Below are 57,671 nucleotides of genomic sequence, written 5' to 3' on the forward strand. Positions count from 1 at the left end.
TCGTGAACTGCGCCGGGTCCTGCGCCCCCAATATGTTCGCGTCGTTGTCAGTTAAATTGAAAACGCCCGCCGTGGTGCCATCGTCGCACTGGTAGAGATCTACAGGTGGGTTGGCCGTGGGTTGGGGTGTTAATATTAAATTGAATTGCGTTGTGGCAAAACATCCAGAACTAGTATTATTTGTAACTCGCGCAAAAATAAAAACCGAACCAGTAACAGTATAAGGCTGTGGTAAAGCATTAATACCCGCAATAGCATCGGCAGGATTATCGTGATAGGTAACGGTAAATTCTGTTGGATCCTGAGTTCCTAAAATTACGGCATCAAAAACATTATTCAGGTTTAAATCTTCGGCGCCATCAAGGCCGATATCGCAAACCCTATGTGGGCTAGCAGGTTGCGTTGCTGTAGCCGATGAATAGAATATTTCAAAAAAATCAATTGCGAAACAAGTTCCACTTTGGTCTTCAATTCTCACCCATATAATTTCAGAAGTACCAACTAATAAATAAGCATTGGCAGGAACAATTTCATTAGCATCATTAATTGCATCTAATTGGCTGTGGTGATATGTTATATTAAATAAAGGATTCTGCCCACCGCGAACTACATTATCATTTTGCGTTAAATCGAATATAGGCGGCGTTGTACCATCATCGCATATGGCAAGATCTTGTGGTTGGTTTGCAATTACTGGCTGCTCGTAAAAGTTTATATCTACACTGTCGGCTACCGTACAACCATTATCTGTAGCTTCAACTGTATATGTTCCAGAGTTTGGAGCATTTACAGTGTAAGTTGGATTGGTTGCACCGGGAATAAGCACTCCATTTAGAAACCATTCGTAGGTTACAGTCGGAATTCCGGTATCTGCATCTAATACAACAGAACCTCCGTTACAAGTTTCTACATCGGGACCTAAATCTACTGTGAAGTTGGCTTGGAGCGAAACTTCAACTTCATCTTCTAAAACAACTACATCGCCATTACAACTATTAGTATAGGTAACTCGTGCTGTATAGATTTCAGTTCCTGAAGGACACACATTTATGGTTGGGTTTGTACTTATTACATTTCCTGCTGGATCAAGCCATTCAAAAACATATGTAGGAGTACCACTGGGTGAGAATTGCCATGCTTCATCGGTCGTAGTCCAAGGAGAGTCTGAAGTGTTTCTTCCCGGAGGAACATATCCAATTGTTCCAGCATTGTTTTGAATCCCCATGGCTGCATTACCATCATTCCATGAAGGACAAGACGGTTTGTTTAAAACATACATTTCTATTACATTGGAGAATTCATAGAAAACTGCCATTTGTGTTGCAAGTAAATTGTTACAACTAAAAGAATACATTGGCACTTCGTAGTAAGACACTACAAGTACCCTATTTGGATAAGCACCAATCACTTCGTATCCAATTTCTTCAGAATTAGATTCGGTTGGATCCATATCATGAACAGGCAATAATATGTTAGCTTCCCCCAGCGCCTCTTCAAAATTATTAGGAATATTTGCATCAAAAGACCATGCATTGGACCCCCCGCCAGTGTCTCCGGGATCTACATCAAAACGAACCACGCCGTTAGACCCAATCTGAAATTGGGTTTCGGTATTTCCAAAAAAACAAAAATCGAAAGGCAAGTTATCTACAGGAGACCAAGCATCATCAATATCTGGATTTAGCGGGTTGGCAAGTCCATTAAAAGGAAATGGCGGCACAAATGGTATGGACGACACTGTGTAAGTGCTTCCCGAAGTATCAAAGGTCTCTAAAAACGTAGCAGTTAAATCTGTACAACCCGTAGTACAATCTACTACCACATCGGCACCAGCATTAACAAATAAAGAGCCCGGACCTTGAGCAAAACCCGACAACGGAAGCATGAATACTAAAAATATAAAATATAAAATGCTTGGGGAATAATTCTTTTTCATAGTTTTTGGGAAATAATTGCGGCGAAAATTAAGAAAATTTTATGAAACATCCCGATTCTATTTGCCAAAATAAGAACATTCCTTTTTTAGTACCACCAACCTATTGCGTATCTTTGCAGCCTTATTACATATTTTATTAAATGGATTTAGAAAAACAACTTAAGGAAATAGAAGCTATGGGCATTGATCACATAGCCGGCTCAACAGAAACTCCCATGCGTCCTGACGCTTTTGAGCTTAGCGATATAGAAAAAATTGCAAGCATAAAAAAGGACGTTCAGAACATTATGCACACCTTGGGTCTCGATCTTAATGACGATAGTTTAAAAGGCACTCCCACACGTGTGGCAAAAATGTTTGTACAGGAAATTTTCGGCGGACTTCATCCAGACAGAAAACCTAAGGCCTCTACTTTTGAAAATAAATATAAATATCAGGAAATGCTCGTGGAAAAGAATATTACGCTCTATTCTACTTGCGAACACCATTTGCTTCCCATTGTCGGAAAGGCACACATTGCGTACATTTCTAACGGCACCGTAGTTGGACTTTCAAAAATGAACCGCATTGTAGATTATTACGCAAAACGCCCACAAGTTCAGGAGCGTTTAACAATGCAAATTGTAAAAGAATTACAAAACGTTTTAAACACCGAAGATGTAGCTTGCGTAATTGATGCCAAACACCTTTGTGTAAATTCCCGGGGTATTCGCGATATTGACAGCAGCACTGTTACCAGCGAATTTGGTGGGGCTTTTAAAAATTCTGAAACACGTAGGGAGTTTTTAGATTATATAAAGCTAGACACTGAATTTTGATAAGGAACTTCAATTCTGATATTTCTGTGCTAAGAACAATTTTCAAAATGAGTAATTATTCCATCTAAATTAAAAAATTTGAAATCGTCAGATTTATACATTTACAATTCTCTTTCAAAAAGTAAAGAAAAATTCACCCCCATTCACGAAGGTGCAGTAGGCATGTATGTTTGCGGCCCAACCGTTTACAGCAATGTACATTTGGGAAACTGCCGAACTTTTCTTTCTTTCGATTTAATTTTTCGCTATTTAAAACATTTAGGCTACAAAGTGCGCTATGTTCGGAATATTACTGACGCTGGCCATTTGGAAAACGACGGCGAGAGCGGAGATGATCCAATTTTGAAAAAAGCACGATTGGAGCAATTGGAACCCATGGAAGTGGTTCAAAAATACACGGTAGATTTTCATACCATTATGGCAAAATTCAACGCCTTGCCGCCAAGCATTGAACCAACAGCTACTGGGCATATCTACGAACAAATTGCTATAGTTGAAAAAATTATTGACGAAGGCTTTGCTTACGAAAAAAATGGCTCGGTATATTTTGATGTTTTAAAGTTTAACGAAACAAACAATTACGGAAAATTAAGCGGTAGGCAAATTGAAGATATGATCGCCAATACGCGCGAACTTGCAGCTCAAAGCGATAAAAAAAACCCACAGGATTTTGCACTTTGGAAAAAAGCCGAACCGCAGCACATTATGCGCTGGCCTTCGCCGTGGAGCGACGGTTTTCCGGGCTGGCATTTGGAGTGCACCGCAATGAGCACTAAATATTTAGGCAACCAGTTTGATATTCACGGCGGGGGAATGGATTTAAAATTTCCGCACCACGAATGCGAAATTGCACAAGCCGAAGCCTGTAATAATTTAACGCCAGTAAATTACTGGATGCACGCCAATATGCTTACACTCAACGGCAAAAAAATGTCGAAATCTACCGGAAACTATATTCTTCCAGATGAAATGTTTTCGGGTAAAAACGATATTTTAAGCAAGCCCTTTTCGCCTACGGTTACCAAATTTTTTATGTATCAGGCGCACTATCGAAGTATTTTAGATTTTAGCAGCGATGCGTTGGAAGCTTCAGAAAAAGGGTTTAACAGATTGATGGACGCGTACCGAATGCTGGCGGATTTAAACATTTCCGAAAAAAGCAGCATAAATGTCGAAAACTGGCGAAAAGCGTGTTACGACGCTATGAACGACGATTTTAATAGCCCCATTTTAATTGCGCATCTTTTTGAAACCGTAAAATTTGCAAATACAATAAAAGAGGGAAAAGAAACCATTTCCGCAGAAGATTTGGAATTGCTAAAACAAACGATGGAAGATTTTCTTTTCGATGTTCTAGGATTGGAAGATAGCATTTCAGAAAATTCACAGGATGGCGAAAAACTTTCGGCTGCGGTGGAACTTCTTATTCAATTAAGAAATAAAGCGCGCGCAGACAAAGATTTTGCCATGAGCGACAAAATTAGAGACGAGCTTGCCTCCAAAGGAATTCAGTTAAAGGACGGAAAAGAAGGAACAACTTTTTCACTTAATTAATATCTAAGTTTGAAAAAAATACTTACATATCCTTTTGTTTTATTGATAAAGGGATATCAAAATTTTATTTCGCCTTTTACGCCCAATACTTGCCGCTACTCCCCCACTTGTTCGCATTACGCCGTAGAAGCTTTGCAAAAACACGGCTTGTTAAAAGGAGGTTGGCTTGCCGTAAAACGAATTGCAAGCTGTAATCCGTGGGGCGGCTCTGGTTATGACCCAGTTCCTCCAAAAAAGAATTAATACTATATTACTTTATACTTTTTCGCTTTTAGTATCTTTACGCTGCTTAATAAAACTCCCACTATGCACTACTTAAGTTTTACCTGGAATCCTTCTGAAGGGATTGATCTTGGCTTTTTTATGATCCGTTACTACAGTTTAATGTTTGTTGTGGCATTTACGCTGGGTTGGATACTCACTAAAAAGATTTACGAACGCGAAAAACTGTCGCAGGAAAAACTGGACAGTCTTTTTATTTATATGGTTGTGGCCGTACTAGTGGGTGCGCGTTTGGGTCATGTGATTTTTTACCAACCCGAGCTTTTTGCAGAGGACCCACTTTCGGTATTTCTACCTATAAGCACGGTTCCCGAGTTTGAATTCACGGGATTTCAGGGCTTGGCTAGTCACGGTGCCGCAATCGCTATTTTAATTGCTATGTATTATTACACAAAAAATGTTATCAAAAAACCGTTTTTGTGGATTATGGACCGCATAGTAATTGCCGTTGCCGCGGGCGGTATTTTTGTACGAATCGGCAATTTTATGAATTCTGAAATCATCGGGAAACCATCTGGCGATTTTCCATTGGGGGTTCGGTTTCTGCACGATGGAATTGACAAACAAGACGCAGTGAACGTAACAGGAATTCAAAATCCGAAAGCTGCCTATGACGCAATTATACACAACCCACAGTTCGTAGATTTCCTCAACAGCGTTCCCTTTCGTCATCCGGCACAGCTTTATGAAGCCGCAGGTTATGTAATTGTATTTTTGGTGTGCTGGTATTTGTATTGGAAAACCGAGCGCAGAAAGCAAATAGGCTACATTTTTGGCGTGTTTTTAATACTACTTTTCACAGTTCGTTTTTTAGTAGAGTTTGTAAAAGTAAGTCAAGGCGGATTTGAATCTGCTTTAGGATTACTTTCTACTGGGCAGTGGCTAAGCGTACCTTTTATAATTGCCGGAATCTATATTATGTGGAAAGCTTCAAAAAAACCTATTGTTGTATAAAAAAATTGCCGCGATTACTCGAATTAATATTTAAAAAATATTCGTGTTGCCGTGGCTTTAATATTTCTTATAATGAAAAAAATACTTATTTCCGCAGCTTTAGTTGCTTCAATGTTCACGTTTTATAATTGCAAAGACACTACTACTTCTGAAGGTGAAAGTCTTACCAAAGAAATTACATTCACCAAAGAAGGTGAGCTTCAACTTCTAAAGGCAGAAAACGACTCAATAATTGCAACGCTCGACATTGAAATTGCCGACGACGAATACCAAACCGAAACAGGTTTAATGTACCGCCAATCAATGGCCGAAAACCAAGGCATGTTGTTTGTATTCAAAAATATGCAGCCGCGTTCTTTTTATATGAAGAATACTTACATCCCGTTGGATATTATCTATTTGAATCAAGAGAAGGAAATTGTAAGCATCCAGAAAAACGCCAAACCTTTAGATCAAACTTCGCTTCCTTCCGAAGGTGCTTCACAATATGTGCTAGAAGTAAAGGCGGGCCTTTCGGATAAGTGGAAGCTTGAAAAGGGCGATAAGATTGAATTCACCACTACCAAATAAGTAAATGGGGTTAAGGATTTATTTCAAAATTACAAAAGCCTTCTGCATAAAAACTGAAGTCTTTTTGCTTCCTATAAACTAGCTTCTATAACTTGTAATATTGGCTAAAAACAAAAAGACCTTTCCGAATGTGGAAAGGTCTTTTTTATTACTTCTGAAGAACTTCAGCATTTATGCCTCTAAGGCAGCTTCCTCTTCTTCTTTTTTACCAATTAAATCTTCTATTTTTTTACGCTTCACAGTATCGTACATAACCGGAGTTGCAATAAACAATGAAGAATAAGTACCTACTACAATACCTACAATAATTGCAAACAGCAAGCCACGGATAGATTCTGCACCAAAGAAGAACATACTCAACAACACGATAAGTGTGGTGAAAGAAGTGTTTAACGTTCTACTTAGGGTACTACTTAAAGCTAAGTCTATAATTCTATTCATTTTCCAGCTCGGGTGTTCGCCAAAGTATTCACGAATACGGTCAAATACAATTACCGTATCGTTCAGCGAGTACCCAATAACCGTAAGTATTGCCGCAATAAACGCTTGGTCTATTTCCATACTAAACGGCATAAATTTATAGGTTAGCGAGAATACTCCCAGCACAATAAGTACATCGTGGAATACCGCCACAACAGCACCTAAACTAAATTGCCATCTTCTAAATCGAAGCAAGATGTACAGGAACACTACTGCGAGTGATCCGAATACTGCCCAGAACGAATCTTTTTTAATATCGTCTGCTATGGTAGGGCTCACTTTATAGTATTCCATTCTACCAATGGTTTTTCCTTCGCCATCGCCCACAAAGTCCTCATAGGTCATACCTGCTGGAAAATTTTTCTTAACAGTTTCAAAAAGCATATGCTCTATTTCTTCATCAACATCAGTTCCAGTTTCTTCCACTTTGTACTTAGTGGTAATCTTTAGCTGGTTTTCGCCGCCGTAGGTTTTAGCTTCAGCACTTCCGAAGGTTTCAATTAAATCGTCCTGAATTTCAACTGAATTAACATCTTTTGCAAATCGCACGGTATATGTTCGTCCTCCCACAAAATCTACACCTTGGTTAAGACCATTTACAAATAATGACCCTAAACTTATAGTAATCATAATTGCAGAGAACACATAAGCTGCTTTGCGCTTTTTCAGGAACTGAACGTGTACATTGGTAAATAAGTTTTTAGTAATAGATGTAGAACATGGTAATGATTTTCCGTTACGCGTATATTTATCTATAAACAATCTTGTAATAAAAATTGCCGTAAATAACGAAGTTGCAATACCTATTAACAATGTAGTTGCAAAACCTTGAATTGGGCCAGTTCCAAAAACTAATAGTATTAAACCGGTAAGACCCGTTGTAATGTTGGCATCAAGTATAGAAGACAACGCATTATTAAAACCATCTTTAACAGCATCTTTTTGTGCCTTGCCCTTAGCGAGTTCTTCTTTAATCCGTTCAAAAATTAGTACGTTAGCATCTACTGACATACCTACCGTTAACACAATACCTGCAATACCGGGCAATGTAAGCACGGCTCCCAGACCGGCCAATATACCGAAGATAAAAAGAATGTTAACCAGCAAAGCAATATCTGCATAGGCTCCAGCTCTTCCATAGTAACCAATCATCCAGAAAAGAACAATTAACAATGCCACTCCAAATGACATAATACCACTACTAATAGCCTCTTGCCCTAATGTTGGACCAACAACCTCTCCTTGAATTATCTCTGCAGATGCCGGAAGTTTACCTGCACGTAGTACGTTTGCCAAATCCTGCCCCTGATTCACGGTAAAGTCTCCAGAAATCTGACTACGGCCACCTGAAATTGGACCAGAAGTTACCCCTGGTGCAGAATATACAATGTTATCTAAAACAATAGCAATCTGACTTTGGTTTTCGTAAGCAGCTCCGGTTAATTGTTCCCAAACTTTGGCACCTTGTCCATTCATTTGCATAGATACTACTACACGGCTTAAGTTGTCGTATTCCTGTCTTGCATCTACTACTACGCTTCCGCCAAGTGGTGGTACATTGCCACGGTTTCCTTTAAGAGCGTATAGCGCAGTTATTTCTTCACCATTTAATTCTGGCGCTGTTTCTGGTAATCCCCAAACAAATTTTGCATAACGCATATCATTTGGCAACAACGATTTAATTTGTGGGTTGCGCAAGTAATCATTAATAGCTGCAGTATCCTTTAATTTAAAAGTTGCAATTACTGGTCCGCCCTGATTTCCTAATGAAACCATTTTTGACAGAATTGGATTGGTCTTACTATCATCTACCAATGAATCGCTTACATCCTGACCACCTAATAGTTTACTTACGTCATCATCTTCCGTTTCTGAAGAATCTGTCACCACTTCAGCAGTTTCAGTTGTAGTTTCCGTTTCGGTTGCCTCGGTTGTTTCGGTTGTTGAATTCGCCAAAGCTATTTCGCCTGCCTTTGTATCTGCAGCTTGCAGGAAACCGGCCACTTCTTCAAACTTATACACATCCCAGAATTCTAATTGGGCAGTACTCTGAAGTAATTTTTTAACCCTATCTACATCTTTAGCACCTGGAAGCTCTACAAGAATTCTTGCAGATTTGCCCAAACGCTGAATGTTTGGCTGGGTTACACCAAATTTATCGATACGCTTTCTTAATACTTCAAAAGCAGAAGTAATAGACTCGTCAATTTTTTTCTCAATAACTGGTTTAACTTGGGCATTGGTCATCCCAACGTTTATAACGTCTTCCAAATTCTTATTAAAGAAAATATCTGGCGAGGCAAGTTCGTTCTCGCCCGGAAGGGCTTCAAACGCCTTAAAGAAAGATTCTAAATATGTTTCTTGGCTAGTTTTCTGAAGCTCTTTTGCATTTTCTAACGCTTGGTTAAAAGCAGGGTCTTTTGTATTGTTTGCAAGCCCTTTTAAAATATCTTTTACAGACACTTCCAGGATTACGTTTATACCTCCTTTAAGGTCAAGCCCTTTGTTAAGCTCTTTTTCTTTAGCCGTTTTGTAGTCAATTCCTAAAAATACAGGATTGTTTGCTACAGAGTCAAGATAGCGATTTTCTGCTGCGTCGCGTTTGTGAGGTTCATTTTCAGAAAATTTGCTTTGCGCAAATTCCTTTGCACTGCTTTCTACTTTGTTCGCTACGAACGTAAATGAAAGCTGGTAAATACTTACCAATCCAAAGAGGATGGCAAATACGGTTACTAATCCTTTGTTTTGCATGTTTAATTATTTTGGTCAGATTTTTTAATCCCAATTTCGAAATTTCGCAATGGGGGCGCAAATATATCATTTGCCGCTCTATCTAACAATTATCGAGGTTATTAAAATATGTTTTTAGTAGTTTTAGATATTTGAATATTCCAAAACCATTTTTAAAGCGAAGTATTTCACCTTAAAAATTTATTGCGAAGTATTTATTAAGATATAGGTCCCGCTCTTACTTCGGGAATTTTACAGGAAGTGTGATCTATTAAAAGCGAAACAGTGCGATAGTTTTTATACGCAACTATTTCAAAAAATTGATTTGAAGCAATATTGGTTTCAGAAACACCAACTGTACTAAACGGTTTTAAGTATTGATCTTTTGCAGATTTTACAACTACTAATACACCTTTTAAACCAAGATTGGCACCAGAGTCTTTCTGAATTGTTACTACGTTCAGTTTATAAATATGCGAATCGTTACTTACAGGATTTTTTGACGAAGTATCGGTTGTATTTAACCCGGTATCTGCAAGTTGAAATTGGTGTTGCTTACTAAATAGTTCTTTAACTGTGGCAACATCGGTTTCGCTATAATATGTTACTTTTAGTTTTCCGTCGTGAATTTCAGATACAGAAATATGGGCTATTCCTATAGATTTTAATTGGGAGGTAACACTTGCAATTGCTTGCTCTGCTTCAGAAGCACTTACGCTATCTGTATTAAACTCAACTACAATTTCCTGATTGGGCAAAGTAGTTTGCTCCAAGCTTATCCCAAAGAAAGCCAGGGCCAGAATAAAAACAGGAATGTACCATTTACAATTCACGCGCCAAATATAAAAAAAATAAAGACTGTATCGCTACAGTCTTTAAACAATATGTAAAAATCTGTTAGTTTAAAATTCCAGCTCAAAATATAGGCTACTCTCTGGGTTGGCTGCCGTTACGTCTTCGCCCTTTAAAACCTCGCCATTGGCATTTAGTAATTTTAAATTTATTTTCCAGTAGCCCGTCATGGTTAACGACAGCTTTCCGTTGTACAATTTTGATGACGGCATGTAAACTAAATCTTCGTTGTTCGGAGAACCGTGATTGCCCATGCCCGGCATTCGTGGATCTACAGTAATGGTATAATTTTCCACGACAGGAAAACTCATCATATTTTCCATTTTATACAATACGGCCTGCATATCGTTTACTGCAACTTTAGGCTCCTTCGGATTTACATACGCCAAAATATAACGTACATCATCGCTTCCTGTAAAAACGCTTGTTTTTTTTAAACCGTCTGCAGGTTGCGCTACCGTTACGCGCAACACTTCTTGCTTTGCCTCACCTTTCAAAGTGTAGTTTAGCGTTAGGTCCCAATATTCTGTTTCGTTGCTCGGCATTTGAAAAACAATATGACCTTTATAAACGCTACTTTCTTCGGTATTGTTTAACGAAGTATGCGGCGCACTGTGCTCCATTGTTTCCATATGCATCATAGGCATCCAACTTGGAGCAGCATCTGATACATAGGTGTTGCCTGCCAAATCTTTTATCCTGATATAAATTTCATTATACCCTACTTCAAGATTTTGTTTTTCTGAATAGAATTGCACTGTATGGTCTGCAGCTTCAACTTTATAAAGCATGGTTAAACCCTCAACCGGATTTACCTCTACCGGTGTATTATCGTCGTCGTCCGAACAACTTACGAATGAAACTGAAAGAAAAAGAATAGTAAATATATATGTTAGTGTTTTCATTTTTATAATTTTTAATTAATTTATTGAATAAGAAATAGTTAAATAAAAGTTTCTCCCCATCCGTGGAATATTATTCCAATCGGTGTACGAAGAATACTTGGTATCGAGCAGGTTTTCAATTCCGACTTTTACAAAAAGGTCGTTTTCATTTACGAAGAAACGTTTCCCAAAACTCGCCGAAAGCGTTGCATATGCAGCGGTTTTTGTTTCACCATACGCAGCATTATAATTGGTCTGCTCCCCAGCGCCATCTACAGACAGCGATGCCGAAAACTGGTTTTTATAAAAATCTATTGCACTTCTGTACGAAACCGGGCTAATCAATGGCAAGTTTTCGCCATCGTTGTCAATGCCCCGGTGATACGATATTTGGCCTGTCCACTTAAAAGCGTTCGAAATATTATATCGGCCAGAAAGCGATGTGTTAAAAAGCTGCGCATACGCGAGATTGGTATAAATTTTAACCCCTTCGGCGCCAATGGTCATAGTGCTTAGCGAACTATCTACCACCCCAATTATATAATTGTAAATATGAAAATAATTTGCAGTTGCCGCGATTTCAAAAATTGGTTTTTTAAAGGTTACCGAAAGATTTACATCGGTAGAACTTTCGGTATTTAAACCGGGATCGCCAATATAATCGTGATTATCAAAACTGTTGAACAAATAAAAACCATACCCTTCGGAAACAGATGGTGCGCGCTCGCCGTATGAAACACCTGTATTAAAGTGAAAATCCTTCCACATATCGTGGTACTGAACCGAAAAACTTTTTAAAAATCGGGTGTTCGTTTTTTGCATTTCAGGATAGAAAATTTTTAAGCTGTTAAGCCCAAAATCATCCGCAATCGTATTGGAATGGTATGCCAATCGCGTGGATAGCTTTAACGATGCCTTCTTAAATTGAATATGATCTTCTGCATAAAAACCTACATCTTTAGTGCGCACATCTGGCCAAGTTAACATAAACATTAGCGGCTCGTTGCTGTTGTTTGGATACATGGTCATTTCTGCGTAACTCTTGTTATAAAATCCATCCACTTTAAAAAAGAAATGATTTTGCGCGCTGTTAAAATTAGCCTGCGAATAAAAACCTGCAGTTTCACTCCATCCGGGCATATCCATATGTATTGGCACATCGGGCCGTTTGGTATCGTCCATGGTATGCTTTATTGTGTTGTAATACAATTTAGATTCCCAATTGCTCAAATTGCCAAACAGTGTATCCTGATTAAAACTCACCGACCCAATCACCGCACGTGCCAAGGAAACATCCATCGTTAACGCAGGATATCCCACATCTTTTGCCTCATCGTATATTAAGGTAGCGGCAACAGATTTGTCTTCGGCCAATTTATAACCCGCATTAACGGAAAAGTTATATTTTTCAAATTGCGAAAATTGCACTTCTTCGTCGCCTCCAGCCGAATAATTATCGGCCTTTCTATAAATTGCATCGGTGTTTAGGTAAAACTGTTTATCAGAATAATTTAGTTCACCACCAAAAACCCGCATTGCGTTATTGCTTTCGAAATCACTTTCCAAAGAGCCCGTCCAACCAGTAGATTTAAAATTACTTTTGTCTAGCTTTAAATTTATACCCCCACCAATGGTATTGCCAAAAGCTGCGCCTTGTTGCCCGGAACCTATTTGGGCCTCGGAGAGGTTAGACACATCTACATACGAAGTAATAGGGTCCATCTTATCGGTACACGCACCAAAAATTTGCATCCCGTCTATGGTTACCGCCAATCTTTCGGAAGCCATATCGTTCATAGTTGGCTCCCAAGCATAGGCACCCCGTTTTACCATTTTTATACTGCGCGACGACTCTAAAAATTGGTCTAAGGTAGATAGCGGCTTGCGCTGTTTTTGATGATCTAATTGTTTGGCTGTTGAAATAACAATTACCTCGTTAAGGTTTATTAATTTCAGGCTATCTGCGGGATATTCCTGAGCGTTAACATGCGAAGTTAAAATACCGCATAGCACTACACCCAAAACACACCCCATACGCATCCCCTTTACAGGAAATACACTTATAAATGCTTTCATTTTGTAATAGTTTTGATAATTAAAAAAGTCTGATGTTTCTGAAATATTCAATCGAAATTTCAGAACAAACACCTGCTAATAAATTATCCCAACCGCGGAGGATGAAGAATTTTGGAAGTAAAAAGTGAAGTATTCAATTTTGGTCTGTAACCAATTATTTTGGTATCATATAACTCATTTCCGGAAGCAAATATATATTCCGAAATATCTTCTGAAATTATATACTGTTGAATTTCAATTTTGGAAGTTTTGTTGTTAAACGGATTTTCATCTTCGGCTCCGGCTTCTTTTGCCAATTCTTTAGATAAATGACACTTACCGTTACACTGCATTTCGGGCTTGTCCTTATTCTCACACAACACATTGACTATATAATCATAATTTGCAATATAATCTACCACCGGCCACAAAGGTTTTATGAGGATAATAAGAGAGGCCAGTATGAGTATTGTGTTTTTCACAGTACAAAGATAACCCGTAAAAAAACTTTTATAAATGACAATTATCACATTTTACCTCGCCCACTTAAATAAGTTTAAGTACGCTATACGATAACAAATAATGTAAAACTGAAGATTTAAAAATTTGTCAACTTTTTAGTGTTAATAAATTTTTATAGCCTTGTTTTTCAATATATTAACAATCAATTCTTGACAACTTTAATTTTTCATTAAAAAATGAGATTACTAATTGGTTATATTTACCTACTTTAAAATTGAATTTCAAACCATCCAAAAAACCCATTTCAGATTATGCAAATAAAAAATGCCGTCTCCGCCCCGATTACCTACACACAGGATGAAGCTTTTGAAGCCTCAGTTAAATATTTTAAAGGCGATGATCTTGCCGCCCGCGTTTGGGTAAATAAATATGCCTTAAAAGATTCCGATGGGAATATATACGAAAAAACACCCAACGACATGCACAAACGCATTGCAAAGGAAATTGCACGGGTGGAGCAACGTTATGCAAATCCATTAACCGAACAAGAGGTTTTTGATGCTATAAAAGATTTTAAATACATTGTGCCACAAGGTAGTCCTATGGCGGGAATTGGCAATCCATACCAAATCGCCTCTCTATCAAACTGTTTTGTAATTGGCAACAATGGCGATTCCGACTCCTACGGCGGAATTATGAAAATAGACCAAGAACAAGTACAATTAATGAAACGCCGCGGAGGTGTTGGTCACGACCTTTCGCACATTCGGCCAAAAGGTTCCCCAGTGAAAAATTCGGCGTTGACTTCCACTGGAATTGTGCCGTTTATGGAACGCTATTCAAACTCAACGCGCGAGGTAGCGCAAGATGGTAGGCGTGGAGCTTTAATGCTTTCGGTGTCTATTAACCACCCAGATTCCGAAGATTTTATCGATGCAAAAATGGAACAGGGAAAAGTTACGGGCGCCAATGTTTCTGTACGAATGGACGACGATTTTATGCAAGCGGTAAAAGATGAAAAAAACTATATACAGAAATACCCAATCTTTAGTGAAAATCCGAAAAACACCAAAGAGATTGAAGCGATAAAACTTTGGAAAAAAATAGTACACAATGCCTGGAAATCTGCCGAACCCGGCATTCTGTTTTGGGATACCATAATTAAAGAATCTGTTCCGGATTGCTATGCCGATTTAGGCTACAAAACCGTTTCTACAAATCCCTGTGGCGAAATTCCGCTTTGCCCTTACGATTCGTGTCGTTTATTGGCGATAAACCTGTTTTCTTATGTTGAAGAACCTTTCACCAAAAACGCTTCTTTCAATTTTGAACTTTTCAAAAAACACATCGGTATTGCTCAAAAAATAATGGACGATATAATAGATTTAGAACTTGAAAAAGTAGATGCCATCATCGCTAAAATTGATGCCGACCCACAGAGCGACGAGGTTAAATCTGTTGAAAAAAACCTTTGGTTAAATATAAAACACAAGGCCGAAGAAGGCCGAAGAACCGGTATTGGAATTACCGCAGAAGGCGATATGCTTGCTGCGCTAGGCATTAAGTACGGCAGCAAGGAAGGTACAGAATTTTCAGTACAAATTCATAAAACACTTGCTTTAGAAGCATATCGAGCATCGGTATATGCTGCTAAGGAAAGAGGTCCCTTTAAAATTTTCGACAGCGAAAGAGAGCGAAACAATCCATTTATTTTACGCCTTAAAGAAGCCGATGAAAAGCTGTATTATGACATGTTAGAATACGGCCGACGAAATATTGCACTTTTAACCATTGCGCCCACCGGAACCACCAGTTTAATGACGCAAACTACTTCGGGAATTGAACCAGTGTTTCTTCCAGTATATAAACGAAGAAGAAAAGTAAACCCCAACGATAAAAATGTACGCGTTGATTTTGTTGATGAAGTAGGCGATAGTTGGGAAGAATACGTAGTGTTCCACCACCGTTTTAAGGAGTGGATGGAGGTGAATGGCATTGCTACGGACAAAAATTACAGCCAAGAAGAACTGAATAAAATTGTTAAGAAATCGCCGTATTTTAAAGCCACATCTAACGATGTAGATTGGTTGAGCAAGGTACGTATGCAAGGCGCAGTACAAAAATGGGTAGACCATTCTATTTCGGTAACTATTAATTTACCAAATGATGCTACCGAAGAGTTGGTTGGCAAGCTTTACTTAGAAGCTTGGCAAGCGGGTTGCAAAGGGGTTACTGTTTACCGAGATGGCTCACGTTCGGGCGTTTTAATCTCTAACGAAGAAAAGAAAGAAGAAGAAAACGAAACCTTAACCGCCTTCCCTACAAAACGTCCAGAAATTCTGGAAGCCGACGTAGTACGCTTTCAAAACAGCAAAGACAAATGGATTGCTTTTATTGGATTAATTGACGAAAAACCTTATGAAATTTTCACAGGTTTCGCAGATGACGAGGATGGAATTTTAATTCCACGTTGGGTAAATGAAGGACTAATTATTAAAAACAGAAATGAGGACGGAACCTCGCGTTACGATTTTCAGTATAAAAACAAAAGAGGCTACAAAACCACTATTGAAGGGCTTTCGCACAAATTCAACCCAGAGTTTTGGAATTATGCGAAGCTGATTTCCAGCACGCTCCGCCACGGCATGCCAATTGAAAAAGTGGTAGACTTGATAAACAGCCTGCAACTTGACAGCGAAAGCATCAACACTTGGAAAAACGGAGTTGCGCGAGCATTAAAACGCTACGTTGCCGATGGCACCGAAGCAAAAAAACAAAAGTGTGAAAACTGTAATAGCACTTCGCTTATTTACCAAGAAGGCTGCCTGACTTGCAAGGATTGTGGATCTTCTAAGTGTGGGTAGATAGACGTGAGAGGTGAGGCGTGAGACCGTTTCGCTTTTAGATTTTTACCGAAAACCTCAATGACTTTTTTTTCAAGCGTTGGGGTTTTATTGTTAAATTTAACATATGAAAATAGTAATTTTAATAATATCCCTTTTAATTAGTTTCTGTAGTTTTTCACAAGACTTAACTTGTTCAGATTTTAAAAATGGAACGTTTTATGTTGATCCTGAGGAATATATCCCGGTTGGCTATAAAATTATTAGAGAGGGAACGAGCCAAATTGAAATTGTGGAAGATCCAGAAAATAAATTAGGAGAAGATTTTAATAAAACCTCCTATGAAATTATTGAATGGATTGACGATTGCACATACAGATTAAAATACGACGAAACAAAAATGAAACTTTCTGATTATCAGCAATTTTTAAATGATAATAATGGTATTTTAACTGAGCTTATTAAAATAGATGGAAAATGTATGTATATAAAATCAACTCTAAATGTAAATGGAGAAATACAAAGGATTGACAGCAAGATGTGCCTTGAATAAAAAAAGACCCGTCAGGTTTTGAAAACCTGACAGGTCTGATTATTTTTCAATTAAATTTGAAATTAAAGTTCTAGCAAATCATTCGTTTTTCGAACGCCTTCAGCACTTTGTTTCATATGTGCTTTTTCAGCATCGCTTAATTCAAGTTCTACTATTTTTTCAATACCGTTTCGGCCCAAAATAACTGGAGCGCCAATACAAATATCTTTTAAACCGTACTCGCCATTAAGCATTACCGAGCAAGGGAATATTTTCTTTTGATCGCACGCAATAGCTTGTACCAAACCAGAAACCGCTGCTCCCGGAGCGTACCAGGCCGAAGTTCCCAATAATTTAGTAAGCGTAGCTCCACCCACTTTGGTATCTTCCATTACCTGATTTAATCTTTCTTCAGAAATAAATTTACTTACGGGCACACTATTTCTAGTTGCCAAACGCGTTAAAGGAACCATTCCCGTATCGCTGTGGCCACCGATAACCATTCCGTCCACATCACTAATTGGAGCGCCCAAGGCCTCTGCTAAACGATATTTAAAACGTGCGCTATCTAATGCGCCACCCATTCCAATAATTTTATTTTTATCTAATCCGGATGTTTTATGAACCAAATATGCCATAGTATCCATCGGGTTGCTCACTACAATTATAATAGTATTTGGAGAGTGCTTAACCAGGCTTGAAGAAACATCCTTAACAATGCCGGCATTAATTCCAATCAATTCTTCGCGTGTCATCCCCGGCTTTCGCGGAATTCCGCTAGTGATTACACAAATATCGCTTTCTGCAGTTTTTGAATAATCATTGGTTACGCCCGTTATTTTTGTGTCGAACCCGTTTAAGGAAGCAGTCTGCATCAAGTCCATCGCCTTTCCTTCGGCAAATCCTTCCTTAATGTCCAACAAAACTACTTCGCTTGCAAAATTCTTGATGGCAATGTACTCAGCACAACTTGCGCCAACAGCACCTGCTCCTACAACTGTTACTTTCATAATAAATGTTTATTGTTTAAAGTATTTCCCGCGAAGGCGGGAATCTGTTATTGTTTATTTAATAGCTCATTTTAAGCTTAGCACAAAAGTACTATTATCTACTTAAAATAATGAAAATAAAGGGTTAAAAACTAAAAAGCCCATTTCTAAATAATTCAGAAATGGGCTTTTAAAAGTATATATACTTAGTTACACATCAATATTCGCATAAATTGCATTTTTCTCAATAAACTCACGTCGCGGTGGAACTTCATCGCCCATAAGCATTGAGAAAATTCTATCCGCTTCAGTTCCGTTATCAATGGTAACTTGGCGCAATGTGCGGAATTCGGGATTCATTGTGGTGTCCCAAAGTTGTTCTGCGTTCATTTCACCCAGACCTTTATAACGTTGAATGGAAGCACTACCTCCATATTCTTCGTTCAGCCTATCGCGTTCTTTATCGCTCCAAGCATATGCTTTTTTGGCACCTTTTTTTATTAAATAAAGAGGCGGCGTAGCTATATAAACACAACCCGCTTCAACCAGCTCACGCATATAACGGAAGAAGAACGTTAAAATTAAAGTTGCAATATGACTACCATCCACATCGGCATCACACATAATTACTACTTTATGATATCGTAATTTTTCAAGATTTAACGCTTTACTATCCTCCTCGGTTCCAATAGTAACCCCGAGGGCAGTATAAATATTTCGGATTTCTTCGTTTTCAAAAACTTTGTGGTGCATTGCTTTTTCCACGTTAAGAATTTTACCTCGAAGCGGTAAAATAGCCTGAAAATTACGATCGCGACCTTGTTTGGCCGTTCCCCCTGCAGAGTCACCCTCTACGAGAAATACTTCGCATTTTGCAGGATCCTGTTCGGAGCAATCTGAAAGTTTTCCTGGCAAACCACCACCGCTCATAACAGTTTTGCGCTGTACCATTTCACGTGCTTTCCGCGCTGCGTGGCGTGCTTGCGCCGCTAAAATTACTTTTTGGACTATGGTTTTTGCATCGTTAGGATGCTCTTCCAAATAATTCTCGAGCATTTCAGACACTGCTTGACTTACAGCTGCAGTTACTTCACGGTTACCTAATTTGGTTTTTGTTTGTCCCTCAAATTGTGGCTCTTGAACTTTCACCGAAATAATGGCCGTTAAGCCTTCACGGAAATCGTCGCCCGCAATCTCGAATTTTAATTTATCGAGCATTCCAGAAGCATCGGCGTATTTTTTTAAAGTTCGCGTAAGCCCAGCACGGAACCCAGAAAGATGAGTACCTCCTTCGTGAGTGTTAATATTATTTACATACGAATGAAGATTTTCGTTAAAAGAAGTATTGTAAACCATAGCAACCTCAACAGGAATATCATTCTTTTCGCCTTCCATTGAAATTACTTCGGCAATAATGGGCTCGCGGTTTCCATCTAAAAAGCGGATAAATTCCTTTAAACCTTCTTTACTGTGAAATTTCTCGCTAACAAATTCGCCTTTATCATCTGTTTGGCGCTTATCGGTTAGATAAATGGTTAAGCCTTTATTTAAAAACGAAAGCTCGCGCATTCTGCTCGCAAGTGTATCGTAACTAAATTCGAGTGTTTGTTTAAAAATTTCGGGGTCTGGCTTAAAGTTAACTATGGTTCCTCTAAAATCGGTTTCACCAATAGATTTTACAGGATACATAGCCTTACCGCGTTCGTATTCCTGCTGCCATATTTTGCCATCGCGATGCACTGTTGCGGTCAAATGTCCAGAAAGTGCGTTTACAACAGAAACTCCAACTCCGTGCAATCCACCAGAAACTTTATACGAATCTTTATCGAATTTTCCACCTGCTCCAATCTTGGTCATTACCACCTGCAGTGCCGAAACGCCTTCCTTTTTATGAGTGTCTACCGGTATTCCACGACCGTTATCTTTTACGGTAATTGAATTATCCTCGTTTATCCACATTTCAATGGTATCGCAATAACCTCCCATAGCTTCATCTATAGAGTTATCTACCACCTCATAAACCAAATGGTGCAACCCGCGTGGGCCTACATCGCCAATATACATGGAGGGGCGCATGCGCACGTGCTCCATTCCTTCTAACGCTTGAATCTGATCGGCGCCGTAACTACCTTTTTTCTGTTCTTCGCTCATATATTAATTTGAATGATTTTCAGTATTTTTCGTAACGAACAAATATAACCAAATCACCAATAAAATTAAGGGTTTGCGTAATTTATAAGCGATAAGTTATTAACAAATATCTGTGAAAAAACGCCTTTTTTTAAGCGGTTCGCACCGGCTTCATATTTTGGTGTAATAGTTGTGTACTATTTTCGACCAATTAAACGTTTTTAACTTAAAATATTTAAAAATTAAAAAGACAAGTATTGGATTACATTTCATTTTTTGAATTTCCAATAAAGTTGTATTTTTCTAACATTCTTAAACCAAATAACAATGACAAAAATATTTCTATTTAGTTGCTTTGCAATCTTTTCTATCGCCTTTCAAAATCTAAATGCACAGAGTTTTCCACAAATGGACGCCTCGCCAATGGATCTTGCAATGGCACGACCCGACAAAAATAGTCCGCCAATTGCAAGAGTAATTTACAGCCGCCCCCAGAAAAAGGGACGTGATGTATTTGGCGATTTGGTACCGTATGATGAGGTATGGAGAACAGGTGCAAATGAGGCTACCGAACTTACTATTTATACCCCGCTAAAATTTGGTAAAACCACTTTAACCCCCGGCACATATACACTTTATACCATACCCGGCGAAGACCAATGGACTATTATTGTTAATAGCGACACCAATGTTTGGGGTGCGTATAGCTATAAAAAAGAAAAAGACGTGGCTAGAATAACAGTTGAATGCAAAGATGCCGCCGCCCCTATTGAATCATTATCTATGATATTTAGGCCCGAAAATAACGGAACAACCCTATTAATTGGTTGGGACGACCATTATGTGGAAATTCCTTTCAAAAAAGCCTGAGGACTTTTTTAAAAGAAATTTCAATTTCCAAATCACAAGCACCAAATTCCAATGAAATTACAATCTTTAAATTCACGAAATTATAAATTTGGAATTTGTGTTTTGGAAATTAATTTTTTAGGGAATATTCAAATATTTATGCGTTTGTAACGAAACCTTCCATTTTGGGTTTTGCATGACGTAATCTACAATTAACGGACTCATTTTTTCGCGTTTGCTCCACTCTGGCTGCAAGTACAAAATACAGTTTTCATTTACTTTTGCAGCTTGTTCTTCCGCAAACCGAAAATCATCTTTGTTAAAAACAATTACTTTCAGTTCGTTCGCAACTTTATAGACCGCTTCTGTGGGTAGTTTCATTTTTTTGGGAGAAAGGCATATCCAATCCCAGGTACCTGTTAATTTATAGGCGCCAGAAGTTTCAATATGAATTTGCATTCCCTGTGCTTTTAGCATCTTAGTTAGTGGGTCCATATTCCAAGTAAGCGGCTCGCCTCCCGTAATTACAATTGTTTTTGAATATTCTGCTGCATTTTCAACAATCTGACCTATGGGCGTAGGCGGGTGTAATTCCGCATCCCAACTTTCTTTTACATCGCACCAATGGCAGCCTACATCGCAACCACCAACACGAATAAAATACGCGGCGGTTCCTTTGTGAAAACCTTCGCCCTGAATGGTGTAAAATTCTTCCATCAACGGAAGCATAACCCCTTTATTTACCAATTTTTGAACTTCTTCTGTCATCGCTGCAAAAATACTTTAATTGTAATTGAAAACTCAGAAACTCAGGCACCAAATTGCAAATTAATTTGAACATGCAAAAAGTTAAAAAACAAACGCCAGTTACATTTATTCAATGCTGGTTACAAGTAACCTGATTCAAAAAAATTTCAATTTGTTTTTTATTTCAAATTTAGTATTTAGAGATTTGGAATTTATATTTCGTTACTTTTGCGCAAAACTTAATTCCATGGCAGACAAACAGGTTTTTTTTGATTATATCAACGATGGTTATAAAACCAAAGGAGACTACATAAATCTCGGTGCCGCAATGCTCAACGGCGAAACTGTAAAAGATGCTTATGTAAAAGTTCCGCTAAAAACTTTAAACCGTCACGGGCTCATTGCGGGTGCTACTGGAACTGGAAAAACCAAAACCCTTCAAATTATTGCAGAAAACCTTTCTGACAAAGGAATTCCAGTACTGTTGATGGATATAAAAGGCGATCTTAGCGGAATTGCGCAACCGGGTGCAGACCATCCAAAAATCCAGGAGCGCCATAATGCAATAGGTTTTCCGTTTGAAGCAAAAAACTTTCCAGTTGAAGTATTAACCCTGTCAGACCAAGATGGCGTTCGCCTTCGTGCAACCGTTAGTGAATTTGGCCCTGTTTTACTTTCCAGAATTTTAGATTTGAGCGACGTACAATCGGGCATTGTTTCGGTAATTTTTAAATATTGTGACGACCACAAAATGCCGTTGCTGGATTTAAAAGATTTCAAAAAAATATTACAGTACACCACCGATGAAGGCAAAGAAGAATTTGCAAGCGAATACGGCAGGATTTCATCTTCTTCCACCGGTGCAATTCTTCGAAAAATAGTTGAATTAGAACAGCAAGGCGCCGATTTGTTTTTTGGCGAAAAATCGTTTAATACGGACGATTTGCTTCGAATAGATGAAAACGGAAGAGGCTTTATAAACATTATTCGTTTAACCGATATCCAGGATAGGCCAAAACTTTTTTCAACATTTATGCTCAGCCTGTTGGCAGAAATTTATGCAACTTTCCCCGAACAGGGTGATAGCGGCAGGCCAGAGCTCGTTATATTTATAGACGAAGCCCATTTAATATTTAACCAAGCGAGCAGTTCGTTACTGGACCAAATTGAAAGTATTGTAAAACTTATACGTTCTAAAGGTGTGGGGCTCTATTTTGTAACGCAAAACCCAACAGATGTTCCAGACGCAGTGCTGAGTCAACTCGGGTTAAAAATTCAACATGCCCTCCGCGCATTCACGGCAAAAGACAGAAAAGCAATTAAGCTTACTGCCGAGAACTATCCTATTTCAGAATATTATAAAACCGACGAAGTTTTAACTTCTTTGGGAATTGGAGAAGCATTAATTAGCGCCCTAAACGAAAAGGGAATTCCAACGCCTCTGGCACGCACTATGCTCCGGGCACCCATGAGCCGTATGGATATTTTAACAGATACGGAATTAAAAAGCCTATTAAATACGTCGAAATTAATTCCGAAATACAACGAAGTTATAGATCGCAGAAGCGCCTATGAAATGCTAACAGAGAAAATTGAAGAAGCAAATCGCGAAGAAGCAAAAGAAAAAGCTGAAAAAGAAAAAGAAGCCGCCAGAAAAAGTACTTCTAGCAATAGACGAAGCACCTCTCGCCGACGCAGCACTGTAAATCCGTGGATAAAAACCCTCTCCAGTCCTACCGTAATACGTAGTGTATTAGGGATATTGGGGAAAATGATGCGGTAACTTTACGTCGTTTTATCCACACATATCAATCAAATATTTAACAATTAATAGAAATAAAAAATACAATGAAAAAACTACTGATTATAGCCCTTGTTAGCCTCGCTTTTATTCAATGTGGAGAAGACAGTGATCCATTTTTAATTCAAAATGGCGCCATTGGCAATCTAACCAAGGAAATTAAAATAAAGCAGGTAGATTCAATTTTTGCCTCAGATTCTATTGTAAAAATAAATTCCTCGCCCAATGCTCTCGAAACACAAGGTGAAGTTGCAATTTATGAAAATGGCGGAAAACAATTATTACTGCTTTCACCTCAAAAGGAAAACGATCCTAATTCACCCATAACCAATATTCAGGTTTTGGATCCTCGTTATAAAACTGATAAAGGCTTATCTACCGCAAGTACTTTTAAAGATGTAAAGGCCAATTACACCATAGACAATATAGAAACAACAATTAACGCTGTGGTTATATTTTTAAAGGAAACTGACGTGTATTTAACCATTGATAAAAAAAGCCTTCCGGAAGAACTCCGTTACGATATGAATCTAGAAGTAGAAGCTAATCAAATTCCTGATGAGGCTCCAATTAAATATTTTATGATTGGCTGGGAACCTTCTACCGAATAGATTTTCCTGCAAAGATTTTGTTAAGGTTCATTACTGAACAAACCTTTTCCTTTAATTTTAATCTAGTTAACCATCAAAACAATTAAATTATGATTAAGATTTTAGGATTTATTTTAACTATTGCAGGCGGAATAGGCCTTATTCTAGGAATACTGAGCGTATTTGGCAGTATGGAAGTTGGCATGAGCCCATGGGCACTAATTATTCTCGGAATAGTTTTCTTCTTCGCCGGAATTGGTTTGCTAAAAAACAAAAAAGACACAGACCAAACATAATACTCAATAAATATTAAGAGCCTTTTGCTGTGCAAAAGGTTTTATCTTTTAAAAAAACTGTTATGCCAGATTCAAGAATTAAAAACGAAGACCAATACGAAGCACTTCGCGATAAAGGGTATAGTAAAGAAAAAGCCGCTCGTATTGCTAATACTGAAAATGCCGGAAAAAAGGGAGGAAAATCTGAACCCTATGAAGAATGGACCAAAAATGAGCTGTATGATCAGGCTAAGAATGTTGGTATTGAAGGCCGATCAAAGATGAATAAAAATGAATTAATCCACGCATTAAGAAACAATTAATGATCCATACACTACGGCCTTTCCATCTCGCAATTCCGGTAGATAATCTAGAACGCTGTCGCGACTTTTATAAAAATACACTAGAACTTACTGAAGGACGCAGTAGCGATCATTGGGTTGATTTCAATTTTTTCGGACATCAGCTAGTCATTCATTTAAAGGATACGGTCGTTCAGGAAAACAAATCGGCAAACCCTGTTGATGGTAAACAAGTGCCCGTTCCCCATTTTGGGGTTGTGCTGGATATGGAAACCTTTAAGGTATTTTCTGAAAAACTAATTCAAAAAAACATTACCTTCATCATTGAACCATATATACGATTTAAAGGACAAGTTGGCGAACAGGCCACCATGTTTTTTAAAGATCCTGCAGGAAATGCTTTGGAATTTAAGGCTTTTTCAAACGCAACCCAATTATTCGCAAAATGAACAAGCAAATACCACCACAAATTATTCGACAAATATTTGTAATCCTGCTCATTTTATTTATGGGCAGCCTTATTTTTAGAGAGCTATTGCCATACCTAACGGGGGTTTTAGGAGCTATCACGATTTATGTTTTAATGCGCAAATGGATGACCAAGTTGGTGAAAGTTAAAAAGTGGAATTCTTCGTTAGCCGCGGCATTTTTAATGTTTTTATCGTTTGTTGGCATTCTTATACCCATAGCAGGTATAATCTTAATGCTTACAAATAAAATTGGCGATGCCGTACAAAATTCGGCAGCCGTAATTAGAGCACTAAAGGAACAATTAGGCAAGATTGAAGACAGCGTAGGTTACGATCTTAATTCACAAATAGACCCCTCTGCCATAACAGGTTGGCTTTCAGAAAACTTACAAAGTCTGGCAGGTGGCACCTTTAATGCATTTATCGCCATTGGGCTTATGTATTTTATGCTCTATTACATGCTAACCAACCGCAAAGATTTAAGAGCTTCTTTAAAAGAATACATCCCAATGGACAGGGGCAACTTAAAAGAGATAGGCATAGAAGTTCAGGCCATGGTGCGTTCAAATGCCTTGGGAATTCCGTTGGTTGCCATAGCACAGGGATTCGTAGCCTTAATAGGCTTTTTGATTTTTGGTATTGCGGATCCTTTCTTTTGGTTCGTAATTGTTACTATTGGCAGTATGATTCCCTTTGTTGGAACTTTGGTGGGAATTCTTCCGGTTTTTGTTCTTACACTTTCCACCGGCCACGATTTTCAGGCATGGGGGATACTTATTTATGGCTTTGTAGTAGTAGGTTCAACAGATAATATTATTCGTCTTTATGTACTCAAAAAGTTAGATAATGTACATCCTTTAGTTACCTTAATAGGAGTAATTGTGGGCGTTCCATTGTTTGGCTTCATCGGGTTAATATTTGGGCCACTGCTCATAAGCCTCTTTATGGTTATCGTTAGAATTTACAGAACAGAATACGGAAAAACCGATGTTTACGATTCAGAAGAAAAACTCTAAAATTTCATTTTAAGTCACAATTTTTAAAATATAATTGCTCGTAAAGTATTTATAACAAAATTTTAAAAGTATTCGGTTTACAATTAATTACTTTTAAAACAGAAAAAATAAAAACGTATGCTTTTCGGAAAAAAGAAAAATAAGAAATCGTCTAACATTGCTATGATGGACTCTAAGGTAAACGAAGATTTTGTGGAAGAAAAAGTCACAAAAATAAAAGATGAAGATGTTGAATTGGTAATGGATAATGAAGAAGCCATTTCAAAGAAATTGAGTAGCGCCAGTCCGTTGAAAAAATATAAAGAACTTGGAAAAATCATGTTCGCAATGTTAAAAGACGTAAAAAACGGCACCTATCCAAATATGCCTTGGTTTACCATTGCAACGGTAGCGGTAGCCTTACTTTACATATTAAACCCAATGGATTTAGTTCCAGATTTTATTCCAGGCGTTGGTTATATTGACGATTTGGCTGTACTTTCTATTGGAATGGGCTGGATAGAAACCGATTTACACAAGTATCTAGATTGGCGCTTAGCTGAAGAAAAAGAAGCTTAAGCCTTTCGCTGTTCTCTTGCAAGCAATGTATTTTTTAAAAGCATGGCAATGGTCATTGGCCCTACGCCACCCGGAACGGGCGTTATAAAAGACGCTTTTTTGCTAACATTTTCAAAATCTACATCGCCAGTAATTACATACCCTTTTGGATGCGTTGGATCTTCAACTCGCGTAATTCCAACGTCAATAATAACTGCATCGTCTTTGACCATTTCGGCCTTTAAGAAATTGGGAACCCCCAATGCCGAAATAATAATATCTGCTTGCGTAGTTATCTGCGCAATGTTTTTTGTATTGCTATGGGTAAGCGTTACAGTACTGTTTCCCGGCCATCCTCTACGACTCATCAAAATACTCATGGGGCGACCTACAATATGGCTTCTCCCGATAACAACCGTGTGTTTGCCTTTGGTATCTACTTCGTATCGTTGAAGCAATTCTAATATCCCGAAAGGGGTTGCGGGAATAAATGTACTCATATCCAGAGCCATTTTGCCGAAGTTTTCGGGATGAAATCCATCTACATCTTTTGAAGGATCTACAGTTAAAAGTACTTTCTGTGTATCAATTTGAGGCGGCAATGGAAGCTGAATAATAAAACCATCTATTGCATCGTCTTCGTTTAAATCTTTAATTGTTTTTAACAACTCCAATTCGCTAACAGTCTCGGGCAAATTAATAAGGGTAGATTCAAAACCAACACGTTCGCAAGCTCTAACTTTACTGCCAACGTAAGTAAGGCTAGCCCCGTCGTTACCTACTATAACTGCTGCAAGATGAGGCACCTTTTCGCTGTTGGCCTTCATTTTATCTACTTCTGCAGCAATTTCATTTTTTATGTCGTTTGAAACTTTTTTTCCGTCTAGTATTGTCATTTGTAAAAGTATTCAGTGGCAGTTGCAGTTTGCAGAAATTCAAACTCCAAATTTGCCAGGATTATCAATCATATAATTTATTAGCCTGCCTATTTCTTCACTTCTTTTATTGGGATCAGTTTCCATTTCAACTGAAATATAGCCTGAAGACATAGTAAATTGTAGCCAAAATTGTGTTTCAGAATTCTCTGCATCGCTATCGATCAACTTACTGATGAAATGCTTTACGTATCTTCTTTTTCGGTAAGCTTCAGCAATATTGGCACAGACAGAACGTGAACTTCTTCGAATTTGGTCAGTAAGTGAATAAGTTTCCTCTTTGGGAAAGGTTTTGGAGATTTCAAATTTTCCATTGAAAGTGCAAATCCTTTTTGATACGCCAATAAAGTTTTGAAACTCATGTTTAACTAAACTTAAAATTGAAACAACTGCCTACTACTACTGAATACTGCTACTTATTTCAACGCATCTTCCCCATTGCCTGCATCATCTTTCTTCCGCCGCCACCTTGCATCATCTTCATCATTTTACTCATCTGGTCAAATTGTTTAAGAAGCTGATTTACCTGTTGAACGCTCGTACCGCTACCTTTGGCAATTCGCTTTTTTCGGCTGCCATTTATTACTGACGGCTGCGTTCTTTCAGTGGGAGTCATAGAATGAATAATGGCTTCAATACCTTTAAAAGCATCATCGTCTATGTCAACATCTTTTAATGCTTTTCCAGCTCCGGGAATCATTCCCACCAAATCTTTCATACTACCCATTTTCTTCACCTGTTGAATTTGGCTCAGAAAATCGTCAAAACCGAATTGGTTTTTTGCAATTTTTTTCTGAAGTTTTCGCGCTTCCTCTTCATCAAATTGTTCTTGCGCCCTTTCTACAAGCGAAACAACGTCTCCCATACCAAGGATTCGGTCTGCCATACGTGCGGGATGAAATACATCAATCGCATCCATCTTTTCGCCTGTACCAATAAATTTAATAGGTTTATCTACAACACTTTTAATTGAAATTGCAGCTCCACCTCGGGTATCACCATCTAATTTTGTAAGTACAACTCCGTCAAAATTTAATCGCTCGTTAAAGGTTTTTGCCGTATTTACAGCATCCTGCCCCGTCATGGCATCTACTACAAATAGTGTTTCATGCGGATTAATTGCCTTATGTACGTTTGCAATTTCGGTCATCATCGCTTCATCTATGGCAAGACGTCCGGCGGTATCTACAATTACCACATTAAAACCATTCTGTTTAGCGTGTGCAATTGCATTTTGTGCAATCTGAACTGGATTTTTATTTTCGGGTTCGCTGTAAACCTCAACCCCTATTTGATCACCAACCACGTGCAATTGGTTAATTGCCGCAGGACGATATATATCGCAGGCAACCAAAAGTGGTTTTTTTGTTTTTTTGGTTTTTAGGTAGTTCGCAAGCTTTCCAGAGAAAGTAGTTTTACCACTACCCTGCAAACCAGACATTAAAATAACGGTTGGTGTACCGCTTAAATTGATGCCGGCAGTTTCACCGCCCATTAATTCGGTTAATTCGTCCTTTACCAATTTTACCATTAACTGGCCGGGCTGTAGGGTGGTAAGCACGTTTTGACCCAATGCTTTTTCCTTTACAGTATTGGTAAATTCCTTAGCAGTTTTAAAGTTAACATCGGCATCTAAAAGTGCGCGGCGTACTTCCTTTAAAGTTTCGGCTACGTTAACTTCGGTAATGCTGCCGTGACCTTTTAGTACGTGCAGTGCTTTATCTAGCTTATCGCTTAAATTGTCGAACATAATCTTCCTTTCTTTTTACGAGGTGCAAAGATAAAAAAAAGAAGGCAGTAATCATTGTATTAGCTACGCTCTACAAAGTGTTTTTTTACCATTCAGTAAAACACCCCTTCTATAGTGGGAAAATTTATCGATAAAAGTTCAATTTTCACAAATATTTCATAAAACGAGATGGTAAGTATCTTGTGCCTTTTAAATTATGTCATGGTTTTGGTATCTTGCCAGCTCTTAAAAATTATATGGTAAAATCAAAAATACTCTCTCCGTTTCAGAAGTTCGTCAACCTTCAAAGTTCCACAGGAATTTTATTGCTGGCAACCACCATTATTGCATTAGTTTGGGCAAATTCTGCATTTGCCGATAGTTACCAAGATTTTTGGCAATACGAACTCGGAATTGTTACAGACGGTTTTGAATTGAGAAAACCCCTTCTACTATGGGTGAACGATGGGTTAATGGCCATTTTCTTTTTCTTGATTGGACTAGAAATAAAACGTGAATTTTTAATTGGCGAGCTCAATTCTACCAAAAAAGTAATGTTTCCTCTTTTTGGCGCCATTGGTGGGATTGCACTTCCTGTAATTTTATATATTGTATTAAACCAAAACCCCGAAACGCTAAAAGGCTGGGGAATTCCGATGGCCACAGACATTGCATTTTCGTTGGCAATTTTAAAAGTTCTCGGAAATAGAGTGCCTTTAAGCTTAAAAATATTTTTAACAGCCTTTGCAATTGTAGACGATTTGGGCGCGGTATTGGTAATTGCTGTATTTTATAGCGGCGACTTAGATATGCTAATGCTGGGCTCCGCCTTAGGATTGCTCGCAATTGTTTACTTTTTAAGCTATAAAGGTTTATACTTTGAGTTTTTAACCATTATTGCAGGATTTGTGGTTTGGTTTTTATTTTTGAAAGCTGGCCTTCACCCTACCCTGGCCGGAATTTTAATGGCCTTTGCCGTACCGGTGCGCCAAAAAATTAGCACATTTGAATTTACCGATCAATTAGACAGTATTGTGGGTAATTTAAAAAAGAGCAACATTCTTCAAAAACCTGTGCTTTCGGCAGAGCAATTAGATTTAATTGACGATTTAGAAGACTGGTCCGATAAGTACCGCTCTCCCTTACAAGTATTAGAACACAAGCTTCACAATTGGGTGGCATATTTAGTAATTCCTGTTTTTGCGCTTGCCAATGCAGGTGTGGCACTTAATAGTAATGGCAGCATGGATTTAGAATCTGCCCTCGTTATTAACATTATTATTTGCTTAATTTTAGGGAAAAGTATAGGTATTTCTACAGTTATTTTTGTTGCCAGAAAACTAAAAATTATAGAAGTACCCGCAGATATTACCAACAAACAAATTATCGGGGTATCCTTCTTGGCCGGTATAGGTTTTACAATGGCCATATTTATTGCCGGACTTGCATTTAACAGTAGCCCCGAGTATATAGATTCGGCTAAAATCGGTATTTTAATAGGCTCCTTTCTTTCCGCAATTATTGGGTTTAGTATTCTTCGGTTTAAGACTGTAAAAGGAACTTTTGACCATACGCGATAATCAATGTAAAAAGAAATTCAACTTTTTTTGATTTGGCAGCAGTGCAACTTCAACATTGCAAATTCGCGTAATAATCTTGTGTGTTGGCAATTATATAATGCAGTTCCATGTATATACTACTGCTAGTTCTGTAATATAGTTATTTTGAATTTTAACCCGTGTGTAATTCCGAAGTTGGCTTCAATTCAAAAAATGGTTTTATGCCTGCCGAATAAAAAATTTGGAAAACAATCATTCCAAAGCAGAATTTAGGTTATTCAAAACACTATTCTTTCATTCAACACATTTCCGACCAATTCAGCACTATTTTAAATTAATTTTCAGCTTGAAAACCAAATTTAAAAATTCAATAGTATGATAAAATCATTACAATTTCTCAGTATTTTCATTTCCATATTAGTTATTGAAAAAAGCGCTTCGCAGTCTTTTGAAGAAACCACTTTTCCAGACATTACCACAACGCCTTCCGCCTCGCGAAGTGCCAATTTTATTGATGTAAACGGCGATGGCTGGGACGATATATTTTTTACCAATGGGCCAACTGCTGGGCAAAATAATATGCTATATTTAAATAACCGCGATAATACGTTTACCACGGTAACCGCCGATGATATTGTCTTGGACAACGACCGCTCGGACGGAGCGAGTTTTGCCGATGTTGACAATGATGGCGATTTAGATGCCTTGGTTGTAACGTACGGAAGAAACGGCACGGGCAAGAAAAACTATTTTTACCGAAACAATGGCAATGGCACTTTTACCTACGAGCCTGATAACGCCATCGGAATTCCGCTAACGTATTCTGAAATGGCGAATTGGATAGACCTCAACAACGACCAGTACCTGGATGCTTATATTACAAATAGTGTGGTTTCCACTCGAAACCTGTATTTTGAAAACCAAGGAAATGGTTCTTTTGAAGCGGTTACCGGCTTATCTATAACCAGCGAAACGCTTGCCTCACGATCTATAAATTGGATAGATTACGACGGCGACGGCGACAGCGATTTATTTGTAGCGAATGAAAATAATGCAAACAATTCACTTTTTAGAAATGATGGCCCCGATAATTTTACAAAAATTACAGATCTTTCCATTACCCAAAATGGCAAAAATTCTGCAGGTAGCTCGTGGGCAGATATTGACAACGATGGCGATTTCGACCTGTTTATTGCCAATTGGAACGGACAGAATAACCAGCTTTTTATAAATGAAAACGGAACTTTTATAGAGCAAACAAGTTCTGTGATTGCTTTGGAAATGGGAAGCTCCTTTGGTTCTGCCTTCGCCGATGTTGACAACGATGGCGATTTGGATCTTTTAGTATGCAACGCCTATTTTTCGGGGCAAGAAACAAATTCACTTTTTATAAATGACGGAACTGGTACGTTTCACAAAGATACGAGCAGCAGTTTGGCAAACCATCAAGGTAATACTTTTGGATGTGCGTTTGGCGATTACAACAACGATGGTTGGCTAGATGTGATTTTGGCGAATACTTTAAACGAAAACCAAAACAATTCGGTATTTACGAATACGGGAAGTGGCAATAACTGGATTAAAATTCGCTGTGTTGGGAACCCTTCAAATAATTCGGCAGTGGGGGCAAAAGTTCGCATTAAAGCTACAATAAACGGCACCCAAGTATGGCAAACCCGCCAAATTGAAGCTGCAAGTGGCTATTGCAGTCAAAACAGTTTTACAAATCATTTTGGTTTGGGGGATGCAATAAATGTTGATGAAATTGAAATATATTGGCCATCGGGAGCCGTGGAAACTTTTACCGATATTGACGAAAACAACACGTACTTAGTAATTGAAGGCAATGGAATTCAGTTAGGAACAAACACGCAATTAAAACACGGTTTTGTTATTTATCCCACGCCGGCAAATGATGTTTTGGTTATCAATTTTCGAAAAGATGAAATTTATTCAAAGGTTGAAATTTTCGATATAAACGCAAGAAAAGTAAAGGAAAAATTTAATTCAGGTGCAGCTTCTATAGAAATGGATATTAGCCATTTAAGCCCCGGAACATATGTTTTAAAAATTAGTAACAATGGTAAAATTACTTCGCAAAAAGTAATAATTAATTAAAAACCTTCTGTTCCTAAATGTTGGTTTATTAGTAAACGTGTTGAATTTTTAATATGAAACTTCAGCACGTTTTTGCTATCTTCACTTGGTATATTTTTTAAACCGAATGAATCTATTACGCACAAATTCCACCAATCCGGATTTTATTAAATTAATTTTATTGCTCGATAAGGAACTTTCTATTCGCGATGGCGATGATCACGCCTTTTACGATCAATTCAATAAATTAGACGCAATAAAGCACACCGTTGTTGCTTTTAATAAAGATGGGCAAGCCGTGGGTTGTGGCGCTATCAAACAATATGCTCCAAATGTAATGGAAGTAAAACGCATGTTTGTTTTATTGGAGCAACGGGGCAAAGGAATTGCGGGCAAAATTTTAAACCATCTGGAAATCTGGGCAGCTGCATTGGGCAATAAAAAATGTATTTTGGAAACGGGTATTAACCAACCCGAAGCCATTGCCCTGTACAAAAAATGCAACTATACCATAACCGAAAATTACGGGCAATACAGTAAGGTTGCTACAAGTATCTGTTTTGAAAAAATCCTGAATTAAGCTATACAAATGAAAATAAAATCGAACGCAACATCCAACGAGCTTTCATCGCCGTTTTATAAAATAAATGCAGAATTCTGTAGCGAATTTGAAAAATACATTGCCACAAAAAATGGTAAAGTAAAAGGCAACTACAATGCGTGGTCCTATTTAGTTGAAGGCAAAATTACGAGTCCAAAGTCTTGGTATTTAAAATATAAAAAAGCTACATACACTTCTGCTGGCAACCTGTTGCTTTCTTCAAAAAAGCAAAATTTGCTAACAATGGTTGAATGGTCCTCTCCGTGGCAGTTATCGACAAGTTCCAATTTCTCAATTAATAGAAAAAACAGTGGAAGTTTTTTAAAAAAACCATTAAATCGTGATACAAATGACTTTCTCTATTCAAATAAATATATTATCACAAATGGCGAATCGAATACAACACTTCTAAAAAAACTCTATACAAACTTAGAGCCCCTCTTTATTTCTGGAGAAGTTTATTCAATACATATTAAAAATGACAGCCTTCTAATTTCCTTACGAACCGATAAACACCATTTCGAAATTTTTGAAAAACTATTAAATTTATAAACCGGAATGAAAAACTCAAACGATTCCATAAAATTAAAAGATGCCGTAGCCATCGGAATTGGTGGAATGGTTGGGGGTGGAATTTTTGCAGTTTTAGGCTTGGCTGTTTCTTTAGCAAAAGGAGGTACGCCCGTGGCATTTCTTTTTGCCGGAATTATAGCGCTACTTACCGCTTACAGCTATTCTAAATTATCATTGGCATTTCCCGACAGAGGCGGTACTGTGCGTTTTGTAAACGAGGGTTTTGGTAGAAGTATTTTTAGCGGCGGCATTAACAATGTACTCTGGATAAGCTATATTATTATGCTTTCGTTGTACGCCAGTGCGTTTGGGTCTTACGCGCCAAATTTAATCGCTGTAACTGGCAGCCCAGAGATAGACACCCATATTTTTGTAAGTAGTGTTGTTTTATTGGCTACGATAATAAATTATTATAGTTTAAAGGTTGTGGGTGAGATTGAAAGTCTCGCGGTATTTGTAAAATTATTTATCCTTTTAGCTTTTGCTGGCTTAGGAGTTTACGGACTTTTTGGCAATGTAAACCTCGGTCAACTTAACCCCGCAAATTGGGAGGGACCGTTGCAGCTTCTTACCGGAGGAATGGTAATATTTATAGCCTACGAAGGCTTCGAACTAATTGCCAATGCCGTTCCCAACTTAAAACGTCCCGAGAAAAATGTTCCCCGCGCATATTTTATTTCTGTGGGATTTGTGGTTTTATTATATATTCTTATTGCTATAGTAACCGTAGGTTCTTTGAGTTTTGATAAAATTTCAGCGGCAGAAGATTACGTTTTAGCAGCCGCGGCGAAACCGATGATTGGCCAAATTGGTTTTGCAATAATGACCATTGCAGCATTGATTTCAACATTTTCAGCAATTAATGCCAGCTTATACGGAGGGAGTCGCGTGAGCTATGAACTCGCGGAAGACGATGAATTGCCGCACTCCTTTACAGACCAATTTTGGAATAAGCCTATTGGCCTATTAATTACTGTTATACTTACACTTTTAACCGCCAACTTTCTCAATCTTGAAAGTATTTCAACTTCAGGCAGTGCTGGTTTTCTGCTAATCTTTGCTGTTGTAAATTATGTGAGTTTTAAAAAAGCCGGAAAAATAAATGCCAGCAAAACCATTAGTTTAATAGGAGCCATCCTCTCTGCCATTGCTTTTATAGTGTTGATAATCCAGCAAAGTAATTCTAATTTGTTGGGTGTGTCTATTTCCTTGACAATTATCTGTATCTGCTTTATAGCAGAATGGCTATATAAAAAGAAAGTTTCAAAAACCAATTAATAAAATATCAATTTTTTTTTAAAATCTATTGCGTTTTAAATGTTTAATCGTAATATTGCAATGAACTTATAAAGCTATCATGGGAATTACAAAAACTGAAATATTTACCGAGCAACAAAACCAGATTGCAACATTTGCCAAAGCTTTCGGGCATCCGGCAAGAGTGGCCATTCTTCAACATTTATTTAAAATAAACACTTGTATTTGTGGCGATCTGGTAGAAGAAATTGGCTTGGCGCAACCCACCATCAGTCAGCATTTAAAGGAACTTAAAAACCTAGGTTTAATTAAAGGCAGTATTGAAGGCACCAGTATTTGTTATTGTATTAATACAGATAATTGGACAAATATGAAGGAAGTAATGCTTCAGTTTTTGGACCAAGATGTTTCTACTGAAAAATGCTGCTAAGTTTTAACTGAAAAATTCAATTTAAAGAAATTCAAAATGAAAAACGAGCAAGAATTAAAAGATATCGTAAAAAACCGATATGCCAAAATAGCCGAGCAGGGAAAGGCTGAAAATGCAGCTTCCTGTTGTGGTGCAACTACTCCTTCGAATAAAGTTTATAACATAATGATGGACGATTATTCGGAAACGAGCGGATATATGGAAGACGCCGATTTAGGATTGGGTTGTGGCCTGCCGACGCAATTTGCCAAGATTGATAAAGGCGATACCGTAATAGATTTGGGTTCCGGCGCCGGTAACGATTGCTTTGTTGCAAGACACGAAACTGGCGTTGAAGGAAAAGTAATTGGTATAGATTTTACACCAATAATGATTGAAAAAGCGCGAGCAAATGCCGAAAAATTGGGGTACAACAATGTAGAATTTCGCGAAGGAGACATAGACGCAATGCCCTTAAGCAACGACGTTGCAGACGTAATAGTGAGCAATTGTGTTTTAAATCTTGTTCCGAACAAACAAAAAGTTATTACCGAAATTAGCCGAGTCTTAAAACCAGGCGGACACTTTAGTATTTCTGATATTGTTTTGGAAGGAAACCTTCCCGATGCCCTAAAAGAAGACGCCGAAATGTACGCCGGATGCGTGGCAGGGGCCATTCAAAAAACCGAATATTTACAATACATTAAAGAAGCAGGGTTTCAAAACATTGTTATTCAAAAAGAGAAGCCAATCGTAATTCCGAATGACATTCTTGAAAAATATCTCTCTGCTGAAGAAGTAAAGGGTTTTAACAATGCTGGCACAGGTATTTTTAGCATTACAGTGTATGCCGAAAAGCCTGGAACAAAAACCGAAAAACCAAAATTAAAAATGGTTGATTTGCAGGAAGAAGTTTCTAGCTGTGCTCCAAATTCCGGGTGTTGCTAACACATAAAAATACAGGCTTATTCTGGGAGCTTCAGGAGTATTTCGAAAAGTTAGAGACAGCAAACCTCTCTGAAGAACGCAAATTGCTTTTAAACTCGATAACGGAATATATTGCAAGTAAGGCTGCCGCAAACTACGCTATTCGGCTCAATTTTATCTGTACGCACAATTCGCGACGGAGCCATTTGGCCCAAATCTGGGCGCAAACTGCGGCAGCCTATTTTAATATAGACGAGGTTTTTTGTTATTCTGGAGGTACGGAAGTCACCGCTGTTTATCCCATGGTGATAACTACCTTAGAAAATGCAGGTTTTAAAATCTCTAAAGAAAATAAGCTCAGTAATCCACTTTTTAAAATTACCTATTCTGAAACTGCGCCACCTATTTTTGCGTTCTCGAAAAAATACAGTGATGCTCCTAACCCCAAAAGCCACTTTGCGGCGGTAATGACCTGTGGGCAGGCCGATGCTGGTTGTCCCTTTGTAGCAGGATCGGAAAAGCGATTTCCGCTATTATATGAAGACCCGAAAATTTCTGATGGCACACCGCAGCAACAGCGAGTTTATAAAGAACGCAGCGAGCAGATTGCTACAGAGATGAAATATATATTTTCAAAAATCGCTTTATAAAATGAACCATCCTAAGAAATTAAATTTTTTAGACAGTTACCTCACCCTTTGGATTTTCATTGCCATGGCCCTAGGAGTAGGCATTGGCTATTTTGCTCCAAATTTTCCATATTTTTTGAATTCTTTCAATAGTGGCAGTACAAATATCCCTATTGCAATCGGTTTAATTTTAATGATGTATCCGCCATTGGCAAAGGTTAATTACGTCCTTTTGCCCAAGGTTTTTCAGGATGTTAAAGTGCTTTCAATTTCATTAATATTAAATTGGATTATCGGTCCTGTTTTAATGTTTGTTTTAGCAATTACATTTTTACGCGATTATCCAGAATATATGGTAGGGCTTATATTAATTGGTCTGGCACGGTGCATCGCAATGGTATTGGTTTGGAACGATCTAGCGGAAGGCAGTAGCGAGTACGGAGCAGGATTGGTAGCGCTTAACAGTATTTTTCAGGTATTTGCCTATAGCTTTTATGCCTGGCTTTTTATTACTGTACTGCCACCATATTTTGGTTTTGAGGGTGCCATTGTAAATATTTCAATAGCTACGATAGCCGAAAGTGTCGCTATTTATTTAGGAATTCCATTTTTACTTGGCATATTGAGCAGGGTAATTTTAGTGCGATGGAAAGGAGAAACGTGGTACACTACCAAATTTATTCCTGCTATTTCGCCTCTTACACTAATAGCCTTACTATTTACAATCATTGTAATGTTTTCGTTAAAAGGTGAATTGATTGTAGAAATTCCTTTGGATGTACTCCTAATTGCAGTACCACTATTAATTTATTTCATAATAATGTTTCTTATTGGTTTTTTCCTTTCTAAAGCAATAGGAACCACTTATAACAAAACTGCGTCAATTGCTTTTACGGCCGCCGGCAATAATTTTGAACTGGCAATCGCCGTGGCTATCGCTGTATTCGGATTAAATTCTGGGCAAGCATTTACGGGAGTAATTGGGCCTTTGGTAGAAGTACCGGCACTTATTTTATTAGTTAGGGTTTCTTTTTGGTTACGGAAGAAATATTTTACAAAAAGTGAATTGTGATAATTTCAGAAAATTATAATTTCGAGGTTATTTGGTAGTCCGGAAGGTAAATTTTGCCATCATGAATGTTAAGTTTACGTCAAGTTATATTTATATATGCCACTTTTTTTCTACACTTGGTTAAAATTAAAAATGGCGCAACTTTTATTTACATATCGCTTCCGCGATTCAACTAAAATTTTAAAAACGCTTTTGGTACTTGTTGCCATTTCACTTTCCAGCAGTATGTTTTCGCAACGATTGCTATTGGACGGAAAAATTAGCACCGCAGACGCAATTGATGTTGAAGGAGTTACTGTTTTTAACATATCTTCAAACAAAGGTACCATAAGTGATGCGGCTGGAAACTTTAAAATTGCGGTTGCGGTAAACGATACCCTTTCGGTTTCGGCTGTACAGATTGAAAACACAACGCTTGTTATAGGGGAAGAGCAACTACTCAACAAAAAAATCAGCATTAATCTGAGCGAAAAAATGAACCAACTAAGTACCGTAACTCTAAGGCGCCCACTCACCGGCTATATAGGCAGCGACGCGAATATAATACCCATTGAAGCCCCTATAACCGCCACCTCCATTGGCTTGCCAAATGCAGATTTGCCAAAGCTCTCCAAAACCCGACGCCAATTATACGCCGCAACCTCCGGGCCAGTAGATGCACTTTTAAATATGATTTCTGGGCGAACCAAAATGCTGAAAAAACATTTGGAATTTGAAAAAACTGCCGCGTTGACCCTAAGTTTATTGGAAAAGTTTCCCGAAAGTTATTTTATCGATGGATTAAAAATAGGAAAACTCAACATCTATTCATTTATTTTTTTCTGTGAAGACGATCCCAAATATCAAACAGTCATGAAACAAAGTACTATAGAAATAATAGACTTTTTGGAAGCTAAGAGTGAAGAATATCGGCGTGAATTGCGCGAACAATAAATATCAAATTCTTTTAAAACTAAATTTATTTTGAAGTAAATAGCTATAGGCTACAACAATAAAAGCTGTTAAAATCTTTGACGGCGTAGGATAAAAACCAAAACCATCTACGAAAATTTTCAAGCAGATATAGTTTAGCACCAGAGCTCCCATACCTACCATAAAATATCTAATAAACTGAGTTTTCCAAGGTAAATTTGAAGCTTGAAAAGTAACGTATTTTTGAAGCAAAAAACCCGTAACGAATGTTATCGGAAATACCAAAAACAGGGAGGCAATATGTGGACTAAGCACTATAAAATGCAGATCCAGATTCTTTTTGGCAAAGATGAAATTGTAGCTAATAAAATACAGCAAAGTATCGAAAACAAGGTTGCCACCACCACAAGCTGCATATCTATAAGTTTTTAAAGGTAACAACCACCGAAACAAAAAATAGAAGGAATCAATAAATTTAATAATGCTGTTTTTCATACCTAATGAAGCGCAAAGTTACGCATAAGCACGGTACAGCGTTTCATTTTAGGTAGAGATATTGCGCCATAAATTTGCACAGTAATCTACTATGTGTTTAAATAGAAAAATAGATGTAACCCATTAATTATCAGATTAAAATAGCGATTGTTTTAAAAATTGAAAAAGAATATTTCTTAATTTTATTGCTTAATCAAATCAACAAACATTATGAAAAATCAATTTTTAAGTCTAGCATTGATTTGCATGCTTACTGCTTGCGACAAAAAAAAGGACGAGGCTGAACCCAAATTGTACGAAGCCCAAGAAACAGAAATTGTAGAATCTGCTATAAAACGGGGCGAACTTTTAATAAGTGCAGTGGGTTGTCACGATTGTCATTCGCCTAAAAAAATGACCGATCGCGGCCCCATTCTCCATCCAGATCTACTTCTTTCGGGGCATCCCGCAGATGAGGCAATACCAAACTATGACCTTGAAACCGCTAAAAACTTTGTATTGTTTACACCTGGTCTTACTGCATCCGTGGGACCCTGGGGCACCTCTTTTGCAGCAAATATAACTCCGGACGATACTGGTATTGGAGGGTGGACGGAAAAGGAGTTTTTAACATCAATCAAACACGGTAAGTACAAAGGCATGGAAAACGGGAGAAACCTTTTACCTCCAATGCCATGGCAAACCATTTCACAATTACCTGAATCTGATTTAAAAGCAATGTTTGCATATTTACAAACGATAAAACCCGTGAAAAATCTCGTACCGCCACCAATTCCACCGAAGAAATAAACAAACTATTTATCTACACTCGCTAAAATTTAAAAAAACAAGACCGTCTATTTACGTGTTCAATTGTATCAATTGCGCGTAAATAGACGGTTTCATTTTAAACTGGGTTCAGATTAAAGGCAGATTGAACTACCTTCTACCTCTATTTCTGCCACTATTCTGTTTCTTGCCTTGGGCGGATTTTTTAGATTGTGCATTCCTCCCACGACTGTGACGATTTGCCCTTTGTTGTTTCTTTTCTTCCTCAGCAGCTTTTACATCGGCCATGGTTTCTGTGGGTTGAAAGTCGGGAAGGGTTTTGGGCTGCAGCCGTTCGCCAATCAACTTTTCAATATCCTTTAAATAGCCAACCTCATCTAGACTTACCAATGAAAGTGCTTCACCACTGGCCCCTGCCCTTCCGGTACGGCCAATACGGTGCACATAATCTTCGGAAACGTTTGGCAATTCATAATTAATTACGTGTGGCAACAATGGAATATCCAATCCTCTAGCTGCAATATCGGTTGCTACCAAAACGCGTATTCTTCCCTCTTTAAATCCAGAAAGCGCTCGTGTTCGGGCGCCTTGACTCTTATTACCGTGAATAGCGGCAGAAGTAATTTTCGCCTTTTCAAGTTTTTCGCTCAAACGATTGGCACCGTGCTTGGTTCGTGTAAAAACGAGTACTTGTTTCCAGTTTCCTTCCGAAATTAATTTTATGATTAATTCTGTTTTTTGTGCTTTATCTACCCGATATACGGTCTGATCAATTTTTTCAACGGTTGTATTTTCTGGAGTAGCTTCAACTAAAACAGGATGATGAAGAAATTCATTTGCCAGTTTTTTTATTTCTTTCGAAAAAGTTGCGGAGAAAAGCAAATTTTGTCTTTTAGAAGGAAGTAGCGCCAGAATTTTTTTAATATCGCGCAGAAAACCCATATCGAGCATTCTATCGGCTTCATCCAATACAAGAATTTCTACTTTTGAAAGGGAAAGCGCATTTTGATTTTCCAAGTCCAGCAATCTACCGGGTGTTGCTACCAATATATCCACCCCATTTCGCAATGCCCTAATTTGTGGATTTGCACCCACGCCACCGAAAATAACGGTAGAACGCAAGTCTGTATATTCGCTATATTCTTTAAATTCATCCTGCACTTGCGCCGCAAGTTCGCGCGTTGGGGTAAGTATTAATGCTCTAACAGGTCTTTTCCGAAAAGCGGGTTCGCTATTTAAAATTTGTAAAATGGGCAATGCAAAACCAGCGGTTTTTCCACTTCCCGTTTGTGCCGATGCCAACACATCTTTGCTTTCTAAAATTAAGGGAATTGCTTTTTGTTGAATTGCCGAAGGTGTTTCATATCCTTTTTTGCTAATTGCTTTTAGCAGGGCATCGGAAAGCCCAAGAGATTTAAATGTCATAAATTATTTTAAGATGTAGACCGCTGCGCTTGGAGATAGTATATCGCGGCGCTTTTAGAATTCGGTCTTTTTAAAAACCATTAAAACTAAGAAGACGGTTTTAATAAGGGGCGAAGATACGGTTAATTTTCTGCACCGTAAGTTTTATTATTGCAGTGGAATTTTTCTAGCATATTCTTTCCGAGGCTGCTTTTAACTAAAAAACATATTAAAACTTTTAAAACATAGCGAAATCGTGAAAGTACGTGAATGCTACCCAATCTTCGTGGTAAAATGCACCCATTGGTACCCTTAATAATTTTTAACAATAAATAAAGATAACTCAGCCTTTTTTAATACATTTGGAATGAAGCTTAGTGCTTTATCCTCCCCACTACATTGTATATCCTCAGGCCATGTTTGGTTCATGGAGGTTTACAATGCCTGTATTTATTAAAAGAATTTTCAATTGTATTATCCCAAAATAGCGGTTTACGCAATAAATAACGCATACAATATAAGCCTTAAACATAATAAGATGGTAAAGAAAACTTTAATTCCGCTATTTTTAATTTTTATGCTAAACCTTTCATTCGCGCAAGAATGGAATAGCCAATTTGGATCGCCCGTGGTGATTTTAACCGAATATAACCCTTGGGAAATGGTTATTGGTTCTGATGTGCCAACCATAGCCATTTACAAAAGTGGTAATATTATATATCAATTACCAAAAAAGAAAATGTCAAAATTTTATACGGTAAACTTAGATTCAATTCAGACTCAAAACTTAATCAATAGTTTGGGAATAACAGATAGTCTTTCTAAAATGACAGCATATGTAGAAACAACGAGTTTAACGGATCAACCTACAAACGAATTAATTCTAAATTTTGATCAGCCCAACACAAAAGGGGTGTATGGCGATTTAAGAAACAGTAATGCGGCTAGAGCGAAAACTCCAAGCTACTTTTTAAACGTTTTCGACAAATTAATTAACTACAAAAATAAAGAAGCTACTGAGTGGCTCCCCGAAACAATTGAAGTGCTTTTAACAGATTACAACCACTCTGTTGAAACACCAAAGAATTGGCCCGAAAACTGGCCTAATTTAGATAGTGAAACCACAATTAGAAGAAGCGAATTTCTATACAGTGTTTATTTATCAAAATCAAATTTTGAAGAATTTTTAACCTTATTGAATTCACTAGAAGAAAATCAAGCAGTGGTATTGAACGGTAAAAAATTTTCAGTTTCGTATCGATTGCCATTCCCAAATTTAAAATAAACTAATTTGCGTTAAAACTTAAGAAACTAGATATCGTTAAAACACATAATTTTAAATAAAAATTTCAAGAAAAATGATGAAAAAGAGCTTAATTATTTTAGTATTGGTGGCATCACAATTTATGGTAGCCCAGAACTCGCCTAAAGAAATGGCCGCAACGTTTTTTGTGAATTACCAAAACGAAGGAGCTTCCATAGCAATAGATAAATTGTATTCCAGCAACAAATGGATGGAACAGGCTACAGTGGCAATTACCAATTTAAAAAATAAATTGGAGGGCTTAAACGAAAATTATGTGGGACAATATTACGGCTATGAGCTAATAGGCGAGAAAAAACTCGCGGAAAGCTATGTACTATTAAGCTATCTAGTAAAATTTGACCGGCAACCCATTCGATATACATTCCAATTCTATAAACCAGACCAAACTTGGATTCTTTACAGCTTTAAATTTGACTCAGATATAGATAAGGAAATTGAAGAAGCAGCCAAGTTAATGTATTTAGATTGATAGGTTACAGAGTAGCGCCATTACTCGCTTGGATTAAACTTTAACTACACGAAGAAAAGATAAAAACTGGGCATAACAACTGTTGGCCAGAAGTAGGTACTTACTATACAAAGCGCCATCAAACTGGACTGAAAATCAGTACCGCAGAAGTAAGATATTGTTTAATCAATATCCCGATATAAAAATTGCTTTTGACCTAGTTCAAGGACTTCGGAATATATTCAATACGGCAACATCCATAGAAACAGCCTATACAAAACTGGCTCATTGGTACAAAGATGTAGAAAACACAGGCTTTAGAGCGTTCAACACAATTGCAAATACCATAACACTCAATTATAGATCAATCTTAAACTATTTTATAAACAGAAGTACAAATGCATCAGCAGAATCATTCAATGCAAAAATAAAAGCTTTTAGAGCGCAGTTTAGAGGAGTCAAAAATGTAGAATTCTTCCTTTATAGATTAACCACAATTTTTGCATAAACACAACAATTGGTCTTGATCCATTTTTATATTCTGTACCTATTCTGTACCCACTCCATAAAAAAAGCCCCCACATTTCTGTGAAGGCTTGATTTTCCTAGTAGCGGGAACAGGACTCGAACCTGTGACCTTCGGGTTATGAGCCCGACGAGCTACCTACTGCTCTATCCCGCGATATGGGTTTTTAATATTTCAACTGTAGCTTTTAACTTTTCGGTTCATAATGCCGACAGAAATATTGGACTGCAAAGATAAGAAGCTTTTTCGACTCCACAAGCGCTCCTTCATTAAATTTTGCAAAGTATTATATAAAGTTGTTTTTGCGTTATTTTCTTTGCCTATCTTTAATTTATGAACAAACAAATAAAGAGGACTTTCTATATTGTATTTACTTTAGGTATCGTTTTTATTATCGCTACCGTCTCCATAAATATTTTCTTAAAAAATAAACTGGAATCATTTGTAAATGAGCGTTTGCCAAAAAACATGATTCGCTCCTACGATGCCATTACCGTAGAATCTTTTGGGGGCTCGCTATCAATAACCAATGCTTCACTTATAATAAAGAATAAAACAGATAGTCTAAAACACACGTTTATAAATGTTGAAAAGCTGAAAATTTCACACATTAGCTATTGGGATTATTTGTTTAAAGACGAAATACACATTGAAACTATTTCTGTTGAAAACCCAATAATGGCTTATTATAAAGATCGTGTTGTGCCAAGTACCGATACGGTTAACAAAGGAATTATTGATATCTACAAACCCATTTTTGTAAAAAATATTCGAATTGACAATAGTAAGTTTGTTATTTATGAAAAAGGTAAAGATTCTACAAAACTATACACCAAAGGACTGTCCGTAGCGGTTACGGGAATTAAAATAGACAAGAATACCGTACGGAGAAAAATCCCCATGATTTTTGACAATTACAAAGCAACCAGCGATTCCGTATTTGTAAAAGTGAGTCCTTATGAAAATTTAACCGTAAAGGATTTTGCCCTAGAAAATACAGTTGCCATTTTTAAAAATCTTAGACTGCACACGAAGTATTCAAAAACGCAACTTTCAAAAATTATAACCACAGAACGAGATCACTACGACCTTACTTTAAAAAAAGTAACCGTTGAGGGAATTAATTTCGGATTTAATAATCGCCAGTTTTTTGCACAAAGCAAAAAAGTGTCTTTAACTGCGCCTTCATTAGAAATATATCGCGATAAATTGGTAGCTGACGATTTAAAAACAAAACCACTTTACAGTAAAATGCTACGTGAGCTACCTTTTGAATTAACGGTAAATTCCTTAAGAATTGAAGATGCAAAAATTAAATATGAAGAACGCGTAAAAGCCGAAAACATGGGCGGTTCAATTACTTTTAATAATTTAAACGCCGCCATTTCCAACTTGAGCAACACCTATAAAAGTCCTGAAAAAACCACAATTAAAATTGAAGCAAACTTTATGGATAGTACGCCCATTTCGGTAGATTGGAGTTTTGACGTTAATAATAAACAAGACGCATTTTTGTTTCAAGGAACCTTAGGAACACTTGCAGCAAATAAAATGAACAACTTTACCGAACCAAATTTAAAAGTGAGACTGGAAGGAAAAACCAATAAAACCTTTTTTACCATTGATGGCAACAACAGTACTTCTACCACTAATATGAAAATTAGTTATTCTGATTTTAAGGTGAAAATTCTTCAGCAAGACGGAAGAAAAAAGAACACAGTACTCTCGGCAATTGCCAATATATTTATATCAAAAAACAGTACTGAAAATGGAGATTCATACAAGAAAGGGGTAGCCGAAGCAAAGAGAGATAAATCTAAATCGGTGTTTAATTTTCTTTGGATTAGCATAAAAGCTGCACTAACCAAAATTATGATTTAAAATTTTGAATGTGAGCTAATAAAACTACAGTTTGAAATTTCCTATATCACAAACTATTTTACGTTGTGAATAATTTTTTATAATTGCAGAGCTACGTCCTCTTCAAACTTACTGTCCGATTGGGTGCGCTGTAAATGCAGTTAATTCGGCATTTTGAAAACTAACGGCTATTTCAATTGGATTACAACAAATTTCACAATCCTCAATATAGGTTTGCTGCCGCACAGAAGTATCCAGCAACATCGAAATTTCTTCCCAGCAATGTGGGCATTGAAAAAAGTGCTCGTGCATATACTAAATGTAGCGAATTTTCAGAAATTTTATGGTTTTTATGATAAAGAATCTAGCGTTTCTTGAAGCAGTTCCCATTCTTCCATCAAATTTTTAAGCTTCTTTTTCTTTTCTTGATACTTGTCGAAAAAGTGTGGCTTAGCAATGGTTTCTTCATAATTAATTAGAAGCTCGGTGTCTATATTCGCAATCTCCTTTTCCAAAAAAGAAATGGTAGATTCCACATTGCTCAATTTATTTTTAACCGATTTCAATTTTTTCTGAATTTCGTATTCTTCGCCCGCCGTTCGTTTCACTTTGGTTTCGGCAACTACTGTACGTTTTTCGGCTTCGCGCAGGTTTTCAAGGTTCCGTTGCTCGAGGAAATAATCAATATCGCCCAAGTATTCTTTGATGTGATGATCTTTAAATTCGTAAACTTTATTGGTTAATCCCTGTAGAAAATCACGGTCGTGGGAAACCAAAAGCAACGTTCCCTCAAAGTTTTTTAAAGCATCTTTTAAAACGTTTTTAGATTTTATATCTAAATGGTTTGTGGGTTCATCCATAACCAAAACATTAAACGGCTGTAACAATAGCTTAGCCAAGGCCAAACGGTTGCGCTCGCCACCGCTTAGTACACGAACATATTTTTCAACTTCATCGCCATGAAAAAGGAACGATCCTAAAATATCGCGTACTCTGCTTCTGTTTTTTTCGTTGGCAGCGTCTATCATTGTATCCAACACCGTTTTACTGCCATCTAAATAATCGGCCTGGTTTTGGGCAAAGTATCCTATTTGCACATTATGGCCCAAAAGCACTTTACCGTCGTGTTCAATTTCGCCAACAATAATTTTCGCCAATGTAGATTTACCTTGACCGTTCTGACCAACAAAGGCTATCTTGCTCTGGCGCTCCACCAATAAATCTACGCTGTTTAAAACGTTATTGTCTCCATAACTTTTTGAAATATTTTCAGCCTCAATTACTACTTTTCCGGGAGTAATTGAAACGGGAAAACGCAGTGTCATTACACTATTGTCGTCTTCATCTACTTCAATTCTATCAATTTTATCTAGTTTTTTTATCAGCGATTGCGCCATGGTTGCCTTACTGGCCTTAGCGCGAAATTTATCTATTAACTTTTCAGTTTGTTCAATTTGTTTTTGTTGGTTTTTTTGGGATGCCAATTGTTGTTCGCGCAATTCATTCCGAAGAACTAAATACTGCGTATATGGCTTATTGAAGTCGTAGATCTTTCCAAGGGAAATTTCAATAGTTCGGTTCGTAACATTGTCTAAAAACATTTTATCGTGCGATACGATAACAACAGCCCCTGCATAGCTTTTTAAAAATTCTTCGAGCCAAAGAATAGACTCTATATCTAAGTGGTTGGTAGGTTCATCCAGCAGCAGAATATCGTTATTTTGAAGCAGCAATTTTGCCAATTCAATACGCATCCGCCAACCACCGGAAAAAGTCTCGGTACGCTTGGTAAAATCTTCTCTTTGAAAACCTAACCCCTGCAAAATACGTTCGGTTTCTCCTTGGTAATTATATCCACCGTGAATTTCGTACTGATGCTGGACATCATTTAAATCTACCATAAGTTGATGATAGCCATCACTCTCATAATCTGTTCTCTCAGCGAGTTGAATGTTTATTTCTTCAAGCTTTTTTTCAAGTTTTTTTATTTCGGTAAAGGCTTCGTAAGATTCTTCTAAAACCGAACGACCTTTTTCAAAATCTATATCCTGTTTTAAAAAGCCGATGGAAATTTCTTTATCGGTTGCAATTTGGCCGCTGTCATATTCCTGTTCTCCGGCAATAATTTTGAGCAAGGTAGATTTGCCTGCACCATTTTTACCAACCAAGCCCACGCGATCCCCCGGCTTTAACTGGAATGTAATTTTTTCGAATAAATAGTCGCCTTGAAAGGAAACCGAAAGATTGTGGATATTTATCATTTATAAATTCGGAATGATGATTTGTGTATTACCGCTGAAATATCTGCAAAGATGCTTATTTTTGCAGTGCTAAAAAAGCCTATAATGCAATTCCTCAAAGGTTCTAAACTCTATAGTATTTTTACCGGCACTTGCCCGGTGTGCCATAAAGGCGAAATGTATCTGGAAAAAAATCCGTATAAAGTTTCCAAAATCATGAAAATGCACGATACATGCAGTCATTGTGGGCAAAAATTTAAAATAGAGCCGTCGTTTTACTTTGGTGCAATGTACGTTAGTTACGGCGTGGGATGTGCCTTGGCAATTGCAGCCTTTATTATAACCTATTTTATTATTGGGTTGGACAGAAATTATACGTTCGGTGTCATTATTCTCTTGTTAGTAATACTCTATCCTCCAATTGTAAGGGTTTCAAGAAATATCTGGATTAATTTTTTTGTAGATTATAACGAAGAAAAAGCAAAATAATAGGCTATTGAACTTACAAGAGTCTTTTAATGTCCATTTCCTTAGGAAGGGGTTGTTCCTTTTCCAGCACATTAATAAGTATTTCCGAAAGCAGAGGTGCCATCAAAAAACCTCGCGAGCCCAAGCCATTAAAAAACACAAGGTTTGGATGATTGTTTAAACTTCCTAAAATAGGTCTATGATCTTTGGTGGTAGGCCGAACCCCCGCGGTTTGCCCGATTACTTTAAACGGACAGTTTATAAAGATTTTTAATTTTGACAGAATTTCTGCCTTTGCCGTTTCTGTGGGATGGTCTGTATAGTCATCTCGGTTAAATGTTGCACCCACCTTATATATATCCTTTCCGTGGGGAATTACGTAAAATGCGCCCTTCAACAACGTATCTAACTTTAGTTCCGGCGCCTGAATTAATAGGTATTCGCCTTTATTGCCCACAATTGTTTGTTTCGGAAAAAATGGATTATTAATTGCGCTGGCACCTTCCGCAAAAATTATTTTCTTAGCTGAAATGTTCTTATAGCAAACCCCATTTTCCTGCTGCTCCAATAATTGATATTGAAAATTTTCAGATAGCAATATATTTTCAGCCTGCAAATAATCACGGTAATGCGAAAGTAATATTTCGGTTTTTATTATTGCGGTTCCCAATACTTCACCAAAACCAAAAGCAGCATTAATAGATGGGTTGGTATTTTTTAAAAAATTTGAAGAAAGAAATTGCCGTAATTCAATTTTGTCGCTTGCTACGGACCAATTATTTTGTTCCTCAATACTTTTAAAAATTCTAAATATTGGTGTTTTGGTAAAAAATTCAACATTTAATTCTTTTGAGAGGTCGGTATAAAAATCAATAGCCGCAGGATAAAAAGCTGTAGCATTCCAAGCTGCGGTAAAGCGCTTAAGCACCGTTGGATTAAAAACGCCCCCAGATTTTGCGGTTGCCCCTTTACTCCCTCCGTCAATAGTTACAAAACTTTTGTTTTGCTTTTTAAGCTGCTCACACAAACAAATGCCACCTATTCCAAGACCAACAACAATATAATCAACCTTTTTCATTTGTACGATTCTATTTTTTGCGAAATGACATTCTTTGGTTTAATAATTTACAATTGGCAATAAAAAAACCCTTCACATTCCAAAATGGAACTTGAAGGGCTTTATTTCAATTTTTAGATTTATTGAATTATTAATAATTCCACAAATCAATTTCTATATTACGTATTTGTTCCTTTATTCTATCAGACTCAAGCAATTGCATAAGTGCATTGTCGCTAATGTAATCATCAACACCTCTATCGCCATATACATTATCTTCTTTGTAAATCACGGCATTAAAGCGTCTTGAATTTAGTAGATGATCGTATGAAATTGGCTGCGAAGTATTTTTTCGGTTAAAGGCTTTTGCTTCGTGTAAAACCTCCCGAGCTCCCGGAAACCATACCCAAAAAAGTTCCACTTTAGCATCAACTCCATCTTCTGGAAAAGCTTTAGAACGCGCTTCGTTTGCCACAGGACAAAGACCGAGCAAACGGTATTTTAATTCGCCTTGGCGCTTGTCTAAGTACCAATAGCCTCTAATATGCCAAGCTTCAATATCGCCAGCGTTTAGTGCAAAGCGACGTACATATTGTGGATCTACTACACCCTCGGCATTGTATTGCTCAATACCTAAATCTGTAGTATCGCTATAAACCAAAGAAGCTTCAATATCTTTTAAAGTTCTTTTTTCGGTAAAATATGAATCGGCATAAACGCCATCAATCTTTCCGTTTTTAATGTTTTTCACTAAAACATCATAAAGCGAACGTCTATCTGCGCCAATATTGTTTGTATCTATAGGGTAGTACAAAGGAAAATTAACTCTTTCGTCTAGATCAATAATTTCCCACGTGGTTTTAGACCATAACACATCACGCTCGTCCGTGTACCCATACGGTAACGGTTTATCATTATCATAAGCAATTTGCGATTCGGTCTTTTTGCCTATATCCTCTGGGGTTTTGGCATTAAGAATATTTACTTGCGCAGAGGCGCTAGCTGCCATTCCTAAACCCAAAACACATAAAACAACATTTTTCAAATTCATACCTATAGGGGTTTTATTCTAAAATTAGTTTGTCAATTCGATAATTACTGGCGAAGTTTTCTTAAGTATAACGCCACTTCCTGATACTTTCGCATTTATATCGAAAATTTGTACGGTTTCGCCTCTTCCCGCTCTTCTTAGAGCGCCTTTTGCAGCTGCATCTAATTTGGTTCCGTTTACACGTACTGTTGGTTGCCCAGAAACTTTGAAACTAAAGCCGGAAACATTTAAGTTTACATCAAAATCGAAATCTGGCAATACTGCCGATACCGATGAAATTTCAAGACCGCCGCGTTCCATACGCACAATTCCGGTTTCGCCACGAATGGCACCCACTGGCGCAGGAATATCCTTTATACGGAATTCAGATTTAGAGCCAACTGGCTTGCCGTCTGGCAATGTTCCGTTTGCCGAAATAGTAACCGTTCTACCAGAACCAGGACGCATAACATATTTACTACCCGATACTCTAGATAAGCCAGGTGCAGAGGCATTTACTTTATTGTCCGGAATACCTGGAATAGAAACCGTCATTGGATTATCTACTCCGCGATATACTACATTCATTTTATCTGCAGCAATTACTGCAGAGTTAGGCATTGAAATTGTAGCGAAAGATCTATCTACCGCTACTTCTGTTTCTTCACCACCTTCACCGTAGTATAAGGTTCCTTCTATTTTATGATCACCTGGAGAACCTGCACTAACGCTTAGCTTTACCTTACCTCCTTCGAAGGTATAATCTTTGCCTTCTTCAAGTTTTCTTCCGTCTAAGGTTAATTCGGCTCTCTTTGGCTTAGTGCTTTCATCTGTACGTCCTAAAACAATAGCTCCATCAAAAGTTTCGCCTGCATAATAGGCAGATTTTGAAGTTTCCATTAATGTAGAGTAGTTGCTAAAAGACAATGCTGCAGCTTGTTGTCCTGCCAACATTCTTTGTAAAACTTCACTTTTAGTTGTTTTAACGTCAGCTTGTATCTGAGTAAGCTTAGTAATTGAAGCTACCAATGGGAAGCCTTCGTAGTTATAATTTAACCATTTTACTTTTTTACCATTGCGATTGGTTTCTTCCGCGGTTGAAAAGTTAGCTTCAATAGATTTTTTTATTTCCTCAATACCAGCAACCTTTTCCAAGGCAGGATCTGATAGAATTTTAATCATTTCGGTACGGTAGGCATCCATTTGATCAATAAATTCTTGTCCGCCTTTTTTGTATTTATCTCCTGTAAAAAACAGATTGTTAAAATAATCTGGTTTATCCATCACTTCGTAATCTGATGGATCTTTTACTTTTTCCATTGAAGCCGATTTAAGACTAGCAATGTAGATATCCAGCTCATCTGATATTTGTGAGATTTCCTTAGCTTTTGCTTCAACTGCGGCATATTGACCTGGTTCGTCAGCTGCTTTTACAGCCAGACCTTCCATAAATTGTTGGTTACGCTGCGATGTTGATACATTCGCCTCGGATATTTTTTCGTTTAAAAGTCCAAAAGCCGATAATACTTCTTTAGACATGTTAAGTGCTAGCATTGCAATGAAAACCAGATACATCAGGTTAATCATTCGTTGCCTTGGGGATAGTTTTCCTCCTGCCATTTTTATTCTTTTTTAAAGATTAATAATTAAGGTGAAACCCTATCTTAGTTTTTACTACCCATTGCAGAAAGCATACCTCCGTAAACGCCGTTCAATGAAGAAAGGTTGGTAGCTAAGTGCTGCATTTGTTGTTTTAATTGTTCTGCATTTTCAGCAACTTCTTTGTTTGCTTCAGCTTGACGGCTTGTTGACTCTATCTGAACTTTATACAAGCTATTTAATGAATCCATTTGTGCAGCTGCAAGCGCCATTTCTTCGCTGTACTTTTTAGTTGAATTCATTGCTTCAGCAGTTGGAGCCATTCCTTTGGCGGCACCTTCAAAAGAACGGATACTTGTAGTAAGGCTGTTCATTAATTCTGAATCAATACGCGCATCTTTAAGCATATCGTCCAATTTTTTAGACAAAAGCCCTTGCGCATCTTCGGTTTCCTTTGCAACAGCTTTTCTATTTGCACTAGCACCACCAGCCAATTCAGGATAAACCAAAGACCAATCCAAATCGTCATCTACAGGCTCAAATGCAGAGATTGCGAAAATAATTGCTTCAGTAATAAGTCCGATTGCCAATAGAAGACCTCCGTCTAGATTAAAAACCCCAAGGTTTACTTCCCAGTGAAGAATTTTAAAAAGCGCTCCTAAAATAACAACGGATGCTCCAAGGCCATAGGCCATATTAAATAGTTTTTTAGATGATTTTGATTGTGCCATAATGCTTAATTTTTAATTGAGAGTTTTTAGTTAAGGTTGATTGAGTTTAGTAAATATGGGGTATTAGCGCGCGTCGCCAAAGTTTTGATTTAAAACTACGTCTGTTCCCATGTAATCTTGAACAGTTCTGAAGCCTATATAACTTCTTGCCGAGTCTGCATATTCGTAATCACGGGTACTTACTTGAAGAAAGTAAGCTACATCTTTCCAAGAACCACCACGCACCACTTTACGCATATTATCATCGTCATTTACATTCGGGTTCATAGTTGAACTGAAATCGTAGGAAGCGGGGTCGTAAGAAGAAGCCACCCATTCTGCCACGTTTCCGGACATATTATAGAGGTTAAAATCGTTTGGTTCGTAACTTTTAGCCTCTACGGTGTACAAGGCTTGGTCTGCAGCATAATCTCCGCGTAATGGCTTAAAGTTTGCCATAAAACAACCGCGGTCGTTTTTTGCATAAGGACCACCCCAAGGATAGGTTGCAGATTCAAGACCGCCACGAGCGGCATATTCCCACTCTGCTTCTCCAGGGAGGCGGAATGAATTTACGAAATTCTTGTTTTTAGATTTTTGATACGCGTTTTTATATAATGTTCTCCAAGCGGTAAATGCCTTCGCTTGTTTCCAGCTTACCCCAACAACTGGATAATCGCCATAAGCTTGATGCCAAAAATAATCGTTGTGCATTGGCTCATTATACGAGTAGTTGAAATCTCTAATCCAAACGGTTGTATCTGGATAAATGTTTATTTCTTCCTTTTTAATAAAATCTTTTCTTCGTTTGCTTTTGTCTCTTGCGGCAGCCTGAATATCCATGTAAGTATATTGGAATTTCAGCTTGCTAACATCTATAGTACGCTGTCCGTTGTACGATTCTTCAATTGGAATATACATGGTATCCATCACTTCTGAATAGTATTCGTCTGGATATTCCGAAGTATCCCAAATAATATCTATTTTATCATTCAGTTTTCTACCGGCGTAGTAATCTTCACCCATCCCAAAATAATTATCGTACATATATTGTTGGTACGGCGTCATTTCTTCGTTTTCCTGATCAACGAATGCAAATTCACCAATTCCGCCATCGCCAGGAGTTGCCCCAACCATGTCTGCCTGAATTGCAAGTCGTAATCGTACGGTAGAATCTCTTACCCAATTTACAAATTGACGGTATTCCGAATTTGTAATTTCGGTTTCATCCATATAGAATGAGCGAACGGTAACCGTTTTTGTTGGGGCATCATTTACCGCAACAAAATCGTCATCACTTTTACCCATAATGAAGGATCCACCAGGTATAAGAGTCATTCCATAAGGTTTTTGAGGATACCATTTTTTACCTTTTACTCCAACCAATTCGCCTCGGTCTCCAGAGTTACAACTGAATAAAAAGGCAACGATCGCAGTTAATGCAATAAACTTCTTCATAGGTATTTTGGTTAAATTTTGAGATTCAAGGGCGTAAACGTATCTATAAAAATCCAAAAAAACAATTTTTTTTTTTGAAAATTCATTGATACCTACCTTTACTTGTTTACTTAAGTTATACTTCATTCTTGTAGCGGGCTTTCAACCACCTTTCAGGAATTTCCTGATTACATGCACCCAAATATTCGCCATAAGTGCAAGGTAATAACGTACGCCTTTTTAATTTATTATTAACATTTGAAAGAAAAGGCAAAACAATCCACCATCTTTCTGTTTTATTACTTTTTTTAAATTCTAAAACTTGGTCTTCAATGGGTACTTTATAGGTGGTAAAAAGACTTTCGTTGTCAAAATCATCATCGGCAACCCTAAAATTATAGCCTTCAATAAAATACCAAAGTATTTGCGCCACAAGCATTGCACCGCTCTTACTTTCAATAGAATTACTTAATTCATAAACGCCAAAAGATTTAACTTTATTGCTTATACCGGCATATCGCGAAATTGCACAAATTTCGCGGCCGTCAAAACCATTTGGGCTATCATTATTTTTATAACTTAATTCTGAACTTTTTATTGCTGTAACATCTAGAGTTACCAAATCTGCATCGCGCATAATAGGCTCTACCGTAGTTAAATCAGCAGTGATTTCGCCCAAGCGGTAAGCATCAAAAAAAAGTTTGTCCATTAATGCAATTTCCTGCGGCGCATTAAAAAACGATTGGTAACCGAGAGCACTATAATTAAAAAGATTATACGGCTGGTCTACTACCATTTTTCCTACATACGATTTGTTCGAAATTGGCAATTCAGCATTTCCGAGGTCAAATCTATTATCTATATTAACCACATTTACCATCGGCCCCAAATTGTCGTAGCTGCGATACTGTGCATAGGCCAAATCTTGGCTTCCACCGAGCACCAATGGCACAATATGTTTTTTTAACAGGGCAGCAATAACTTCCTTTGCTGCAAAACGCGTGTCTTCTACTGTGTTGCCCTTTTCAATATCGCCGAGATCTATTATTTTGTAATTCCAATTGCCAGGATAAAGCGAATACAATGCTTTCCGGTACCGATCAAAACAGAGGTCTTCGCCAATATAATCTACATCGCCACGATTTTCCTTAATTCCAACAATGGCAAACTTTACACCTTTTAAATTGGGCAGCTCCTCCTTTTCGGCATGGGGGTCAATTTGTTTTCCTAAGGTTCCCAAAGGTAGAATTTCGCGATGTGCCAACACCTTTTTTGAAACTGGAGATAAAAATGCTATCATTATTTTTTCTTAGCTGTAGCTTTTTTCTTAGTGGTGGTTTTCTTTTTTGCGGCGGTTTTCTTCTTAGCTGCAGTTTTCTTTTTTGGACTTTTCTTCTCCAACAAAGCTTTTGCTTCTTCTAAAGATATTTTGTCGGCCTCGGTGCCTTTTGGCAATTCCACCTTAGTTTTTCCTTTTATAATATTAAATCTGCCCCATCGCGCTTTTTCAATACGTATTTTTTCTTCCGGCCATTCGTTGATTAACTTATCAATTTCCTTTTGTTTTTTGTCTTCAATAAGTTGTACAATATCTTGATCGGAGAGATTATCAAAATCGTATTTTTTGTTTACGTTAATAAACATGTTGTTCCATTTTATAAACGGACCAAAACGCCCCACCCCTTTTTGAACGGGCAAATCTTCATACATATATATAGGTGCGTCGGCTTTCTTTTTTTCTTCAATTAATTTCTTTGCGAAAGCCATATCCACATCTAGTGGATCCATCCCCTTTGGAAGTGAAATAAAGGTTTTACCAAAACGAACATAAGGTCCAAATCGTCCATTGTTAACCTCAACTTCTTCATTATCGTAAATGCCAAGCGTTTTTGGAAGTTTAAACAGATCCATCACTTCTTCAAAGGTTACCATATGCAATTGCTGATCTGGACGTAAGCTGGCAAACTTTTTCTCCTCATCGTCTGGCGCGCCAATTTGTGCCATGGGCCCGTATTTACCTAAGCGCACTAGAACGGTTCGGCCCGTTTCTGGATCCTCGCCAAGAATACGCTCGCCACTTTCCCGGTCTGCATTTTCCTCCACATGTTCCACTTGCGGGTGAAATTTGTCGTAAAAATCCTTCATCATTTTCGTCCACTCCTCCTTTCCTTCGGCAATGTCGTCAAAATCTTGCTCTACTTTGGCAGTGAAATTATAATCGAGAATATTTTCAAAATGCTCTACCAAAAAGTCGTTTACAATCATCCCAATGTCGGTGGGAACCAATTTTCCTTTATCCGATCCAACGGTCTCGGTCAACGTTTTGTCTTTTACATTTTCCTTTTGAAGGGTAAGCTGCAAATATTTTCGCTCCACACCTTCCACGGTCCCCTTCTCTACATAATTTCTACTTATAATTGTTGAAATAGTAGGTGCATAAGTAGAAGGTCGGCCAATGCCAAGTTCTTCCAATTGTTTTACCAATGAGGCTTCCGTGAATCTGTACGGAGGACGTGTAAATCGTTCTGTAGCGGTAATATAGTTGTTTTGGAGCGAATCGCCATTTTTCATATTTGGCAACATTCCCTCTTGCTCCTCCTCCTCAAAATCGGTTCCTTCCAAATACACTTTTAAAAACCCATCAAATTTTATCATTTCACCATTTGCGGTAAAATTCTCAGAAACTTTTTCTTTGGAAATTACATCAATCTTCACATTGGTACGCTCCAATTGCGCATCGCTCATTTGCGAAGCAAGGGTTCGTTTCCAAATTAAATCGTACAAGCGGGCTTGGTCGTGATCGCCCGTAATAGTGTGCTGGGTCATATCTGTAGGGCGAATGGCCTCGTGAGCTTCTTGCGCGCCCTTGCTTTTCCCTTTGTAATCGCGGGGCTTGCTATATTCTTTCCCGTATGATTTTTCAATTTCCTTTTGAGCCGCATTT

At 37.7% G+C, this 57,671-nt stretch carries 55 protein-coding genes and 1 tRNA gene (1 of these 56 running past the window's edge); 31 read left to right on the plus strand and 25 right to left on the minus strand.

The annotated features are described in order from the left end of the window. Window positions 1-1,936, minus strand: a 1,936-nt coding sequence (locus tag VZD24_RS12115) for an immunoglobulin domain-containing protein (protein ID WP_444876292.1), incomplete at its 3' end; no start/stop codon positions are given. Between the two features lie 140 nt (window positions 1,937-2,076). On the opposite strand from VZD24_RS12115, the gene folE reads away from it, so the two are divergent. The 5 genes from folE (at window position 2,077) to VZD24_RS12140 (ending at window position 6,114) form a co-directional block, all read left to right on the plus strand. After that, window positions 2,077-2,754 (plus strand): GTP cyclohydrolase I FolE, encoded by a 678-nt coding sequence (gene folE / locus VZD24_RS12120; protein ID WP_279450057.1) that lies wholly within the window; start codon window positions 2,077-2,079, stop codon window positions 2,752-2,754. A gap of 78 nt (window positions 2,755-2,832) precedes the next feature. Continuing rightward, window positions 2,833-4,308 carry a cysteine--tRNA ligase gene (gene cysS, locus VZD24_RS12125; protein ID WP_279450056.1) on the plus strand — a complete coding sequence of 492 codons (1,476 nt, stop codon included), beginning with the start codon at window positions 2,833-2,835 and terminating at the stop codon, window positions 4,306-4,308. Between the two features lie 9 nt (window positions 4,309-4,317). Further along, entirely contained in the window at window positions 4,318-4,551 is a 234-nt protein-coding gene (gene yidD, locus VZD24_RS12130) for a membrane protein insertion efficiency factor YidD (RefSeq protein WP_279450055.1), read from the plus strand. A gap of 63 nt (window positions 4,552-4,614) precedes the next feature. Continuing rightward, on the plus strand, window positions 4,615-5,544 hold the full coding sequence (lgt, locus tag VZD24_RS12135) for a prolipoprotein diacylglyceryl transferase (protein WP_342687764.1): 930 nt from the start codon (window positions 4,615-4,617) through the stop codon (window positions 5,542-5,544). Window positions 5,545-5,616: 72 nt separating this feature from the next. Next, window positions 5,617-6,114: a DUF192 domain-containing protein gene (locus VZD24_RS12140; RefSeq protein WP_342687765.1), complete on the plus strand. Its 498-nt coding sequence runs from the start codon at window positions 5,617-5,619 to the stop codon at window positions 6,112-6,114. A gap of 171 nt (window positions 6,115-6,285) precedes the next feature. On the opposite strand, the gene secDF is transcribed toward VZD24_RS12140, so the two are convergent. From secDF to VZD24_RS12165, 5 genes are all read right to left on the minus strand, one after another. Continuing rightward, window positions 6,286-9,345, minus strand: coding sequence for a protein translocase subunit SecDF (gene secDF, locus VZD24_RS12145; protein WP_342687766.1), 3,060 nt, complete (start codon window positions 9,343-9,345; stop codon window positions 6,286-6,288). 197 nt (window positions 9,346-9,542) lie between these two features. After that, window positions 9,543-10,157 (minus strand): hypothetical protein, encoded by a 615-nt coding sequence (locus VZD24_RS12150; RefSeq protein WP_342687768.1) that lies wholly within the window; start codon window positions 10,155-10,157, stop codon window positions 9,543-9,545. 69 nt (window positions 10,158-10,226) lie between these two features. After that, window positions 10,227-11,081 carry a hypothetical protein gene (locus tag VZD24_RS12155; protein WP_342687769.1) on the minus strand — a complete coding sequence of 285 codons (855 nt, stop codon included), beginning with the start codon at window positions 11,079-11,081 and terminating at the stop codon, window positions 10,227-10,229. A gap of 15 nt (window positions 11,082-11,096) precedes the next feature. Continuing rightward, window positions 11,097-13,136, minus strand: coding sequence for a TonB-dependent receptor (locus VZD24_RS12160; protein WP_342687770.1), 2,040 nt, complete (start codon window positions 13,134-13,136; stop codon window positions 11,097-11,099). An 83-nt stretch (window positions 13,137-13,219) separates the two neighbouring features. Further along, entirely contained in the window at window positions 13,220-13,597 is a 378-nt protein-coding gene (locus VZD24_RS12165) for a hypothetical protein (RefSeq protein ID WP_279450048.1), read from the minus strand. A 291-nt stretch (window positions 13,598-13,888) separates the two neighbouring features. Between VZD24_RS12165 and VZD24_RS12170 the strand changes: the two genes are divergently transcribed. Further along, window positions 13,889-16,441, plus strand: a complete 2,553-nt coding sequence (locus VZD24_RS12170) for an adenosylcobalamin-dependent ribonucleoside-diphosphate reductase (RefSeq protein WP_279450047.1) — start codon at window positions 13,889-13,891, stop codon at window positions 16,439-16,441. 106 nt (window positions 16,442-16,547) lie between these two features. Continuing rightward, window positions 16,548-16,973 carry a hypothetical protein gene (locus VZD24_RS12175; protein WP_342687772.1) on the plus strand — a complete coding sequence of 142 codons (426 nt, stop codon included), beginning with the start codon at window positions 16,548-16,550 and terminating at the stop codon, window positions 16,971-16,973. A 62-nt stretch (window positions 16,974-17,035) separates the two neighbouring features. On the opposite strand, the gene mdh is transcribed toward VZD24_RS12175, so the two are convergent. Beyond that, a complete protein-coding gene (mdh, locus tag VZD24_RS12180) occupies window positions 17,036-17,962 on the minus strand; it encodes a malate dehydrogenase (protein ID WP_342687773.1) in 927 nt (308 codons plus the stop codon). 189 nt (window positions 17,963-18,151) lie between these two features. Continuing rightward, a complete protein-coding gene (gene gyrB, locus VZD24_RS12185) occupies window positions 18,152-20,092 on the minus strand; it encodes a DNA topoisomerase (ATP-hydrolyzing) subunit B (RefSeq protein ID WP_279450044.1) in 1,941 nt (646 codons plus the stop codon). 306 nt (window positions 20,093-20,398) lie between these two features. Between gyrB and VZD24_RS12190 the strand changes: the two genes are divergently transcribed. Continuing rightward, window positions 20,399-20,941 (plus strand): DUF2911 domain-containing protein, encoded by a 543-nt coding sequence (locus VZD24_RS12190; RefSeq protein WP_279450043.1) that lies wholly within the window; start codon window positions 20,399-20,401, stop codon window positions 20,939-20,941. A 117-nt stretch (window positions 20,942-21,058) separates the two neighbouring features. On the opposite strand, the gene VZD24_RS12195 is transcribed toward VZD24_RS12190, so the two are convergent. Further along, window positions 21,059-21,688 carry a 7-carboxy-7-deazaguanine synthase QueE gene (locus tag VZD24_RS12195; RefSeq protein ID WP_279450042.1) on the minus strand — a complete coding sequence of 210 codons (630 nt, stop codon included), beginning with the start codon at window positions 21,686-21,688 and terminating at the stop codon, window positions 21,059-21,061. A 226-nt stretch (window positions 21,689-21,914) separates the two neighbouring features. Here VZD24_RS12195 and VZD24_RS12200 point away from each other — a divergent pair, with 226 nt between their 5' ends. The 7 genes from VZD24_RS12200 to VZD24_RS12230 all read left to right on the plus strand — a co-directional run bounded on the left by VZD24_RS12200 (window position 21,915) and on the right by VZD24_RS12230 (window position 26,679). Continuing rightward, on the plus strand, window positions 21,915-23,450 hold the full coding sequence (locus VZD24_RS12200; RefSeq protein ID WP_279450041.1) for a helicase HerA-like domain-containing protein: 1,536 nt from the start codon (window positions 21,915-21,917) through the stop codon (window positions 23,448-23,450). A 65-nt stretch (window positions 23,451-23,515) separates the two neighbouring features. Continuing rightward, window positions 23,516-24,079 (plus strand): hypothetical protein, encoded by a 564-nt coding sequence (locus VZD24_RS12205; protein WP_342687774.1) that lies wholly within the window; start codon window positions 23,516-23,518, stop codon window positions 24,077-24,079. Between the two features lie 89 nt (window positions 24,080-24,168). Beyond that, a complete protein-coding gene (locus VZD24_RS12210) occupies window positions 24,169-24,354 on the plus strand; it encodes a hypothetical protein (protein ID WP_279450039.1) in 186 nt (61 codons plus the stop codon). A gap of 62 nt (window positions 24,355-24,416) precedes the next feature. Beyond that, on the plus strand, window positions 24,417-24,656 hold the full coding sequence (locus VZD24_RS12215) for a DUF7218 family protein (protein WP_342687775.1): 240 nt from the start codon (window positions 24,417-24,419) through the stop codon (window positions 24,654-24,656). Then, a complete protein-coding gene (locus VZD24_RS12220) occupies window positions 24,656-25,084 on the plus strand; it encodes a VOC family protein (RefSeq protein WP_342687777.1) in 429 nt (142 codons plus the stop codon). Before VZD24_RS12215 ends, VZD24_RS12220 begins: the two co-directional genes overlap by 1 nt. Beyond that, window positions 25,081-26,121, plus strand: coding sequence for an AI-2E family transporter (locus VZD24_RS12225; RefSeq protein WP_342687778.1), 1,041 nt, complete (start codon window positions 25,081-25,083; stop codon window positions 26,119-26,121). Before VZD24_RS12220 ends, VZD24_RS12225 begins: the two co-directional genes overlap by 4 nt. A gap of 117 nt (window positions 26,122-26,238) precedes the next feature. Beyond that, window positions 26,239-26,679: a YkvA family protein gene (locus VZD24_RS12230; RefSeq protein ID WP_279450034.1), complete on the plus strand. Its 441-nt coding sequence runs from the start codon at window positions 26,239-26,241 to the stop codon at window positions 26,677-26,679. Here VZD24_RS12230 and VZD24_RS12235 read toward each other — a convergent pair. From VZD24_RS12235 to ffh, 4 genes are read right to left on the minus strand one after another with little or no spacing between them, the layout of a single operon-like run. Beyond that, complete coding sequence (locus VZD24_RS12235) at window positions 26,676-27,554, minus strand: bifunctional 5,10-methylenetetrahydrofolate dehydrogenase/5,10-methenyltetrahydrofolate cyclohydrolase (protein ID WP_279450033.1); 879 nt, start codon at window positions 27,552-27,554, stop codon at window positions 26,676-26,678. The two genes, VZD24_RS12230 and VZD24_RS12235, sit on opposite strands and share 4 nt — an antisense overlap. 39 nt (window positions 27,555-27,593) lie before the next feature. Continuing rightward, window positions 27,594-27,845 (minus strand): four helix bundle protein, encoded by a 252-nt coding sequence (locus VZD24_RS12240; RefSeq protein ID WP_373693829.1) that lies wholly within the window; start codon window positions 27,843-27,845, stop codon window positions 27,594-27,596. Further along, a complete protein-coding gene (locus tag VZD24_RS15250) occupies window positions 27,779-27,955 on the minus strand; it encodes a hypothetical protein (protein ID WP_373693827.1) in 177 nt (58 codons plus the stop codon). Before VZD24_RS15250 ends, VZD24_RS12240 begins: the two co-directional genes overlap by 67 nt. A 59-nt stretch (window positions 27,956-28,014) precedes the next feature. Next, window positions 28,015-29,343 carry a signal recognition particle protein gene (gene ffh, locus VZD24_RS12245; RefSeq protein ID WP_342687780.1) on the minus strand — a complete coding sequence of 443 codons (1,329 nt, stop codon included), beginning with the start codon at window positions 29,341-29,343 and terminating at the stop codon, window positions 28,015-28,017. A gap of 236 nt (window positions 29,344-29,579) precedes the next feature. Here ffh and nhaA point away from each other — a divergent pair, with 236 nt between their 5' ends. The 10 genes from nhaA (at window position 29,580) to VZD24_RS12295 (ending at window position 39,379) form a co-directional block, all read left to right on the plus strand. Then, on the plus strand, window positions 29,580-30,902 hold the full coding sequence (gene nhaA / locus VZD24_RS12250; RefSeq protein WP_279450030.1) for a Na+/H+ antiporter NhaA: 1,323 nt from the start codon (window positions 29,580-29,582) through the stop codon (window positions 30,900-30,902). Window positions 30,903-31,256: 354 nt separating this feature from the next. Then, the gene (locus VZD24_RS12255) at window positions 31,257-32,999 is read left to right on the plus strand and encodes a T9SS type A sorting domain-containing protein (protein WP_342687782.1); all 1,743 of its coding nucleotides are present in this window, start codon (window positions 31,257-31,259) and stop codon (window positions 32,997-32,999) included. A 106-nt stretch (window positions 33,000-33,105) separates the two neighbouring features. Next, window positions 33,106-33,558 carry a GNAT family N-acetyltransferase gene (locus tag VZD24_RS12260; RefSeq protein ID WP_279450028.1) on the plus strand — a complete coding sequence of 151 codons (453 nt, stop codon included), beginning with the start codon at window positions 33,106-33,108 and terminating at the stop codon, window positions 33,556-33,558. Between the two features lie 9 nt (window positions 33,559-33,567). After that, window positions 33,568-34,131 (plus strand): hypothetical protein, encoded by a 564-nt coding sequence (locus tag VZD24_RS12265; protein ID WP_279450027.1) that lies wholly within the window; start codon window positions 33,568-33,570, stop codon window positions 34,129-34,131. A gap of 6 nt (window positions 34,132-34,137) precedes the next feature. Then, a complete protein-coding gene (locus VZD24_RS12270) occupies window positions 34,138-35,430 on the plus strand; it encodes an APC family permease (RefSeq protein WP_342687783.1) in 1,293 nt (430 codons plus the stop codon). A 79-nt stretch (window positions 35,431-35,509) separates the two neighbouring features. Next, window positions 35,510-35,839: an ArsR/SmtB family transcription factor gene (locus tag VZD24_RS12275; protein ID WP_342687784.1), complete on the plus strand. Its 330-nt coding sequence runs from the start codon at window positions 35,510-35,512 to the stop codon at window positions 35,837-35,839. A gap of 36 nt (window positions 35,840-35,875) precedes the next feature. After that, window positions 35,876-36,766: an arsenite methyltransferase gene (locus VZD24_RS12280; RefSeq protein WP_342687785.1), complete on the plus strand. Its 891-nt coding sequence runs from the start codon at window positions 35,876-35,878 to the stop codon at window positions 36,764-36,766. After that, entirely contained in the window at window positions 36,757-37,395 is a 639-nt protein-coding gene (locus VZD24_RS12285) for an arsenate-mycothiol transferase ArsC (RefSeq protein WP_373693828.1), read from the plus strand. The genes VZD24_RS12280 and VZD24_RS12285 overlap by 10 nt, the downstream gene beginning before the upstream one ends. A 1-nt stretch (window position 37,396) precedes the next feature. Continuing rightward, window positions 37,397-38,446, plus strand: coding sequence for an ACR3 family arsenite efflux transporter (gene arsB / locus VZD24_RS12290; RefSeq protein ID WP_279450020.1), 1,050 nt, complete (start codon window positions 37,397-37,399; stop codon window positions 38,444-38,446). 132 nt (window positions 38,447-38,578) lie between these two features. Further along, window positions 38,579-39,379, plus strand: a complete 801-nt coding sequence (locus VZD24_RS12295; protein ID WP_342687787.1) for a BamP family beta-assembly machinery protein — start codon at window positions 38,579-38,581, stop codon at window positions 39,377-39,379. 3 nt (window positions 39,380-39,382) lie between these two features. Here the strand turns inward: VZD24_RS12295 and VZD24_RS12300 are convergent, their stop codons facing one another. Further along, window positions 39,383-39,853 carry a GtrA family protein gene (locus VZD24_RS12300; RefSeq protein WP_279450018.1) on the minus strand — a complete coding sequence of 157 codons (471 nt, stop codon included), beginning with the start codon at window positions 39,851-39,853 and terminating at the stop codon, window positions 39,383-39,385. A gap of 210 nt (window positions 39,854-40,063) precedes the next feature. On the opposite strand from VZD24_RS12300, the gene VZD24_RS12305 reads away from it, so the two are divergent. Then, window positions 40,064-40,642 carry a diheme cytochrome c-553 gene (locus VZD24_RS12305; RefSeq protein WP_342687788.1) on the plus strand — a complete coding sequence of 193 codons (579 nt, stop codon included), beginning with the start codon at window positions 40,064-40,066 and terminating at the stop codon, window positions 40,640-40,642. Window positions 40,643-40,771: 129 nt separating this feature from the next. Here VZD24_RS12305 and VZD24_RS12310 read toward each other — a convergent pair whose 3' ends face one another. Beyond that, entirely contained in the window at window positions 40,772-42,046 is a 1,275-nt protein-coding gene (locus VZD24_RS12310; protein ID WP_342687789.1) for a DEAD/DEAH box helicase, read from the minus strand. 517 nt (window positions 42,047-42,563) lie between these two features. Here VZD24_RS12310 and VZD24_RS12315 point away from each other — a divergent pair. From VZD24_RS12315 to VZD24_RS12325, 3 genes are all read left to right on the plus strand, one after another. After that, window positions 42,564-43,310 (plus strand): hypothetical protein, encoded by a 747-nt coding sequence (locus VZD24_RS12315; RefSeq protein ID WP_342687790.1) that lies wholly within the window; start codon window positions 42,564-42,566, stop codon window positions 43,308-43,310. 73 nt (window positions 43,311-43,383) lie between these two features. After that, on the plus strand, window positions 43,384-43,821 hold the full coding sequence (locus tag VZD24_RS12320) for a hypothetical protein (RefSeq protein ID WP_342687792.1): 438 nt from the start codon (window positions 43,384-43,386) through the stop codon (window positions 43,819-43,821). A gap of 82 nt (window positions 43,822-43,903) precedes the next feature. Further along, window positions 43,904-44,308: a transposase gene (locus VZD24_RS12325; protein ID WP_279450012.1), complete on the plus strand. Its 405-nt coding sequence runs from the start codon at window positions 43,904-43,906 to the stop codon at window positions 44,306-44,308. A gap of 101 nt (window positions 44,309-44,409) precedes the next feature. Here VZD24_RS12325 and VZD24_RS12330 read toward each other — a convergent pair. Next, window positions 44,410-44,482, minus strand: a tRNA-Met gene (locus tag VZD24_RS12330). Window positions 44,483-44,659: 177 nt separating this feature from the next. On the opposite strand from VZD24_RS12330, the gene VZD24_RS12335 reads away from it, so the two are divergent. After that, the gene (locus tag VZD24_RS12335; protein ID WP_342687793.1) at window positions 44,660-46,207 is read left to right on the plus strand and encodes an AsmA family protein; all 1,548 of its coding nucleotides are present in this window, start codon (window positions 44,660-44,662) and stop codon (window positions 46,205-46,207) included. Window positions 46,208-46,315: 108 nt separating this feature from the next. On the opposite strand, the gene VZD24_RS12340 is transcribed toward VZD24_RS12335, so the two are convergent. Both VZD24_RS12340 and VZD24_RS12345 read right to left on the minus strand, forming a co-directional pair. Continuing rightward, the gene (locus VZD24_RS12340) at window positions 46,316-46,498 is read right to left on the minus strand and encodes a CPXCG motif-containing cysteine-rich protein (RefSeq protein WP_279450010.1); all 183 of its coding nucleotides are present in this window, start codon (window positions 46,496-46,498) and stop codon (window positions 46,316-46,318) included. A 38-nt stretch (window positions 46,499-46,536) separates the two neighbouring features. Further along, the gene (locus VZD24_RS12345; protein ID WP_342687795.1) at window positions 46,537-48,447 is read right to left on the minus strand and encodes an ABC-F family ATP-binding cassette domain-containing protein; all 1,911 of its coding nucleotides are present in this window, start codon (window positions 48,445-48,447) and stop codon (window positions 46,537-46,539) included. Window positions 48,448-48,531: 84 nt separating this feature from the next. Here VZD24_RS12345 and VZD24_RS12350 point away from each other — a divergent pair, with 84 nt between their 5' ends. Continuing rightward, complete coding sequence (locus tag VZD24_RS12350) at window positions 48,532-48,915, plus strand: DUF983 domain-containing protein (RefSeq protein ID WP_279450008.1); 384 nt, start codon at window positions 48,532-48,534, stop codon at window positions 48,913-48,915. 13 nt (window positions 48,916-48,928) lie between these two features. On the opposite strand, the gene VZD24_RS12355 is transcribed toward VZD24_RS12350, so the two are convergent. The 7 genes from VZD24_RS12355 to topA form a co-directional block, all read right to left on the minus strand. Continuing rightward, the gene (locus VZD24_RS12355; protein ID WP_342687797.1) at window positions 48,929-49,972 is read right to left on the minus strand and encodes an NAD(P)/FAD-dependent oxidoreductase; all 1,044 of its coding nucleotides are present in this window, start codon (window positions 49,970-49,972) and stop codon (window positions 48,929-48,931) included. 130 nt (window positions 49,973-50,102) lie between these two features. Continuing rightward, window positions 50,103-51,002, minus strand: coding sequence for a type IX secretion system ring subunit PorN/GldN (porN, locus tag VZD24_RS12360; RefSeq protein ID WP_279450006.1), 900 nt, complete (start codon window positions 51,000-51,002; stop codon window positions 50,103-50,105). 24 nt (window positions 51,003-51,026) lie between these two features. Further along, window positions 51,027-52,601, minus strand: coding sequence for a type IX secretion system motor protein PorM/GldM (gene porM / locus VZD24_RS12365; RefSeq protein WP_342687798.1), 1,575 nt, complete (start codon window positions 52,599-52,601; stop codon window positions 51,027-51,029). 44 nt (window positions 52,602-52,645) lie between these two features. After that, on the minus strand, window positions 52,646-53,311 hold the full coding sequence (gene porL, locus VZD24_RS12370) for a type IX secretion system motor protein PorL/GldL (protein WP_279450004.1): 666 nt from the start codon (window positions 53,309-53,311) through the stop codon (window positions 52,646-52,648). Between the two features lie 63 nt (window positions 53,312-53,374). After that, window positions 53,375-54,748 (minus strand): T9SS ring complex lipoprotein PorK/GldK, encoded by a 1,374-nt coding sequence (gene porK / locus VZD24_RS12375; protein WP_279450003.1) that lies wholly within the window; start codon window positions 54,746-54,748, stop codon window positions 53,375-53,377. Between the two features lie 115 nt (window positions 54,749-54,863). Beyond that, on the minus strand, window positions 54,864-56,027 hold the full coding sequence (locus tag VZD24_RS12380) for a formimidoylglutamase (RefSeq protein ID WP_279450002.1): 1,164 nt from the start codon (window positions 56,025-56,027) through the stop codon (window positions 54,864-54,866). Continuing rightward, window positions 56,027-57,671, minus strand: the 3' portion of a protein-coding gene (gene topA / locus VZD24_RS12385) for a type I DNA topoisomerase (protein WP_279450001.1). Its footprint extends 890 nt past the window's final position; 1,645 of the gene's 2,535 nt are visible here — the last part of the coding sequence; its start codon lies beyond the right edge, outside the window; it ends in the stop codon at window positions 56,027-56,029. The genes VZD24_RS12380 and topA overlap by 1 nt, the downstream gene beginning before the upstream one ends.

The organism is Aequorivita flava (assembly GCF_038742595.1).
In the GTDB taxonomy this organism is placed as follows: domain Bacteria; phylum Bacteroidota; class Bacteroidia; order Flavobacteriales; family Flavobacteriaceae; genus Aequorivita; species Aequorivita marisscotiae.

What these genes read in the sequence shown, in the direction of transcription:
- folE (WP_279450057.1), top strand. Translation starts at nt 2,077, where the DNA reads ATGGATTTAGAAAAACAACTTAAGGAAATAGAAGCTATGGGCATTGAT.
- lgt (WP_342687764.1), top strand. Translation starts at nt 4,615, where the DNA reads ATGCACTACTTAAGTTTTACCTGGAATCCTTCTGAAGGGATTGATCTT.
- VZD24_RS12140 (WP_342687765.1), top strand. Translation starts at nt 5,617, where the DNA reads ATGAAAAAAATACTTATTTCCGCAGCTTTAGTTGCTTCAATGTTCACG.
- secDF (WP_342687766.1), bottom strand. Translation starts at nt 9,345, where the DNA reads ATGCAAAACAAAGGATTAGTAACCGTATTTGCCATCCTCTTTGGATTG.
- VZD24_RS12155 (WP_342687769.1), bottom strand. Translation starts at nt 11,081, where the DNA reads ATGAAAACACTAACATATATATTTACTATTCTTTTTCTTTCAGTTTCA.
- VZD24_RS12160 (WP_342687770.1), bottom strand. Translation starts at nt 13,136, where the DNA reads ATGAAAGCATTTATAAGTGTATTTCCTGTAAAGGGGATGCGTATGGGG.
- VZD24_RS12170 (WP_279450047.1), top strand. Translation starts at nt 13,889, where the DNA reads ATGCAAATAAAAAATGCCGTCTCCGCCCCGATTACCTACACACAGGAT.
- VZD24_RS12175 (WP_342687772.1), top strand. Translation starts at nt 16,548, where the DNA reads ATGAAAATAGTAATTTTAATAATATCCCTTTTAATTAGTTTCTGTAGT.
- mdh (WP_342687773.1), bottom strand. Translation starts at nt 17,962, where the DNA reads ATGAAAGTAACAGTTGTAGGAGCAGGTGCTGTTGGCGCAAGTTGTGCT.
- gyrB (WP_279450044.1), bottom strand. Translation starts at nt 20,092, where the DNA reads ATGAGCGAAGAACAGAAAAAAGGTAGTTACGGCGCCGATCAGATTCAA.
- VZD24_RS12190 (WP_279450043.1), top strand. Translation starts at nt 20,399, where the DNA reads ATGACAAAAATATTTCTATTTAGTTGCTTTGCAATCTTTTCTATCGCC.
- VZD24_RS12195 (WP_279450042.1), bottom strand. Translation starts at nt 21,688, where the DNA reads ATGACAGAAGAAGTTCAAAAATTGGTAAATAAAGGGGTTATGCTTCCG.
- VZD24_RS12200 (WP_279450041.1), top strand. Translation starts at nt 21,915, where the DNA reads ATGGCAGACAAACAGGTTTTTTTTGATTATATCAACGATGGTTATAAA.
- VZD24_RS12205 (WP_342687774.1), top strand. Translation starts at nt 23,516, where the DNA reads ATGAAAAAACTACTGATTATAGCCCTTGTTAGCCTCGCTTTTATTCAA.
- VZD24_RS12210 (WP_279450039.1), top strand. Translation starts at nt 24,169, where the DNA reads ATGATTAAGATTTTAGGATTTATTTTAACTATTGCAGGCGGAATAGGC.
- VZD24_RS12215 (WP_342687775.1), top strand. Translation starts at nt 24,417, where the DNA reads ATGCCAGATTCAAGAATTAAAAACGAAGACCAATACGAAGCACTTCGC.
- VZD24_RS12220 (WP_342687777.1), top strand. Translation starts at nt 24,656, where the DNA reads ATGATCCATACACTACGGCCTTTCCATCTCGCAATTCCGGTAGATAAT.
- VZD24_RS12225 (WP_342687778.1), top strand. Translation starts at nt 25,081, where the DNA reads ATGAACAAGCAAATACCACCACAAATTATTCGACAAATATTTGTAATC.
- VZD24_RS12230 (WP_279450034.1), top strand. Translation starts at nt 26,239, where the DNA reads ATGCTTTTCGGAAAAAAGAAAAATAAGAAATCGTCTAACATTGCTATG.
- VZD24_RS12235 (WP_279450033.1), bottom strand. Translation starts at nt 27,554, where the DNA reads ATGACAATACTAGACGGAAAAAAAGTTTCAAACGACATAAAAAATGAA.
- VZD24_RS15250 (WP_373693827.1), bottom strand. Translation starts at nt 27,955, where the DNA reads ATGAGTTTCAAAACTTTATTGGCGTATCAAAAAGGATTTGCACTTTCA.
- ffh (WP_342687780.1), bottom strand. Translation starts at nt 29,343, where the DNA reads ATGTTCGACAATTTAAGCGATAAGCTAGATAAAGCACTGCACGTACTA.
- nhaA (WP_279450030.1), top strand. Translation starts at nt 29,580, where the DNA reads ATGGTAAAATCAAAAATACTCTCTCCGTTTCAGAAGTTCGTCAACCTT.
- VZD24_RS12255 (WP_342687782.1), top strand. Translation starts at nt 31,257, where the DNA reads ATGATAAAATCATTACAATTTCTCAGTATTTTCATTTCCATATTAGTT.
- VZD24_RS12260 (WP_279450028.1), top strand. Translation starts at nt 33,106, where the DNA reads ATGAATCTATTACGCACAAATTCCACCAATCCGGATTTTATTAAATTA.
- VZD24_RS12265 (WP_279450027.1), top strand. Translation starts at nt 33,568, where the DNA reads ATGAAAATAAAATCGAACGCAACATCCAACGAGCTTTCATCGCCGTTT.
- VZD24_RS12270 (WP_342687783.1), top strand. Translation starts at nt 34,138, where the DNA reads ATGAAAAACTCAAACGATTCCATAAAATTAAAAGATGCCGTAGCCATC.
- VZD24_RS12275 (WP_342687784.1), top strand. Translation starts at nt 35,510, where the DNA reads ATGGGAATTACAAAAACTGAAATATTTACCGAGCAACAAAACCAGATT.
- VZD24_RS12280 (WP_342687785.1), top strand. Translation starts at nt 35,876, where the DNA reads ATGAAAAACGAGCAAGAATTAAAAGATATCGTAAAAAACCGATATGCC.
- arsB (WP_279450020.1), top strand. Translation starts at nt 37,397, where the DNA reads ATGAACCATCCTAAGAAATTAAATTTTTTAGACAGTTACCTCACCCTT.
- VZD24_RS12295 (WP_342687787.1), top strand. Translation starts at nt 38,579, where the DNA reads ATGGCGCAACTTTTATTTACATATCGCTTCCGCGATTCAACTAAAATT.
- VZD24_RS12300 (WP_279450018.1), bottom strand. Translation starts at nt 39,853, where the DNA reads ATGAAAAACAGCATTATTAAATTTATTGATTCCTTCTATTTTTTGTTT.
- VZD24_RS12305 (WP_342687788.1), top strand. Translation starts at nt 40,064, where the DNA reads ATGAAAAATCAATTTTTAAGTCTAGCATTGATTTGCATGCTTACTGCT.
- VZD24_RS12310 (WP_342687789.1), bottom strand. Translation starts at nt 42,046, where the DNA reads ATGACATTTAAATCTCTTGGGCTTTCCGATGCCCTGCTAAAAGCAATT.
- VZD24_RS12315 (WP_342687790.1), top strand. Translation starts at nt 42,564, where the DNA reads ATGGTAAAGAAAACTTTAATTCCGCTATTTTTAATTTTTATGCTAAAC.
- VZD24_RS12320 (WP_342687792.1), top strand. Translation starts at nt 43,384, where the DNA reads ATGATGAAAAAGAGCTTAATTATTTTAGTATTGGTGGCATCACAATTT.
- VZD24_RS12335 (WP_342687793.1), top strand. Translation starts at nt 44,660, where the DNA reads ATGAACAAACAAATAAAGAGGACTTTCTATATTGTATTTACTTTAGGT.
- VZD24_RS12340 (WP_279450010.1), bottom strand. Translation starts at nt 46,498, where the DNA reads ATGCACGAGCACTTTTTTCAATGCCCACATTGCTGGGAAGAAATTTCG.
- VZD24_RS12345 (WP_342687795.1), bottom strand. Translation starts at nt 48,447, where the DNA reads ATGATAAATATCCACAATCTTTCGGTTTCCTTTCAAGGCGACTATTTA.
- VZD24_RS12350 (WP_279450008.1), top strand. Translation starts at nt 48,532, where the DNA reads ATGCAATTCCTCAAAGGTTCTAAACTCTATAGTATTTTTACCGGCACT.
- VZD24_RS12355 (WP_342687797.1), bottom strand. Translation starts at nt 49,972, where the DNA reads ATGAAAAAGGTTGATTATATTGTTGTTGGTCTTGGAATAGGTGGCATT.
- porN (WP_279450006.1), bottom strand. Translation starts at nt 51,002, where the DNA reads ATGAATTTGAAAAATGTTGTTTTATGTGTTTTGGGTTTAGGAATGGCA.
- porM (WP_342687798.1), bottom strand. Translation starts at nt 52,601, where the DNA reads ATGGCAGGAGGAAAACTATCCCCAAGGCAACGAATGATTAACCTGATG.
- porL (WP_279450004.1), bottom strand. Translation starts at nt 53,311, where the DNA reads ATGGCACAATCAAAATCATCTAAAAAACTATTTAATATGGCCTATGGC.
- porK (WP_279450003.1), bottom strand. Translation starts at nt 54,748, where the DNA reads ATGAAGAAGTTTATTGCATTAACTGCGATCGTTGCCTTTTTATTCAGT.
- VZD24_RS12380 (WP_279450002.1), bottom strand. Translation starts at nt 56,027, where the DNA reads ATGATAGCATTTTTATCTCCAGTTTCAAAAAAGGTGTTGGCACATCGC.